This window comes from Mycobacterium celatum (assembly GCF_002101595.1).
Taxonomy (GTDB): domain Bacteria; phylum Actinomycetota; class Actinomycetes; order Mycobacteriales; family Mycobacteriaceae; genus Mycobacterium; species Mycobacterium celatum.
This window is the reverse complement of sequence record NZ_LQOM01000024.1, coordinates 167,976-222,658: the sequence shown is the minus strand read 5'-3', so window position 1 is coordinate 222,658 and position 54,683 is coordinate 167,976. Positions and strand designations below refer to the sequence as shown.

Genomic DNA, 54,683 nt, shown 5'->3' with positions numbered 1-54,683 from the left:
CGGCCGGTCATCACGTCGCCGCACAGGAATAGGGTCAGCTCGGCCTGCGTCACATATCAGGTGTAGCCGCTGCGTTGCCGATCGAACAGTGTTGGTGCCGTTCGACCGGTATAGTCGCCGCACCGACAAGCGGAACGGAACGGGCAATGGCCACAGAGTTTCAGGGCAAGATCGAGTTGGACATTCGGGACTCCGAACCGGATTGGGGCCCGTACGCCGCGCCCGTCGCACCGGACAACGCGCCCAACGTCCTCTATCTGGTGTGGGACGACGTCGGCATCGCGACGTGGGACTGCTTCGGCGGACTGGTCGAGATGCCTGCGATGACCCGCGTCGCGGACCGCGGCGTGCGGCTCTCGCAGTTCCATACCACGGCGTTGTGCTCGCCGACCCGGGCGTCGCTGTTGACCGGTCGCAACGCCACCACGGTCGGCATGGCCACCATCGAAGAGTTCACCGACGGATTCCCCAACTGCAACGGCCGCATCCCGGCCGACACCGCGCTGCTGCCCGAAGTACTTGCCGAACGTGGCTACAACACCTACTGCACCGGCAAATGGCATCTGACTCCCCTCGAGGAGTCCAACCTGGCGTCGACCAAGCGGCACTGGCCGCTGTCCCGCGGGTTCGAACGGTTCTACGGCTTCATGGGCGGCGAGACCGACCAGTGGTACCCCGACCTGGTGTACGACAACCACCCAGTGCCGCCGCCCGGCACCCCCGAGGATGGCTACCACCTGTCGAAGGACATTGCCGACAAGACAATCGAATTCATCCGCGACGCCAAGGTGATTGCGCCGGACAAGCCGTGGTTTGCCTACGTGTGCCCCGGAGCCGGCCACGCCCCGCACCACGTCTTCAAAGAATGGGCTGACAAATACGCCGGCCGCTTCGACACGGGCTACGAGCGTTACCGCGAGGTCGTGCTTGAACGGCAAAAGTCGATGGGCATCGTCCCACCGGAAACCGAACTGTCGCCGATCAATCCGTATCTCGACGTGACGGGCCCCAATGGTGAGCCCTGGCCGTTGCAGGACACCGTGCGGCCGTGGGATTCGCTCGGCGACGACGAGAAGAAGCTGTTCTCCCGGATGGCGGAAGTGTTCGCCGGCTTCCTGAGCTACACCGACGCCCAAATCGGCCGCATCCTGGACTATCTCGAGCAATCCGGCCAGCTGGACAACACCATTGTCGTGGTGATCTCCGACAACGGCGCCAGCGGCGAAGGCGGGCCGAACGGGTCGGTCAACGAGGGGAAATTCTTCAACGGCTACATCGACACCGTCGACGAGAGCATGAGATTCCTCGACCGTCTCGGCGGCCCGGAGACCTACAACCATTACCCGATCGGCTGGGCGATGGCGTTCAACACCCCGTACAAACTGTTCAAGCGCTACGCCTCGTACGAGGGCGGCATCGCTGACACCGCAATCATCTCCTGGCCCAACGGGATTGCGGCCCACGGCGAGGTCCGCGACAACTACGTCAGCGTCTGCGACATCACGCCCACCGTCTACGACCTGCTCGGCATCACCCCTCCGCACACCGTCAAGGGAATCCCGCAAAGACCGCTGGATGGCGTGAGTTTCAAAGCGGCGCTGCAGGATCCGACAGCAGATACCGGCAAGGACACCCAGTTCTACACCATGTTGGGCACCCGCGGGATCTGGCACGACGGCTGGTTCGCCAACACCGTGCACGCCGCCACCCCGGCGGGCTGGTCGCATTTCGACGCCGACCGCTGGGAGCTGTTTCACATCGCGGCCGACCGCAGCCAGTGCCACGACTTGGCCGCCGAACAACCAGAGAAGCTCGAAGAACTCAAGGCGCTGTGGTTTTCCGAGGCCGCCAAGTACAACGGGCTACCACTGGCCGACCTGAACCTCTTCGAAACAGTGACCCGGTGGCGGCCGTACCTGTCCGGCGAGCGGTCCACCTACACGTACTATCCCGATGCGGCCGAGGTCGGTATGGGCGCCGCCGTCGAGATCCGCGGCCAGTCGTTCTCGGTGGTCGCCGACGTGACCGTGGACAGCACCGGCGCCGAAGGGGTGCTGTTCAAGCAGGGCGGGGCGCACGGCGGCCACGTCCTGTTCATCCAGGACGGCCGGCTGCACTACGTGTACAACTTCCTTGGTGAGCGGCAACACATAATCGCCTCACCCGGCGCAATTCCGTTGGGCCGGCATCTTTTCGGTGTCCGCTACACTCGGTCTGGCACGGTGCCGGGAAGTCACACCCCGCTCGGCGAAGCCGTGCTGTACGTCGACGACCAAGCTGTCGCGTCGCTGCCGGAAATGACCACCCAGCCCGGCACCTTCGGACTGGCCGGCGCCACCATCAGCGTCGGGCGCAACAGCGGTTCGGCGGTGTCCAGCCGCTACAAGGCGCCCTTCGCGTTCACCGGCGGCGCCATCGCGCAGGTCACCGTCGACATCTCCGGCACACCCTACGAAGACCTGGAAAAGAAACTGGCACTGGCATTTTCGCGTGACTGAGTTAACCGAGCTGGTCGACCTTCCGGGCGGATCGTTGCGGATGGGGTCCACCAGCTTCTACCCAGAGGAAGCGCCGATCCATACCGTCACGGTGGACGCGTTTGCGGTCGAGCGTCACCCGGTGACCAACGCCCAATTCGCCGAATTCGTGACGGCGACAGGCTATCTGACTGTCGCCGAGCAACCGATCGATCCCGCCCTGTACCCCGGTGCCGACCCGGCTGACCTCGTTCCCGGCGCGCTGGTGTTCAAGCCGACGCCCGGTCCGGTCGACCTGCGGGACTGGCGGCAGTGGTGGCACTGGGTGCCGGGTGCAAGCTGGCGTCACCCATTTGGCCCCGACAGCGACATCTCCGGCAAGGCCGAGCATCCCGTCGTACAGGTGGCCTACCCCGACGCCGCGGCGTACGCGCGCTGGGCCGGGCGGCGACTACCCACCGAAGCCGAGTGGGAGTACGCCGCCCGCGGCGGAACCACCACGACCTACGCGTGGGGCGAAGAGGAGAAGCCCGGCGGGCAACTGATGGCCAACACCTGGCAGGGCCGTTTCCCTTACCGCAACGAGGGCGCGCTCGGCTGGGCCGGAACGTCGCCGGTGGGGACGTTTCCGCCCAACGGATTCGGGTTGCTCGACATGATCGGCAACGTCTGGGAATGGACCACCACCAAATTCTCGGCGCATCACCGCCCGAACCAGCCGCCTAAGTCGTGCTGCACGCCATCCGGGCCCGCGGATCCGACCGTGGCGCAAACCCTCAAGGGCGGCTCGCACCTGTGCGCGCCGGAGTACTGCCACCGCTACCGGCCGGCGGCGCGCTCGCCGCAGTCGCAGGACACCGCCACCACCCATATCGGGTTCCGCTGCGTGGCGGATCGGTGACTACCGGTCGTACAGACCGGCGCGGTATTCGGCGCGGCAGGCGCGGCGGGCCAGCTTGCCGCTGGTGGTGCGGGGAATGGCGCCGGCGTTGACCAGGCGCACATCGGCCACTGCCAGGCCGTGCGTACGCGACACCGCGGCGCGGATGGCGTCGGCGACCGGCGCCTGTTCGGCCCGGCCCGCGCCGGCAGCGCGTTCGGCGATGACCACCAACCGTTCACCGCCGTCGCCCATCACCGAAAATGCCGCGACGTACCCGGCGCGCACCGCCGGCGACGACTTCGAGACGGTGGCCTCGATGTCGTGCGGGTAGTGGTTGCGCCCGTCGACGATCACCAGGTCTTTGATCCGCCCGGCGATGTACAGCTCGCCGTCGAGGTAAAAGCCCAGGTCACCGGTCCGCAGCCACAGGCCGTTCATGGCCGAGCCCTCGGCGTGGCTGCCCTGTTCGAGGCGGGTCTGCAACTTGTTGTGGAAGACCCGTTCGGTCTCCTCGTCTTTGTCCCAGTAGCCGCGGCCGATGTTGTCGCCGTGCAACCAGATCTCGCCGACGGCGCCGTCGGGCAGTTCGGCGTCGATGTCCGGGTCGGCGATGACGGCCCACTGGTTGCGCAGCACCTGCCCACAGGAGACCAGAGCGACGGCGTTGGGGGCGTCGGGCGCCACCGTCACCACCCGGCCGGCGCCGAGCGCTTCGCGGTCGACGTGGATCGCGCTCGCCCGCGCCGCCTGGGCGATGCTGGCGACCGACAACGTCGCCTCGGCCATGCCGTAGGACGGTTTGACCGCCGTCGGGGGCAGCCCGTAGGGCGCGAACGCCGCGACGAACTGGTCGATGGCGGCCATCGTCACCGGCTCCGATCCGTTCAGCAGGCCGGTCACGTTGCGCAGGTCCAGGGTCTCCCCGTCGGCCGGCAACCCGCGCTTGGCGGCCAGCTCGTACGCGAAATTTGGTGCGGCCGCGAAGATTCGGCCGTGCACCGATTCCGCGGCCAGCTCCTTGATCCACCGGTACGGCCGGCGGACGAACGCCAGCGGCGACATCAACGTGATGTAGTTGCCGAACAGCGCCGGGAACATGATCATCATCAGGCCCATGTCGTGATAGAGCGGCAACCAGCTCACGCTGCGGATGTTCATGTCCAACTCGCCGGCGATGATCATCTGCAAGACGTTGGTGCACACCGCGCGGTGGGTGATCTCGACGCCGGCCGGTATGCGGGTCGACCCGGACGTGTACTGCAGGTAGGCGATGTCGTCGGTGCCCAGCGTCGGGGCGACGAACGTCGAGCCCACCGAGTCAGGCACCGCGTCGACGGCGATCACCCGCGGGCGCCGCGACCGGGGCAGCTTGCGCAGGAACGCGCCGACGCCTTCGGCCGCCGAGCTGGTAGTCAGCACGGCCGACGGGGCGCAGTCGGCGAGCACCGCATCAAGCCGTTCGTCATGCCCGGGCAGCTCCGGGGCGAACAGCGGGACCGCAATGTTGCCGGCGTGGATGGCCGCGAAGAAGCCGGCGACGTAGTCCAGGCCCTGGGGTGCCAGCACGGCGACCCGGTCACCGGGCCGAGTGACCTGCTGCAGCCGGGCGCCGACCGCGCGCAGTTTGGCTCCCAGCTGGTTCCAGGTCAGCTCGGCGGCAACCCCGTCCCGGTCGCGGGTGTAGTCCATGTACCGGTAGGCCGGGGCGTCCCCGTTCTCGGCAACGGTCTCGTCAAGGCACGACGGCAACGTGATCCCGTCGGGCAAAACGATGTTGCCTGCGGTGTCGAAGCAGTCCCCGATGTTCATTGTTGGCGCAACCAGGTTGTCGCACAGCGGATCCCGACCATGGATCAAATCTAATAAACAATCTAACAATCTGCGCAGTCGGGGGACCGTGGCGCTCGTCACCAACGACGGCGAATGTCGGCTGGATCTCCCGCCCGGGAGGTGGCACCGGCCGATCGGGCGCAATTTGGCGCTGAGCAGGCCGTCACCTAGACTCTAGGGGTTGCCGTGGGCAGACCTCGGCCGGCGATTTCGTCGGCCCCGCGTGCCCTTCGGTGATGAAACTACGCTCGTCAGGCCGCGACGGCACACATGGGCGTGCACACGCGAAACCAGGTCAGGAGATCTAGTGATTCAGCAGGAATCGCGGCTGAAGGTGGCCGACAACACCGGCGCCAAGGAGATCTTGTGCATCCGCGTGCTCGGTGGCTCGTCGCGGCGCTACGCCGGTATCGGCGACGTCATCGTCGCGACGGTCAAGGACGCGATCCCGGGCGGCAACGTCAAGCGCGGTGACGTGGTCAAGGCCGTGGTGGTGCGCACGGTCAAGGAACGCCGCCGGCCCGACGGCAGCTACATCAAGTTCGACGAGAACGCGGCCGTCATCATCAAGCCCGACAACGACCCGCGCGGCACCCGCATTTTCGGCCCGGTCGGCCGCGAACTGCGCGAGAAGCGCTTCATGAAGATCGTTTCGCTGGCCCCGGAGGTGTTGTAGATGAAGGTCCACAAGGGCGACACCGTGCTGGTCATCTCCGGCAAGGACAAGGGCGCCAAGGGCAAGGTGCTGCAGGCTTACCCGGCCCGCAACAAGGTGCTCGTCGAAGGCGTCAACCGGATCAAGAAGCACACCCCGATCTCGACCAACCAGCGCGGCGCACGCTCCGGCGGCATCGTCACGCAGGAAGCGCCGATCCACGTCTCCAACGTGATGGTGGTCGACTCGGACGGTAAGCCCACCCGGATCGGCTACCGGCGAGACGAGGAAACCGGCAAGAAGGTCCGCATCTCCAAGCGCAACGGCAAGGACATCTAACGATGACGACGGCAGAAAAGGTTCAGCCCAGGCTGAAGGTGCGCTACCGCAACGAAATCCGGGATTCGCTCCACAAGGAGTTCGGCTACCGCAACGTCATGCAGATCCCGACCGTGGTCAAGGTCGTCGTCAACATGGGTGTCGGCGACGCCGCCCGCGACGCCAAGCTGATCAACGGCGCGGTCAACGACCTCGCGCTGATCACCGGGCAGCGACCCGAAATCCGCCGCGCCCGCAAGTCCATCGCGCAGTTCAAACTGCGCGAGGGCATGCCGATCGGGGCGCGGGTGACATTGCGCGGTGATCGGATGTGGGAGTTCCTCGACCGCCTGACTTCGATTGCGCTGCCGCGTATCCGCGACTTCCGCGGGCTGTCGCCCACGCAGTTCGACGGCGCAGGCAACTACACGTTCGGGCTGGCCGAGCAGTCGGTGTTCCACGAGATCGACGTGGACTCGATCGACCGGACCCGTGGCATGGACATCACCGTCGTCACCTCGGCGACGACCGACGACGAAGGACGAGCGCTGTTGCGGGCCCTCGGCTTTCCGTTCAAGGAGAACTGAGCAGATGGCGAAGAAGGCACTGGTCAACAAGGCGCAGCGTAAGCCGAAGTTCAAGGTGCGCGCCTACACCCGCTGCAGCAAATGCGGCCGCCCACATGCGGTTTACCGCAAGTTCGGGCTCTGCCGGATCTGCTTGCGCGAGATGGCGCATGCCGGCGAGCTGCCGGGCGTGCAGAAGAGCAGTTGGTGACGGGACATAGGACGCAACTATGACGATGACGGACCCGATCGCAGACTTCTTGACACGTCTGCGCAATGCCAATTCGGCCTACCACGACGAGGTGACGCTGCCGCACTCGAAGATCAAGGCCAACATCGCCGAGATCCTCAAGCGCGAGGGTTACATCAGCGACTACCACGTTGAAGACGCCCGAGTCGGCAAAGCGCTTGTGGTGCAGCTCAAGTACGGCCCCAGCCGGGAACGCAGCATCGCGGGTCTGCGCCGGGTGTCCAAGCCGGGTCTGCGGGTGTACGCGAAATCCACCAACCTGCCGCGGGTGCTCGGCGGCCTGGGTGTGGCGATCATCTCGACCTCCTCGGGCTTGCTCACCGACCGTCAGGCGGCCAGACAGGGCGTGGGCGGCGAAGTCCTCGCGTACGTGTGGTGAGGGGTTAACAATGTCGCGTATTGGTAAGCAGCCGATCCCGGTTCCTTCCGGCGTCGACGTGACGATCGACGGCCAGAACGTCTCGGTGAAAGGCCCCAAGGGCACCCTGGAGTTGTCGGTCGCCGAACCGATCACGGTGTCGCGCAACGACGATGGCGCGATCGTGGTGAGCCGGCCCAACGACGAGCGGCGCAACCGTTCGCTGCACGGGCTGTCTCGCACCCTGGTGGCCAACCTCGTCACCGGCGTGACGCAGGGCTACACCACCAAGATGGAGATCTTCGGCGTCGGCTACCGCGTGCAGCTCAAGGGCAACACGCTGGAATTCGCGCTGGGATACAGCCACCCGGTGGTGATCGAGGCGCCGGAAGGCATCACGTTCGCGGTGGAGACACCGACGAAGTTCTCGATCTCGGGGATCGACAAGCAAAAGGTCGGCCAGATCTCGGCGAATATCCGCCGGTTGCGCCGCCCCGACCCGTACAAGGGCAAGGGCGTGCGTTACGAGGGCGAGCAGATCCGCCGCAAGGTCGGAAAGACAGGTAAGTAGCCATGGCTGGAACACAAGCAGACGCGCGGAAGCCGGTGGGGCAGAGCGTATCCGCAGCCCGTCGCGCAGCCCGGCTGCGCAGGCACGCACGGCTGCGCAAGAAGATCTCCGGCACACCGGAGCGCCCGCGGCTGGTGGTACACCGGTCGGCACGGCACATTCACGTGCAGCTGGTCAACGATCTCAACGGCACCACGCTGGCGGCGGCCTCCTCGATCGAGGCCGATGTGCGCGGCGTGGAGGGCGACAAGAAAGCCCGCAGCGTGCGGGTCGGCCAGCTGATCGCCGAGCGGGCCAAGGCCGCCGGCATCGACACCGTCGTGTTCGACCGCGGTGGCTACACCTACGGCGGCCGGATCGCCGCGCTGGCCGACGCTGCGCGCGAAGGCGGGTTGAAGTTCTAGATGACTGACGACGGAAGGACTGCATGATGACGGAGCAGCCGACTTCAGGGGGCGCCGCTCCGGACACCGGCAGCGGGACCCGCAGTGAAGGACGCGCCGAAGGGCGTGAAGGCAGGGGCCGGCGCGACGACCGCGGCGGGCGCGGCCGAGACCGCGACGGCAGCAACTACCTCGAGCGGGTCGTGGCGATCAACCGCGTCTCCAAAGTGGTCAAGGGCGGCCGGCGGTTCAGCTTCACCGCGCTGGTGATCGTCGGCGACGGCAACGGGATGGTCGGCGTCGGCTACGGCAAGGCCAAGGAGGTGCCGGCCGCGATCGCCAAGGGCGTCGAGGAGGCACGCAAGAGCTTCTTCCGGGTGCCGTTGATCGGCGGCACCATCACGCATCCGGTGCAGGGCGAGGCCGCCGCCGGTGTGGTGCTGCTGCGCCCGGCCAGCCCGGGTACCGGTGTGATCGCCGGCGGTGCCGTGCGCGCGGTGTTGGAATGCGCAGGCGTGCACGACATCCTGGCCAAGTCGCTGGGCAGCGACAACGCGATCAACGTGGTGCACGCCACGGTGGCGGCGCTCAAGCTGCTGCAGCGGCCCGAGGAAGTGGCGGCCCGGCGTGGCCTGCCGATCGAGGACGTCGCACCGGCCAGCCTGTTGAAAGCGCGGCGGGAGAGCGAAGCGCTGGCGGCGAACGCGGCGCGTGAGGGAACGGCATAACCATGGCAGAGGTGAAGATCACCCAGGTGCGCAGCACGATCGGCGCTCGCTGGAAGCAGCGAGAGAGCCTGCGCACCTTGGGTTTGCGGAAGATTCGCCAGTCGGTGGTCCGTGAGGACAACGCCCAGACCCGTGGCTTGATCGCGGTCGTGCGCCACCTCGTCGAGGTAGAACCCGCGGAGGCTAAGAAATGACGATCAAACTTCACGACCTGCGGCCCGCCCCGGGGTCGAAAACAAAGCGCACCCGCGTCGGTCGCGGTGACGGCTCCAAGGGCAAGACCGCCGGCCGCGGGACCAAGGGCACCAAGGCCCGCAAGAACGTGCCGGTGACGTTCGAGGGTGGGCAGATGCCGATCCACATGCGGCTGCCCAAGCTCAAGGGTTTCCGCAACCGGTTCCGCACCGAGTACGAAATCGTCAACGTCGGCGACATCAATCGGCTTTTCCCGCAAGGCGGTTCGATCGGCGTCGACGAGCTGGTCGCCAAGGGCGCCGTGCGGAAGAACTCATTGGTGAAGGTGCTCGGCGACGGCAAGATCACCGTCAAGGCCGACGTCACCGCCCACAAGTTCAGCGGCAGCGCGCGGGAGAAGATCACCGCCGCAGGCGGTTCGGTCACCGAACTGTAGCGCGAGCTCCCTTTCCGGCGCGAGCGTGCGTGTCCCAGGTTCAAATGCAGAGTGTCGCCGGGTTTGCGCACGCTTGCGGCACGGTCACGTTTGCGGGCGGGCGCCCAGCACGTCGCGAAACAGCGTTTGGCGCAGGGCGATTTCACGCGGATCGCTCCACAGATGAAAACCCAGCCGGTTCATCACATAAGCGAACCCGACGCCGCTGTCGGGGTCGGCGAACCCGAACGACCCGCCCAGTCCGGGAGTGCCGAACGCGCGGTCGGAAGACCCGAAGCAAAAGTGCGGCACCGGCTTGCAGTAGCCCAGCGAAAACACAGAATCGACATGCAGCACCTTGTCGCGTAATCCGCGACTGGGCGGGACCGCTGGCTGGGTGAGTGCGTCGACAGTGGCCGGCGTCAAACCGAGTTCGCTGCCGCCGGTGGCAGCGCAGCCGTAAGCCTTGGCGACCGACCGAGCAGTGCCAATCCCGTTGGCCGCAGGCATTTCGACGGTGCGCACATCTTCGCGGTTGAAGTCGCGCATCGCGTCGACGTCATTGGGCAGGTTGACGGCTCTGGCGGTCAGGCCGAAGGGGTTCAACAGGCCCAGTGCAACTTTCGGGGGAATCGTGTTGAGGTGCAGCAGCGCTTCCGAACGGCGCCAGCCGTGCAAATGCGCGACGCGGTCGCGATCGACCGAGGCGGGCAATCCGATATGCAGGTCCAGGCCGAGCGGCGCGGCGACCTCGTCGGCGAAGTACCGGCCCAGTGTCCGGCCTGCCGGATCGGTGTGCCGGATCAGCTCCGACTCATACCAGCCGAGGGTAAGGGCGTGATAGCCGTGCCGGGTTCCCGGCGGCCAGACCGGGGCCTGCGCCGCCAGCACCACCGACACCTTGCCCGGATCGGCTAGGTCGGCCAGCCGCAGCGGTGCATCCAGCATCGGCAGTCCGGCTTGATGCGACAGCAGCTGTCGCACCGTCACCTCGGCCTTGCCGGCTTGCGCGAACTCCGGCCAGTAGTCCGCGACCTTGGCGTCGTAGGCGATGAGTCCACGCGAGGCAGCGACGGCAACAGCAAGGGACGCAATGCCTTTCGTCGTCGAGAACATGTTGACCAGCGTGTCCTGCTGCCACGTCGCACTGGTCGTGCCGTCGCGGTAGCCGCCCCACAGGTCGACGACTTTGACGCCGTCGCGATAGACCGCCACGGCGGCACCGACTTCGCGGCCGCGGGCGAAGTTGGCGCGAAAGGCGTCGGCGACCTTGCCGTACCCCTCGTCGACGTCTCCGCCGATCAAATCCCGTGACACCGTGACTTTGAGAACCATTCAGCGGTTATACCGTGATCGGTCGGCCCGGCGAGGGTTCTCAGTCGAACTCGGTCGGCAGGGTCGGGTCGCGATGGTGGGCCAGCGCCCGCTCCAGCTGCCGCCGGTTGACCCGGCCCACCGACAGCGGCGGCAGCTCGTCCAGTCCGAACCATCCGACGGCCAAGGTCTCCAGCGCGGCGGGCGGCTGCACCGCTTCGTGCGCGCGGCACAGGAAGAACAGCTTGTAGACGTGCACTGGCAGCGGTGGCGGGTGGTGCTGCAACTCGCGGTCCCAGCACGAGATCAGCTTCACCGGCGAACTGCGATAGCCCGTTTCCTCAAGAATCTCACGGGTGACCGCAGCCGACGGCGAGTCACCCGGATCGGCCCAGCCGCCGGGCAATGACCAACGGCCGTCGGCCTTTTCACACATCAGCAGCACCCGCTCCTGTTCGTCGAACATCACGCCGCGCACGTCGATCTTCGGTGTGGCGTAGCCGGAGTCGCGCCCGAGTTCGATCGTGAGCTCGTCGGCGGGCCGACCGCTGAGCGCCGACATCAGCTCGGCGGCAAGGCCGCGCACCTGCCGGTAGCGGTCCTCGTCGTACTCGTTGGTGGCGAATGTCAGCCCATCCTGGGCGAGCGCGGCGAGCTTGATACCCACCCGGCGAATCACATCAGCCGGTTCCGGCTCGCGAGCAGACGCAAAAGGCTCCATTTCAGCTCGAAAAGGGGGAACTTTGCGTCTGCTCGGCATAAGACGCTAGCTTTGGAATCACTTCTGCGGCAAGGCGTTCCATCTGTTCACGGTCCTGGCTGACGTCGTCGCCGACCGGGTTGAGCAGGATCATCTCGGCGCCGGCATCGATCACCTCACGCAATCCGCGCACCATGTCGTCGGGCCCACCGGACACCGGCACCTCGTCGATCCCTCGCATCTGGCCGTAGATGCGGTGCAGGCCGGCGAGCACCCGCTCGCGGGCGCGCCGCACGTCGTCGTCGATCATCACGTAAACCCGCTTGCCGATGGTGTACCGCGCGGGGTCTTTGCCCTGATCGGCGAGTTCGCGGCGCACGGTTTTCACCGCCTCGGCGAACGCGGCGGTGGTCGACGAGCCCGCGCCCAGGAAGGCGTCGCCATGGCGCACCGCCCGCGCCAGCGCCTTGGGCGCCTGCCCGCCGAACCAGATCGGCGGATGCGGCCGCTGCACGGGTTTCGGCTGAATCGGCAGGTCGTCGACCTGGCGGAACCGGCCGTGAAACGTCACTCGCGGCTCGTCGGACCACGCCGCCTTCATCAACTGAAGGCCCTCGGTGAAACTCCGCACGAACGTGGCCTTGTCCACTCCGAAGGCGGAGAACTGGTGATGACCGCCACCAGGCGCGACTCCGACGTCCAGCCGGCCGTTGCTGATCTGGTCGACGGCCGTCACCGCTGCCGCCAGTTGCAGCGGATCATGCAGGGACGCAACAAGTACGGCGACACCCAGCCGCAGCCGCTGGGTGCAGGCCGCGGCGAACGCCAACAATTCGAGCGGCGCCAGCAGCGGGGCCTCGCCGACGACCTGGTCGACGGTCCAGCCGCCTTCGAAGCCGAGCTCTTCGGCACGGGCCAGGTACGCACGCACACCCGCGGCGTCGAACGGATCGGCGAGCTGGGGTATCGAGATGGAAAAGCGCATCCCATCACCGTAGGCCGGGTCATCGGTAGGCTCGACGACATGCTTGGTTTTCTGCCCGACCCGCCCGGCGTCGACGACGCGCGCGCGCTGGCCCGCCGGGTCGACACCGCCCGCCACCACGGCGTACCCAAGGGCTGTGTGCTCGAACTCGACCTGTATGCCACCCCACCCGAGACCGGCGGCTTCGACCCGCTGGCCATCATCAGCGGCGGCGGCCGGCCCCTGCTGCTCCGTGAAGCCGTGGCCGCGATTCACCGCGCCGCCGACGACCCGCGGGTGGCAGGCTTGATCGCGCGCGTGCAGCTTCCCGCCGCCGCCGCGGGTCCGGTGCAGGAGTTGCGTGATGCCGTCGCTGCGTTCAGCGCCGTCAAACCGTCGGTGGCGTGGGCGGAGACGTACCCGGGCACCCTGTCGTACTACCTGGCGTCGGCGTTCGGCGAGGTGTGGATGCAGCCGTCGGGAACCGTCGGGCTGGTCGGTTTTGCCACCAATGCGCTGTTTTTGCGCGACGCGCTGGACAAGGCGGGCATCGAAGCACAATTCGTCGCCCGTGGCGAATACAAGTCGGCGGCAAACCGTTTCACCCAGGACCGCTACACCGACGCGCATCGTGAGGCCGACAGCCGGCTGCTGGAGAGCCTGCACGCCCAGGTGTGGCAGGCCGTCGCCGAATCGCGCAAGATCGACCCCGACGAGGTCGACGCGCTGGCGGACCGCGCGCCGCTGCTGCGCGACGACGCGGTGAACTCCAGGCTGGTCGACCGCATCGGCTACCGCGACGAGGCGTACGCCAGAATCGCTGAACTGGTTGGCACCGAAGGGATTTCACCGGAAACGGGAGACGCCGACGACGACGCTGCGCCGCCGCGGCTGTACCTGGCGCGCTACGCACGTGCCGGCGGGCCGCGACCAGTGCCGCCGATTCCCGGCCGCCGGCCCAAGCCGACCATCGCCGTGGTCACCGTGGCGGGCCCGATCGTCAGTGGCCGCGGCGGCCCGCGGGTGCTGCCGTTCGGCACCCCGAGCTGCGGTGCGGACACCATCTCGGCGGGGCTGCGCGACGCGGCCGCCGACGACTCGGTGGCGGCGATCGTGCTGCGGGTGGACAGCCCGGGCGGCGAGATCAACGCGTCGGAAACCATCTGGCGTGCGGTGGCCAAGGCCCGCGGTCGCGGCAAGCCGGTAGTGGCATCGATGGGTGCGGTCGCCGCGTCGGGCGGCTACTACGTCGCGATGGGGGCGGATGCGATCGTGGCGAATCCCGGCACCATCACCGGGTCTATCGGTGTGCTGAGTGGAAAGCTGGTGGCGCGAAACCTGAAGGACCGGCTGGGCGTCGGGTCGGATGCGGTGCGTACCAACGCCAACGCCGATGCGTGGTCGATCAACGAGCCTTTCACTCCTGAACAACACGCCAAGGTCGAAGCCGAAGCGGACCTGTTCTACGCCGACTTCGTGCAACGGGTGGCCGAAGCCCGTCACCTGAGCACGGAGGCTGTGCACGAGGTGGCTCGCGGCCGAATCTGGAGCGGTGCGGATGCTTTCGAGCGCGGCTTGGTCGACGAGCTCGGCGGGCTGCGAACCGCAGTGCGCCGGGCCAAGGTGCTGGCCGGGCTGGCCGCCGACGCCGACGTCCGTCTGGTCGGCTACCCGGGTTCGTCGCTGTGGGAATTCCTGCGGCCGCGCCCGTCGTCGCAGCCCGCCGCGGCGTCGCTGCCGGATGCGGTGGGCGCGTTGATTGTCCAGTCGGTCGCCGGGCTCTTCGACCGGGTCGAGCGGACGTTCACCGGCACCAGCGCCCTGTGGCTGGGGGAGTCGCGGTTCTAGCCGGCTAGCGTGCCCTTGACGAAGATGATCTCGCCCAGCGGATCGTCATCCTCGAGCAGCGGAACCTCGATATCGTTGAGCCTGAACAACTCTTCGCGCGATACGCCGCTGACACCCCATCCGTTCTCGCTCAGGTACTTGAGGACGTGGTTGCGTTCACCGGCATAAACGAGCGATGCCATATCGATGTCGATGCCTTGCTCACGCAGCGGCGCAGACATCTCCCGAACAAGGTCGGCGTCGAAATCCCTGATGCCCGGCACGTATTCGGTGGCGATCGTGCTGCCCGGCACGCTGAGCGCGGTGATGTTGTCGAACAGCCGGTCCTGGGCTTCGGGCGGTAGGTAGATCAGCAGGCCTTCGGCCAACCAAGCCGTCGGGACGGCGGCGTCAAATCCGGCCTCGCGCAAGGCGGCCGGCCAATCCGCGCGCAGGTCGATGCGGACGGTGCGCCGCTCCGCGGCGGGCTCGGCGCCGATGCCGGCCAACGTGGTGGTCTTGAAGTCGATGACCTGTGGCTGGTCGATTTCGTAGACCACGGTCCCAGCCGGCCAGCGCAACCGGTAGGCACGCGCGTCCAGCCCGGAAGCGAGGATCACGGCCTGGCGGATGCCGGCGTCCATGGCGTCGCTGAAGTAGTCGTCGAAAAACTTGGTGCGCACCGCCATTCCGTCGATCATCGCCTGTACCCGGGCCGGTGACGCATTCGGGATGGTCGACAGGTCGAGCTCGCCGTCGATCATCTTGACGAAGAAGTCGACCCCCACCGCGCGGACCAACGGGTCGGCGAACGGATCGTCGATCAGTTTGCGTGGGTCCTTGGTCGCCAACGCCCGCCCCGCCGCGACCATGGTCGCGGTCGCGCCGACGCTGGAAGCCAGGTCCCAGGTGTCGTCATGTGTGCGAGGCATGTGGGTGCTATCCGAGCGTCGCCGAGACGTAGCTCAGTTCACCGAAGGTGGCCATTATCTCGTCCTCGGGAAACTCAAAGCCGTTGCGGCGATACAGCTCCCGGACCGGATATTCGGTCACCCGCCAGCTGTGGCCGGTCAGATAGTCGATGACGATGCTGCGCTCGCCTTGGTAGAACAAGTCGCTCGCGTTGAGGTCCAATCCGAGTCGGCGCCACCGCTCGCTGATCTTGTTTGCGCGGTCGTCGGTGAAGGCGGCCGGGTCGGGGACGTGTTCGGTGGCCAGCCGGCTACCCGGGGCGCTGAGCGCGGTGATGTTGTCGAACAGTCGGTCCTGAGCCTCCGGCGGCAGGTACGGCAACAACCCTTCGGCAATCCATGCCGTCGGCTGGCCGGTGTCAAACCCGCCGTTGCGCAGGGCCGCGGGCCAGTCGTCACGCAGATCGATGCCGATCGCGCGGCGCTCCGCGGCCGGGGTGGCGCCGAAGTCGGCAAGCGTCTTGCCTTTGAAGTCGATGACTTGCGGCTGGTCGATCTCGTAGACCACCGTTCCCGCCGGCCACTGCAATCGGTAGGCCCTGGTATCCAGACCGGACGCCAGGATCACTGCCTGCCTGATCCCCGACTTTGTGGCGTCGAGGAAGAACTCGTCGAAAAACCTTGTGCGGACCGCGATTTGTTGGGTGCGGGTCTTGCGGTTCAGCACCGGGTCGTCGTCGAGGCTGACGTCTCCGTCGAGCAGCCGGACGAACTGGGGCACCCCCACCGCGCGGACCAGCGGGTCGGCGAACGGATCGTCGAGCAGCGCGTCGGGTCCCTGTGAGGCCATTGCGCGCGAGAGCGCAACCATGGTGGCGGTGGCCCCCACGCTGGAAGCCAGATCCCAGGTGTCGTCGTGAGTACGTGGCATGCGGACTCCTCCTATGCGTGACTGTTGCCGGCCAGGATGCCGCTGACATAGCGCATGTCAGCGAACGGCAGATCGTCGTCGATCGGTGGAAAACCGTTGGTGGCGAACAGATCCCGCAGGGTGCTGCCGGTCATCTGCCACCCGTGGTCGGACAGGTAGGGTGCCGCCTCGTTGCGGTCACCAAAGTAAACCAGCTCGGTCATGTCGAGGTCGAAGCCGTGCTCGCGCCAGCGCTCGGACGCCTTTTGCATCCGCTCCTTCATCCGGTCCTGGTCGCCGGGGCCCGGAGCAGGTGCACTTTCGGTGGCGATCCGGCTGCCCGGTGCGCTGAGTGCGGTGATGGTGTCCAGCAGGCGGTCCTGCGCGTCCGGTGGCAGGTAGCCTAGCAGCCCCTCGGCGCTCCACGCCGTCCGTTGGCTGGGGTCGAACCCGGCCGCCTTAAGCGCCGCCGGCCAGTCGTCGCGCAAGTCGATGGCCACCGTGCGTCGCTCGGCGGTCGGCTCGGCGCCCAACTCGGCGAGGGTGCGGGTCTTGAACTCGATGACGTCCGGCTGGTCGACTTCGTAGACGACGGTGCCGGCCGGCCAGGGCAGCCGGTAGGCGCGGGCGTCGAGCCCGGACGCCAGGATCACCGCCTGCCTGATTCCCGCCGTCGTGGCGTCGAGGAAGAATTCGTCGAAAAACTTGGTCCGTACCGCCATGTTGTCGGTCATGCGGTCCACGCCCGGCTGGTCATCGTCCTGCAGGTCGGCGGGGTTCAGCTCGCCGGTGGCCAGCCGAGTGAACAGGTCGACGCCGACGGCGCGGACCAGCGGCTCGGCGAACGGGTCGTTGATCAGCGGGCGCTCGCTGCGCGTCGCGACGGCCCGGGCCGCCGCGACCATCGTGGCGGTCGCCCCCACGCTCGAGGCCAGATCCCAGGTGTCGTTGTCCGTACGTGCCATTTCCGATATCCCCTTCAAGTCGTTACTTAGCCAATATAACTTAAAGTCGGGTGGCCGGCCACTCGCGCTCGGCGATCTTGGCGAAACCCACGTCACCAAAGCCCGTGCGCGCGAGGCTGTGGCCATGGCGTACTCGACAGCAGGCAAGCGGGTACTGATCACCGGGGCGTCGTCGGGTGTGGGTGCCGCGCTGGCCCAGCGGCTCCCCGCCGGCGGAGCAGTGGTGGGCCTGATCGCCCGCCGGCGCGAGCGGCTCGAGGCGGTGCTGGCCGATTGCCGGCGCAGCACACCCGTTTCGCAGATGTGGGTCGCCGATCTGGCCGACACCGCGGGCATCGAGCAGCTGGCGGCGCGGGCCTGGGATGGTCTCGGCGGCATCGACGTGGTGGTGAACAACGCCGCGATCCCCAAGCGCCGCGCGGTCACCGAGCTGGATCCGGGCGTGGTGGAAGCGGTGATGCGGGTCAACTTCTTTGCGCCGATGCGCTTGTGTCTGGCCGTGCTGCCGCGGATGCTGCAACGCGGCGACGGTGTGATCGTCAACGTGTCCAGCATGGGCGGCCGGTTGGGCATCGTTCACGAAGCTGCTTATTGCGCGAGCAAGTTCGCGTTGTGCGGGTGGAGCGAATCGATGGCTGTCGACCTGCACGGCACCGGTGTGTCGGTTAAGCTCATCGAGCCGGGACCGGTCGACACCGAGATCTGGGATCAGCCCGACAACGACGATCCGCTCTACCACGGGCCCAAGGTGCCGGCCGGCGAGGTGGCCGACGGCATCATCGCCGCGTTGGGCAGCGACCGCTTCGAGCACTACCTGCCGGACATGAAGGCTGTGGTCGACGTCAAGAACGCCGACATCGACGCCTACATCGCCGGCGCGGCAGCGATGGCCCGACGATGAAGGCGCTGGTCTTCGGGGTGCCGCCGGTCGAGGGCTACGACGACGCTCTCGCCCACAGTCCCGTTGCGCTGCAAGATATCCCGGAACCTGGTTTGCTGCATGACGATTGGGTGATCACCCGGCCGCGGCTGACCGGAATCTGCGGATCGGACTCCAAACAGATCCTGCTGGACTTCGGCGAGGGTGACACCGACAACGCGATGGCCGCGTTCTGCTCGTTCCCGCAAGTGATGGGGCACGAGGTGGTTGCCGACGTGGTGATGTTGGGGCCGAAGGCGCGCGGTGTGGATATTGGGCAGCGCGTCGTGCTCAACCCGTGGCTGTCGTGCGGGCCGCGCGGCATCGACCCGCCGTGCCCGGCGTGCCAGGCCGGCGACTACAGCTTGTGCTGGAGTTTTTGCGACGGCGACATCAAACCGGGCATTCACACCGGGGTGTCCGCCGATGTGACCGGCGGCTACGCCGAGTTGATGCCGGCCCACGACAGCATGCTGTTCGCAGTCCCCGAGTCGTTGCCCGACGAGTTGGCCGTGTTCGCCGACCCGTTTTCCGTTTCGCTGCATGCGATTACCCGCCACCCGCCGCCCGCCTCCGGCCGGGTATTGGTATACGGGGCTGGGTCGCTGGGGCTGTGCGCCGTCGCGATCCTGCGGGCGCTGTACCCGGATGCGGCCGTGGCGGTGGTGGCGCGCTTCGACGCCCAGGCCCAGCTGGCCCGCCGGTTCAACGCCGACCTCGTGCTGGCGCACGAGCCACGGTTGGCGGTGATCGAGGAGCTTGTCGCGTGGGGCGGTGGCCGGCTGCGGCATCCGCTGCAAGGTCTGCCGATGGCGCATCCGGGTGTTGTCGACGTCGTCTACGACACCGTCGGGAAGCCGGAAACGTTCGAGGTCGGGGTGCGGGTGCTGCGCGCGCGCGGCACGCTGGTGAAAGCAGGGGTGCATGCGCCGGGCCGCTGGGAGTGGAGCCCGCTCTATTTCAAGGAGATCAACTGGGTGGGCTCCAACGCCTTCGGTGTGGAGGAAGTTAACAGCGTCCGCAAGCACGCGATCGCGCACTACCTCGACATGGCCGTCGAGGGTCGGATTGACTTGCGGCCCATGCTGACTCACACGTTTCGGCTGGACCAGTGGCGCGATGCCTTCCTGGCGATTGCCAACCAAGGCGAGAGCGGAGCGGTCAAGGTGGCCTTCGACCAGCGCTGAGGTTGCTCGCTAGGGGCGGGTGGCGCGGTAATAGGTGAGTCGCCCGACTAAGCGATGCCGATGGCTCGCGACCTCGCGGCAGTCGAATCCGGCCGCGCGCAGCAGGCGTGGAATCGCGTCGCCGAGGTTTCCGGCCATATGGCGGTTGCGCAGCATCCGCCGCGCCGCCAGGCCGTCGCGGGCGGTCATATCGCCGCCGATGTCGACGAGATGCAGCCTGCCGCCGGGCCGGAGCACGCGAAAAACTTCCGCAGCAGCGGCGGCTTTCGCGTCGTCGGGAAGATGATGCAGCATCATCGACGACAGCACGCGGTCGAATTCGGCGGCCGAGTAGGGCAACTGCTGGGCGTAGCCCTGGTCAAAGCGGATGCCGCTGAGCCCCTGCGCTTTTCGGTGCGCCTGCGCCAGCGCCCGAGGGTCGGGGTCGCAGCCGACAAACTCGACGCCGGGATGAGCACGCTTGGCGCGGATCGTGACGTTGCCGGTCCCGCAACCGATTTCCAGAACACGCTGACCGCCGTCGAGTTCGGCCTGCGCGATGAGGGTGTCGTGGACCTTGGCCATGCCGAGCAGCCGAGAGATGAGGTCGTAACCGGGAAGGAAGATGTCGCGGCCGGCGGCGGGCAGGTAGTCGTGGTTGTTGCCCAGGAGTCGATGTAGACGATGTTCGGTCATACTTCCATGGTGAAGCGTTGGTGGCATTGCGAATTAGCTAATAATCTGCGAAAGTAGGATTATCTTAAGGTCATGACAGTAGCAGCCCGGCTGGTTCGCCACCGCGGCGGGGTACCGGTTTACGCGTACCGGGCCGACGTGAACACACCGCCGGTGTCAGTGGTCCGAGGCGGCCGCGACGACGTCCTCGAACGTGGCCGTCACATCCACGACTTCCCGGCGTTGTGGTACGTGCAAGCGGGAGGGCTGGTCTATGTCGTCGCTCCCGGTGAAGTGATCGACCTCGAGCGGGTGAGTCGCACCGAAGGTGGCGTCGGCCTGTTCTTCGACCCGGCAGCGCTGGGCGGCGACGGGCGATCGCCGTGGCCGGCGTGGCGGGCCCATCCACTGCTGTTCCCGTTTTTGCACGGACGCTCCGGTGCATTGCTGGAGCTGACCGTGCCCGCGAAGCGCCGACCGGTGTGGGACGCCACGATCGGGTCGATCGAGGCCGAACTGGCCACCCGCCGGGAGGGTTATCGGCAGGCGGCGCTGGCATATCTGACGCTGCTGCTGATCGATCTCGCGCGGCTGGCCGGCGACGTCGTGGGCGATCTGCGGCGCAGCGGTGAACCGCTGCTGGCCGAGGTGTTCGCGGTGATCGACAGGCGCTACGGCGAGCCGTTGTCGCTGCGCGACGTCGCGGCGGAGCTCGGGATGACGCCGGGGCATCTGACTACGGTCGTGCGCCGTCGCACCGGGCGCACTGTGCAGGAGTGGATCATCGAGCGGCGCATGGCCGAAGCCCGCAATTTGCTGGCCGACACCGATCTCCCCGTTGCCGCGGTCGCCCAACGCGTGGGCATCTATGACCCAGGCTATTTCAGCAGGCTGTTTCGCCGCGCGCACGGCACGTCACCGCGCAGCTGGCGGGCCGCCGCAGGCTGAAGTGCATGTGTTAACATGCATGCATGCGGACGACGGTGGAGATTACCGATCAGCAGCATCGCGCGCTGAGTGCAATCGCTCAGCGCCGCGGCGTACGCGGCTTCTCCGCGCTTGTCCAGGAGGCTTTGGATGTGTATCTGGCGAGTCTGAACAACGAGGAGATCGACCTGCTGTTAGGACTCGAAGGCACGCTTACTGACTCCGAGGCACGAGAGGTGCGCTCGCGCATTGATGACGCAAGGGCTAGATGGCGGGCCTCGTAGTCGTCGACACCGACTTTCTAGTCGACTTTCTCCGCGGCAAGGGACCCGGCGTGCGGTTGGTGCGGGAGTTGATCACCCGCCACCGCCTTCGGCTCACCGCGATAACCGCCTTCGAATTGCGCATAGGCACGGATTTCTTGGCTCGCCGCGATGACATTCTCCGCCTTGTCCGTTCGCGGACTTTCCCACTGGATCCGGCTAGTGCGTTACGCGCCGGGGAGGTAGCTGCGACCCTGCGGGCAGCCGGCCAAGACATCGGCATGGCCGATTGCCTGCAGGCGGGCATCTGTTTGAACTTCGACCTGCCGTTCGCTACGCGCAACCGCAAGCACTTCGATCGGGTGGACGGTTTGCGCTTGTTCGACGTCGCCTGACCCGTGAGAAGGGTGACTGTGGATCTCACGACGAGTTCGCGGCGTGTTGCGTCGTGAGATTCACTCTCGGCGGAGGCTTGCCGAACTACATCGGGTTGGCGCGCAAGTAGCTGTAGATGCCCGCGAAGCCGGCGTTGACATCATCGGGAATCGGCACCGGAACACCGAGAGCTCTTGCGCCCCAGACAATTTGCGCGGTCCGCTCGACCAGCGCCGTGACGTGCAGCGCCTTGTCCGGACGCGGACCGACGGCCACCATGCCGTGGTTGGCGATAAGCGCGGCCGCCCGGCCCTCCAACGCCTTGACCGCGTTGGCGCCGACGTCGGGAGTGCCGGACGCGGCGTATTCGGTGCAGCGGATCTCTCCTCCGCAGTAGACGGCGAACTCGTCGATGCAGGCCGGAATCGTCTGGTGCGCAATAGCGAACATCGTCGCCCACACCGGATGGCTGTGAATGACGGCACCGATGTCGTCAAAAGCCTTGTAACAGGCCAGGTGCAACTTCATTTCCGTTGAGGGGGAGCGGCCCTCGCCGGCGTGGAGCACCTCGCCGTCGGGATCGACGACCACCAGATCGTCGAGCATCATCTCGGCGTAGTCGACCGACGACGGCGTGATGACCAGGTTGCCGTCCTCCCGTCGCGCCGAGATGTTACCCGCCGTGCCCTCGACCAGCCCGCGGCGCAGCATGTCCTTGGCCGCCGCCAGCACCGCGGCCTCCGGGTTGTCAACGAATCTCATGCCGAAGCACCTCCGGATTGACGATATGGGCGGGCGTCCTCCCGGTCAGCAAGGCCTCGAGGTCGTCGGCAACCATTTGCGCCTGCCGTGCCTCAGTGTTCCACGTTGCCCCACCGATGTGCGGGGTGAGCACCACATTCGGCATGCCCACCAGAGGGTGATCGACCGGCAGCCATTCGCCGACAAAGTGATCCAGCCCGGCCGCGGCGACCTTTCCGCTGCGCAGCGCGTGAACCAGCGCGTCGGTGTCGTGCAGCTGCGCGCGCGCGGTGTTGAGGAAGACGACGCCGTCGCGCATGGCGGCGAACTGCTTGGCCCCGATCAGCCCGGCGGTGTCGTCGCTGACCGGCGCGTGCAGCGACACGATGTCGGCCTCGGCGAACAGTTCGTCGAGGCCGTGCCGGGCCTCGTCGTTGTACGGGTCGTGGGCGATCACCCGCATCCCCAGCCCGGCCAGCCGCCACTTCACCGCGCGGCCGACCGCGCCCAGACCGACGAGTCCGGCGGTCAGGCCCGCGAGTTCGGCGGCCCGGAACCGCTGATAGGGAATTGTGCCGTCGCGGAACACTTCCCCGGCCCGCACGTCGGCGTCGGCGGTCAGCAAACGCCGGGTACAGGCGAACAGCAGGGCAATCGTCATCTCCGCGACCGCGTCGGCGTTGCGGCCCGGGGTGAACAGCACCGGGATCCCGGCGGCGGTAGCGCCGGCGACGTCGACGTTGTTGGGATCTCCTCGGGTGGAGGCAATCGCCCGCAGCCCCAGCTCGAACACCGGACCGCTCACCGAATCAGCCTCCACCACAACGACATCGGCACGCTCGGCCGAAATCCGCTCGGCGAGTTGCTCGGCGCCATAAATACGCAATGGCCGCTGGTCGATCCACGGGTCGTAAACCACGTCGACCAGCCGCCGCAACTTGTCGAACCCGTCGCCACGCAGCGGCGCGGTCACCAAAGCACGCGTCACGACTGCCAATGCTGGCGTACGGTGACGCCCGTGTCACGCAAAGAGGTCACACTGGGCATCGACATCGGCAGCACCGCCGTCAAAGCCGTGGTCGCCGACGAGCACGGCCACGTGATCGCGCGGACACGCATTCCTCACCAGTTGCGGGTTGCCGCCCCGGACCGGCTGGAGCACGACGCCGACGAGGCGTGGCGCCGTGGCCCACTGACCGCCCTGGGCGAACTGGCCGGCGAAAACCCCCGCGCCGCCGCGGTATCGGCGATGGTGCCGTCGCTGACCGCCGTCGACTCCACCGGCCGGCCCATCACGCCCGGGCTGCTGTACGGCGACGCCCGGGGCCGCACACACGTCGACGCCGCCGCGTCGCTCCCACCGACGGGGGAGGCGGCCCAGTTCCTGCGCTGGACGGCCGCGGAGGCACCCGACGCGGCCGGCTACTGGCCGGCGCCGGCGGTGGCCAACCACGCGCTGGCCGGTGACGCGGTGGTCGACTTCGCCACCGCCTACACCAGCCTGCCGCTGTTCGACGGCACCGGCTGGAACGAACAGGCATGCAAGGACTGCGGCGCGACCGTGGACCGGATGCCACGGGTGGATGCCCCGGGTGTGGCGGCCGGGCAGCTGGCCGACAGCGACACCGTTCTGGCAGTCGGGGCAATCGACGCGTTGTGCGAGCAGCTGGTGGCCGGCGCCGACCAGGACGGCGACGTGTTGGTGCTGTGCGGCACGACGCTCATCGTCTGGGTGACCATTCCCGAACACCGGCAGGTGCCGGGCCTGTGGACCATCCCGCACACTGCTGCCGGCAAGAGCCAGCTCGGCGGCCCCAGCAACGCCGGCGGGCTGTTCCTTGGCTGGGTGGACCGGCTGCTGGGGCCAGGAGACCCCACAGCCGCAGACCCGCGACGGGTGCCGGTGTGGTCGCCGTATGTGCGCGGCGAGCGGGTGCCCTACCACGATCCGGAGCGGCGCGCCGTGCTCGACGGGCTAAACCTCACCCACGACGCCGCCGCCCTGCGCCGGGCCGCCTACGAGGCATCGGGTTTCGTCGTGCGCCAGTTGATCGAGCTGAGCGGAGCTCCGGTGTCACGCATCGTGGCCGCGGGCGGCGGCACCCGAGTCGGGCCGTGGATGCAGGCCATCGCCGACGCCACCGGTCGGCCGGTGCAGTTGTCGGCGGTCGCCGAGGGTGCGGCGCTGGGAGCTGCCTTCCTGGCGCGAATGGCCGTCGGCCTGGAGTCATCGATGACCGACGCCGCCCGGTGGGCGAGCGTCGAGCGCCTCGTCGAACCCGATCCGGCGTGGGCAAGCGCGACGGAGGACCGCTATCACCGTTTCCTCGAGCTGGCCGACCGGCCGTCCAGGGCTATCGCACCGCGGTGATCGCGACGGTATTGCGCATCGGCGCCGACGCGGCGTCGTCGGGCAGCTCGAGACCGTAGCTGCTCAACAGCTCGGCGCGGCTACACATCGAGATCGTCCAGTCGTGCGCGGCCAGGTAGTCCGGCACGGCCTTGCGCTCGCCGTGGTAGACGAGCTCGGACAGGTCGAGATCCAGCCCCTGTTCGCGCCAGTGCGGCGCCATATCCTTGCTGCGCTCGGCCATCGCAGCGCCGCCGTCGGGGTGGTATTCGGTGGCCAGCCGGCTGCCGGGCGCGCTGAGCGCGGTGATGATGTCGAACAGCCGGTCCTGCGCCTCCGGCGGCAGGTACAACAGCAGGCCTTCGGCGATCCACGCGGTCGGCTGGCTGTCGTCAAAGCCGTTGGCGCGCAAGGCAACCGGCCAGTCCTCCCGCAGATCAACCGGCACGGTTCGCCGTTCGGCCCTCGGCTGGGCGCCGAGTTCGGCCAGCGTCGCCGACTTGAAGTCGACGACCGCGGGCTGGTCGAGCTCGTAGACCACGGTGCCGTCCGGCCACGGCAGCCGGTAGGCCCGGGTGTCCAAGCCGGCAGCCAGGATCACCGCTTGCCGCAGACCGTCGTTGGCCGCAGCGGTGAAGAAGTCGTCGAAAAACCGGGTGCGCACGGCGATGTTCGTGACGATGTGGCGCGGATCCACCGGCAGAGCGGCGTCCCCGGCCGCGATGTCGCCGTCGAGGAGGCGGACGAAGTAGTCGATGCCCACCGCCCGCACCAGCGGCTCTGCGAACGGATCGTTGATCAGCGGAGGGTCGGCGCGCGTCGCCAAAGCCCGTGCCGCGGCGACCATCGTCGCCGTCGTCCCCACGCTGGACGCCAGGTCCCAGCTGTCGCGTTCCGACCGCGTCATCGCGCCAACTCCGCGCTGAGGTAGACGACGTCGCCGAACGGGGCGTCGTCGGGATCGATCGGCGGCAGGCCATGTTTGGCCAGCAGATCCGTGGCGTTCGCGCCGGTGGTCTGCCAGCCGTTGCCGGCCAGATAGGTCGCCACGTCGGTGCGGTGGTCAAAATACACCAGCGCGGCCATGTCCAGCTCGAAGCCGTGGCGGCGCCAGCGGTCGGTTTGGCGTTGCATGCGGCGCCGCAGCTCCGCTTCGCCGAGGTCGTTGACGTCCACCAGGCCTTCGGTGGCGAACCGGCTACCGGGCACACTCAGCTCGGTGATCTGGTCGAGCAGCCGGTCCTGTGCCGCGGCAGGTAGATAGCCCAGAAGCCCCTCGGCGATCCAGGCGCTGCGCTGGGCCGGGTCGAAGCCGGCCTCCGTCAGCGCGGCGGGCCAGTCGTCGCGCAGGTCGATCGCGACCACCCGCCGATCCGCCGTCGGCTGCGCGCCCAGATCGGCCAGCGCGGCCGTCTTGAAGCTGATCACCTGCGGCTGGTCGACCTCGAACACCGTCGTGCCGGGCGGCCACGGCAGCCGGTAGGCGCGGGAGTCCAGGCCCGAGGCCAGGATGACGGCTTGGCGGATACCCGCCCCCACCGCGTCCAAGAAAAACCGATCGAAGAATTCGGTGCGGATGGCCATCGCGTCGGCGAACCGGCGCAGACCCTTGGCCTCGTCGTCGTCGAGATCCTGCGGATCGAGCTCGCCGCCGGCCATCCGAGTGAAGAAGTCGACGCCGACGGCGCGCACCAGCGGCTCGGCGAACTGGTCGTTGATCAGCGGGTCGGGGCTCCTGGTCGCCACCGCCCGGGCAGCCGCGACCATGGTGGCCGTCACCCCGACGCCGGAGGCCAAGTCCCAGGTGTCGCCCTCAAACCGTGTGCTGCCCATCCACCAGCCCCTCAATACTTAGCCAATATAATGACAGCAGAAACTGTACGCCTGTGGCCGGGGACCGCTGCCTGCGCTGTTACTCTCGTAGACTGCTTGGCGCGCGACTCTGCATATCCTGGCCTGCGGGTCGGCGCGCAACGCAGGACCAACCGACGCTGGCCAGACCAGCCCCATCGGCACGCCGCGACCAGAGCCCGGCTGCGCAGGAGGAAGAGTGCTTTCGGCTTTCATCTCATCGCTGCGGACAGTCGACCTGAGACGGAAGATCCTGTTCACGCTGGGCATCGTCATCCTCTACCGGGTCGGCGCCTCACTGCCGTCGCCCGGCGTGGACTACCCGAACGTGCAGAAGTGCATCGCGCAGGTCAGCGGCGGGGAAGCCGCGCAGATCTACTCGCTGATCAACCTGTTCTCCGGGGGTGCGCTGCTGCAGCTGACCGTGTTCGCAGTCGGGGTGATGCCCTACATCACCGCGAGCATCATCGTGCAGCTGCTGACCGTGGTCATCCCACGCTTCGAAGAGCTGCGCAAGGAAGGCCAATCCGGCCAGGCCAAGATGACGCAGTACACCCGCTATCTGGCGATCGCGCTGGCCATCCTGCAGGCCACCAGCATCGTGGCGCTGGCCGCCAACGGGGGGCTGCTGCAGGGCTGCAGCCTGGACATCATCGCCGACCAGAACATCTTCACGCTGATCGTCATCGTGCTGGTGATGACGGCCGGCGCGGCGCTGGTGATGTGGATGGGCGAGGTGATCACCGAGCGCGGGATCGGCAACGGCATGTCGCTGCTGATATTCGTCGGCATCGCCGCCCGCATCCCGGCCGAGGGCAAGTCGATCCTGGACAGCCGCGGCGGGCCGATCTTCGCCGCGGTCCTGGTGGCCGCGCTGGTCATCATCGTCGGCGTGGTGTTCGTCGAGCAGGGCCAGCGCCGCATCCCGGTGCAGTACGCCAAGCGGATGGTGGGCCGGCGGATGTACGGCGGCACCTCGACGTATCTGCCGCTCAAGGTCAACCAGGCCGGTGTTATCCCCGTCATCTTCGCGTCGTCGCTGATCTACATCCCGCATCTGATCACTCAGCTGATCCGCAGCGGCACCGGCGGCGTCGGCAATACGTGGTGGGACAAGTTCGTCGGCAATTACTTGTCGAACCCCGCCGACCCGGTCTACATCGGCCTGTACTTCGGGCTGATCATCTTCTTCACGTACTTCTACGTGTCGATCACGTTCAACCCCGACGAACGCGCCGACGAGATGAAGAAATTCGGCGGCTTCATTCCCGGCATCCGCCCGGGCAAGCCGACCGCCGACTACCTGCGCTTTGTGCTGAGCCGCATCACGTTGCCGGGCTCGATCTACCTCGGCGTGATCTCGGTGCTGCCCAACCTGTTCTTGCAGATCGGTAATACCGGGCAGGTGCAGAACCTGCCGTTCGGCGGTACCGCGGTTCTGATCATGATCGGCGTCGGTTTGGATACGGTCAAACAGATCGAGAGCCAGCTCATGCAGCGCAACTACGAAGGGTTCCTGAAGTGAGAGTTGTTTTGCTTGGCCCGCCCGGCGCCGGGAAAGGCACGCAGGCGGTCAAGCTGGCCGAAAAACTCGGAGTCCCACAGATTTCCACCGGGGAGCTGTTCCGCAGCAACATCAGCGAGGGCACCAAACTCGGCATGGAAGCCAAGCGCTACCTGGACGCCGGCGACCTGGTGCCCTCCGAGCTGACCAACCAACTCGTCGACGACCGCCTCGATGACCCGGACGCGGCGTCCGGTTTCATCCTGGACGGCTATCCCCGCTCGCTGGAGCAGGCCAAGGCACTGCACGACATGCTCGAACGCCGCGGCACCAAGCTCGATGCGGTGCTTGAGTTCCGGGTGCCCGAAGACGTGTTGCTCGAGCGGCTCAAGGGACGCGGACGCGCCGACGACAACGACGAGGTCATCCTCAACCGGATGAAGGTCTACCGCGACGAGACCGCGCCGCTGCTGGAGTACTACCAGCACGAGCACGAGCTGAAAACCGTCGACGCCGTGGGCACCGTCGACGAGGTATTCGCCCGCGCCCTGCAAGCCCTGGGTAAGTAACCGTGATCGCCCTGGCCGGGCTGCGCAGCCGCAAGGTCGTGCCGCAGCGCAGCGCTGGTGAGCTGGATGCGATGGCCGCGGCGGGTGCGGTGGTGGCCGCCGCGCTGCGGGCGGTGCAGGACGCGGCCGCGCCTGGGATCTCGACCCGCAGGCTCGACGAGATCGCCGAATCGGTGATCCGCGACGCCGGCGCCACGCCGTCGTTCCTGGGTTATCACGGCTACCCGGCGTCGATCTGCGCGTCGGTGAATGACCGTGTGGTGCATGGCATTCCATCCGGCAGCGAGATCCTGGCGCCCGGTGACCTGGTGTCGATCGACTGCGGCGCGATCTTGGACGGCTGGCACGGCGACGCGGCTGTGACGTTCGGGGTCGGGCAGGTCGCCGACGGCGACGAGGCGCTGTCGCAGGCGACCAGGGAGTCGTTGGATGCCGGGATCGCCGCGATGGTGGTCGGCAACCGGTTGACCGATGTCTCGCACGCGATCGAAACCGCCACGCATGCCGCGGAGAAGCGCTACGGCCGCGCGTTCGGCATCGTCGAGGGTTACGGCGGTCACGGCATCGGCCGGAACATGCACATGGATCCGTTCCTGCCCAACGAGGGCGCCCCGGGACGCGGCCCGCTGCTGGGGGTCGGGTCGGTGCTGGCCATCGAGCCGATGCTGACGCTGGGCACTGGCAAAACCAAGGTGCTCGACGACGAATGGACCGTCGTTACCGCTGACGGGTCGCGGGCGGCGCACTGGGAGCACACCGTCGCGGTGACCTCTGACGGTCCGCGAATCTTGACCTCGGCCGGGCCCGTCCGGCGCTGAACCGGCCGACCGATTGAACCGCAACCGGTTGCCGGTCGTATTACTGCTGTGACCCGAGGCCCATGCCTGCCCAGTGACGACCTCCAGGTCGTGGTCATCGGGGCGGGACCCGCCGGTCTTGCGGTGGCACGCCAACTCGGCCATCAGCACGGCGTCAGGGCGCTGGTCCTCGACCGAGCCGCGGCGCCGGCGATTTCGTGGCGCAGGCGCTATGACAACTTCCGGCTCAACACGAACGGATTCCTGTCGCATCTTCCCGGACAACGGATTCCGCTGACCGCCGGCCGCTGGCCCACCAAGGAGGACATGGTCCGCTATTTCGACCATTACGTTGCGCGACAGGACATCGCGCTGCTGCTCGGATGTGAAGTTCACCGCGTTGACTATGCAGGGGGAGCCTGGCAACTCGACACATCAAAGGGTGAAATCCGCACTACGGCAATCGTTCTCGCCACCGGAAACTACAGCGCACCCACCATTCCAGGCTGGCCCGGGCTGGCTGGCTTCACCGGCGAGCTCGTGCACTCCGGAAACTTCACCAACGCCTGGCCCTACCGCGGCCGCGACGTCCTCGTTGTCGGCGCAGGCAATTCGGGCGCCGACATCGCCGTGCAACTCGCCGACGACGGCGCCCGCCGCATCTGGCTTGCGGTGCGTACCCCGCCGCACCTGGTGCGGCGGGCCATCGGACCGGTTCCGTCGGACATCTTCCTCGAACTGTTCGCCCACGTCCCGGCGCGGATGGTCGACCCGTTGATCGGGCGGCTCAATCGCCTGATGTGGAATGACCTGACGGCCTTAGGTTTTAGCCGGCCACCACTCGGGCTGAAGGCGACGGTGGAAACGCGGGGACGCATCCCCACGCTGGCCGACGAACTCATCGACATGGTGCGAGCCGGCCGCGTGCACGTCGTGGCCGCTGTCAAGGCGGTCGAATCCGACCGCGTATTACTGGCCGACGGCACCTCCGTCGCGCCGCAGGCGATCATCGCCGCCACCGGCTTCCGCACCGACCTCGACGGTCTGGTCGGCCACCTGGGCGTGCTCGACGAGCAGGGCAACCCACGCGGCGGCTTTGCCTCGCACCTCGGCGACGGAATGTTCGCCATCGGGTACGGCATCCCGCCCAACGGCCCGCTACGCGCGATTCGGCTCGCCGCCACACCGCTCGCGAGTGAGGTCGCGGCCTACCTGTCGGCAGCACCGCACCGGGTGAAAAGCGAGGTGCTGCAATGATTTGCCTATCCGCGGACAAGTCCTTCTTTCGGGGCTCGGACGGTTACGAAGCAGCTCGCCGGGCAACGGTATGGAACGGCCTGCTGCCCGACCGCTTTCCCGACGTGATCGTGCAGGCGCACGACACCGATGACGTGGTGGCAGCGCTGCGCTATGCGCGCGCCCACGGGCATCGAGTCGGCGTACGTTCCGGCGGTCACAGCTGGACCGCCAGCCATCTCCGTGACGGCGGTGTGCTGCTCGACGTCAGCCGCCTCGACCACTGCAGCGTCGACCCGGATCGGATGACCGCCGACGTCGGGCCGGGCAAGGTCGCCAGTGTCTTCGCCACCGAATTGGATGCGCAGGGGCTTTTCTTTCCGGCGGGCCACTGCGAAGGCATCTGCCTCGGCGGCTATCTGTTGCAGGGCGGATACGGCTGGAACAGCCCGACGCTCGGGCCGGCCTGCGAGAGCGTGCTCGGAATACACGTCGTCACCGCCGACGGCGAACAGGTCTACTGCGACCCCGAAAACCATCCCGACCTGTACTGGGCGGCCCGCGGGTCGGGGCCGGGCTTCTTCGGCGTGGTCACCTCTTTCAGACTGCGCGTTCACCCACGCCCGCCGGTCTGGGGCACCTGCCTGTACATGTACCCGATCGACGTCGCCGACGAAGTGTTCAGCTGGGGACGCGCGGTCCGTTCCGAGATCGACGCCAGGGTCGAACTGCAAATCCACACCGCGCGCAGCTTTCCGGCGGCCGGGCGGAACGAGCCCGGCATCACGATCGCCTCACCCGTCTTCGCTGACTCCGAGGAGGAAGCAGTCAAAGCCCTTGCGCCGCTGGGGACTTGCCCTGTGATCGACAAGGCGATCGTCAACCTGGCGTATGCGCCCACCACCTTGGCCAACTGGTATGGCGCCGTGATGGCCAGCTATCCCAGGGGCTACCGCTATATCGCGGACAGCATGTTCACGTCGGCTTCCGCCGACGAACTACTGCCGGGCATCCGCAGGATCATCGAGACCATGCCACCGCACCCGTCACACTTCATTTTCACCGGATGGAACACGTCGCCGGAGCGCGCCGACAAGGTGTACGGCCTGGAGGCCGAAATCTACCTGGCTCTCTACACCATCTGGCGGGACCCGGCCGACGACGAACGGTACCGCGACTGGGCCGCATCGAACCTGGCGGCGATGTCACACCTGTCGACCGGCATCTCACTCGCCGACGAGAATTTGTGCCGTCGTCCGGCGCGATTCATCACCGAACCCAACATGGCACGTCTGGACAGCGTGCGCTCGGCCTACGACCCCGATCGCCGATTCCACAGCTGGATGTCTGGCGCGCAAGGCCCAGGGGGTCCACACTGGGAACACACGCCGTGGCGGTGACCGCGACCCGGCACGGATTCTGACAGCTGGCTGACCCACGTGTACAGCGCCGGTGAACCAGACGGGCGTTTGAGTCGTGTTCCACCGGAGGGCTGGTGATGGATATTCCGGAAGCCGATGCCGGGCTGGACAGGGCGCAGATGGCCGATGCGATGGCGCGGCTGTCCCCCGAACATCGCGCGGTGGTTCACCGCGCCTACTACCAGCGGTTGCCTATCGCGCAAATCGCCGACGAACTGGGGATCGCCGAAGATACGGCGAAGTCGTGGCTGCACCATGCGCTGCGCGCCTTACGACAGACTTTGGGGGAGACGGGGGTGGCGCAATGACACGCGCACCGGGCCACGGCATGGCCCACAACGGTGAGCCGCATGGCGGCCACGAGTACGCGCTATGGGACGCGGCCTATGTGCTGGGCTCACTGTCGGCCGCCGAACAGCACGAATTCGAGACGCATATGGGTGCCTGCGCATCCTGCCGGCGGGCCGTCGACGAACTGGCCGACATGCCGGCTCGCCTGGCGCTGCTCGATGCCGACGAGGTGGCCGCGCTCGACGACGACCGCTCTGCAGATGCTGCGCCCCTGCTGGTGCTCGACAAGGTCGACGTGCCCGGATGGCGGCCGAAGGCCAACGCTGTGCCGGCCCAGACCGTCTTCCCGGTCTTTCGTACCGGCAACTATGCGCCGGTGCCCGACGAGCTCACCGCCGTCGATCTGCCGGTCGAGGGAAGGATCCCCAGCGAGCTCAATGGCTGGTACCTGCGTAACGGCCCCAACCCGCTTGACGCCCAAGGACATTGGTGCGTCGGCGATGGCATGGTGCACGGCGTACGGCTGGAGAACGGCCGCGTCGCCTGGTATCGCAACCGCTGGGTACGCACCGAGAGCTTCCGGCATTCGTTCCCGGCATACAACCCCGACGGCAGCCGCAACCTGCGCTCCAGCGTCGCCAACACCCACGTGGTCCGGCACGCGGGCAAGACCCTGGCACTGATGGAGACGTCGCTGCCGTATGAGATCACCAACGATCTAAAAACGTTGGGCGCCTATGACTTCGGCGGCAGGCTGGCCGACGCGATGACGGCTCACCCGAAGATCTGCCCGGACACCGGCGAATTGCACTTCTTCGGCTACGGCAGCATCTCGGAACCGCACGTCACCTATCACCGCGCGAATGCCGAGGGCGAACTGATCATCAGCAGGCCCGTCGACGTTCCGGCGCTCACGCTGATGCACGACTTCGCGCTGACCGCCGAGCATGTCGTTTTCCTGGACCTGCCAGTGGTATTCGACCTGAGCGTTGCCTTGACCATGGAAGCCGGTCAGGACGTGCCCTACCGGTGGGACGACTCCTACGGCGCGCGGCTCGGTGTGCTGCGCCGCGACGACCCATACGGCCCGGTGCGCTGGTTCGACATCGAGCCGTGCTACACCTTCCACCTTGCCAATGCGTACGACAGTGCTAATTCCATTGTGCTGCAGGTGGTTCGCTATCCCGAGTTGTGGCGAGAGGGCAGTGTGTTCGACGCCGACGCGGCACTGTGGCAATGGACCATCGACCTGCAGGCCGGCGTCGTCGACGAACGGCAACTCGACGACCGTGCCATCGAGTTCCCGCGGATCGACGACAGGCTGACCGGACGGTCGGCCCGCTACTCCGTCGCGGTCGGCATCAACACATTGGTGCGCTACGACCTCTTACGCGATGCGGCGGAAGAACACCGGTTCGGCGGCAACGGTGGGCTCGGCAATCCCGACGAGGCCGTGTTTGTCCCCGGTGGGTCTGACGAGTCGGCCGGCTGGTACCTGACCTACGTGTACGACCCAGCGCGCGACGGCAGTGATCTGGTGATCATCGACGCTTCGGATTTCGCTGGTGAACCAGTTGCACGAGTGCAGATGCCGCGGCGGGTGCCGCACGGTTTCCACGGCAATTGGATCGCCGACTGAGCAGAGGTTAGCCAAGTGAACGAAACAGGTGCTTGTTTCGTGTAATCACAGTGAGGCTGGTGATGGACGATCCGGTCCGGGACGCCACCGGTCGGGCGGCTCCCGAAGAGGCGCTGATGAAGGCGCTCTACGACGAGCACGCCGCGGCGTTGTGGCGTTTTGCGGTCCGGTTGACCGGTGACCGGGCCCGTGCCGAAGACGTCGTTCAGGAGACGCTGTTGCGGGCCTGGCAGCACCCCGAGGTCATCGGCGACGGCGAGCGCTCGGCGCGGACCTGGCTGTTCACCGTCGCCCGCAACATGATCATCGATCAAAGCCGAAGCGCGCGTTCGCGAAACGAAGTGGGCTCGCTGGACAACGCGCCGGAGCAGGCCGGGCCCGACGAGGTCAATTCGGCCCTCGACCGAATGCTGATCGCCGAGGCGATGGCGCAATTGTCACCCGAGCATCGTGCCGTGGTCTCCCGCTCGTACTACCGGGGATGGACCACCGCTCAGACCGCCGCCGACCTCGGGATCGCCGAGGGTACCGTGAAATCACGGCTGCATTACGCCCTGCGAGCTTTACGACTCACCCTTCAGGAGATGGGGGTTACCCGATGATTACTCGATGGGGCGCCGGTCCAACCGATGACGGTGGGCGAGCCCCGGGCGACGACCATGAGTACGCGATGTGGGACGCCGCCTACGTGCTGGGTTCGCTGTCGGACGCCGACCGCCGCGAATTCGAGGCGCACCTGCGTGACTGCGCGTCGTGCCGCAGCGCGGTCGCCGAACTCAGCGGCATGCCGGCCCTGCTCTCGCGGCTCGACGACAACGTGGTTGCCGCGATCGAGGCGGCCGACCACACTGGCGACGCACCCGTGCCTTCGGCGATGCTGCCGTCACTGCTGGCCAAGGTGGCCTGGCGGCGCCGTCGCTCCCGTGTGATCACGTGGACAGCGTCGGGCGTGGCGGCCGCGGTGCTGGCCATCGGTGTGTTCGTCGGCGTCAAGCCTCATTCGCCGGCGTCCGTGCCCGCGCCGCCGCAGGCGAGCGCGCCGGCCGTCCCGGCCGCGCCGCAGCCGCGCGCATCGTCGCTGGAGATGGCGCAAGTAGGGACCAAAGCGTTGGCCTCGACCGTGTCGGTCAGCGGCCAGCACTGGGGAACCTATATCGACATGACATGCGTCTGCCTGGCGCCGGTGTACGCCCACCACGACAGGCTGGCGATGGTGGTGGTGGGCCGCGACGGCAGCCGCACCCAGCTGGCGACCTGGGTGGCCGAACCCGGCCACACCGCGACGCCCGCCGGCAGCATTTCCACGCCGGTCGATCAAATCGCCGCCGTGCAAGTGGTTTCCGCCGACAACGGCCACGTGTTGCTGGAGCGTTCGCTGTAAATCCGGCGCCGGGGTGAACCAAAGCCACCCCGCAGTCGTATTACCGACATGGCCAGGCAACACCGGGTGGTCGACCACATCGTCGAACATCTCGCGAACATCGGGATCGACTACATCTTCGGTGTCGACGGCGCCAACATCGAAGACCTTTACGATGCAGCGCATTTCCGCTCCGATATCACCGCTGTGCTGGCCAAGCATGAGTTCTCCGCCGCGGCAATGGCCGACGGCTACAGCCGCGGCGGCGCCCAATTGGGCGTAGTCGCGGCAACATCGGGCGGCGGTGCGCTGAATCTCGTTCCGGGACTCGGGGAATCGTTCGCCAGCCGGGTGCCGGTGCTGGCGCTGGTCGGTCAGCCCGCGACCGCGATGGACGGCCGCGGCAGCTTTCAGGACACCAGTGGCCGCAACGGTTCGCTCAATGCCGAGGCGCTGTTTTCCGCAGTATCGGTCTTCTGCCGACGGGTGGTGACACCCGCCGACATCGCGTCCGCGCTGCCCGCAGCGGTGGCGGCCGCCCGAACCGGTGGGCCCGCGGTGTTGTTGCTACCCAAGGATATTCAGCAAGGGCTGGCCGCGACCAACGGTTACGAACTCGGCGGTGCGGCGCCGCGGACCGGCGACCTGCATCCGATTGTGCGGGCACTACGCCGTGCCCACGGACCGGTCACGATCATCGCCGGCGAGCAGGTGGCCCGCGACGACGCCCGCCGAGAACTCGAGGAGCTGCGCGCCCTGCTGCGCGCCCGGGTGGCGTGCGTGCCCGATGCCAAGGACGTGGCCGGCACACCGGGTTTCGGATCGTCCTCGGCGCTCGGCCTGACCGGTGTGATGGGTCATCCCGGTGTGGCCGAGGCGGTGGCAGGCAGCGGGTTGTGCCTGGTAGTCGGCACTCGCCTGTCGGTGACCGCGCGCGCCGGTCTCGACGACGCGCTGGCTGCAACGCACACGATCTCGATCGGCTCGGCGCCGCCCTACCTGCCGTGCACGCACGTGCACACCGACAACGTGCGCCTCTCGCTGAGCATGCTGACCCGCGAGCTCGCCGGCGGCGGGAGGCCCACCGGCCTGCGGGTGCCCGACGCCGTGCCACGCACCGAACTGCGGCCCCCCGTAATTGACGGTCCAGGTGTGCGCTACCGCGACGCGATGGCAGTACTGGACGCCGCGCTACCCGTCGGCGCCGACATCGTCGTCGACGCCGGCAACACCGGTGCGGCCGCAATTCACTATCTGCCGGTGCGGCGCGGCGGTCGATTCGCCGTTGCGCTCGGCATGGGCGGCATGGGTTACAGCTTCGGCGCCGGTATCGGGATGGCGTTCGGCCGGGCCAGACGCACCGTCGTCATCGCCGGTGACGGGGCGTTCTTCATGCACGGCATGGAGGTGCACACCGCGGTGCAATACCGGCTGCCGGTGACTTTCGTGTTGTTCAACAACAACGCCCACGCCATGTGCGTCACCCGTGAGCAGCTCTTCTACGACGACCTGTACAGCTACAACCGGTTCAGCCCGAGCAATCTCGGCGCCGGCCTGGCCGCCATGTTCCCCGGCCTTTCCTCGGTCGACGTCACCGACCTCGAGGCACTACCTGCCGCATTGGAACAGGCGGTGGCCGTCGACGGCCCGTCGGTGGTCAGCGTCGAGTGCTCCGCCGACGAGATCCCGCCGTTCGCGGCATTCCTGAATCGAGCTGTTCCGATTGCCCGACAACAAGTTACACACCACGAGGAGAACCGAACCCATGTCCCTGCCAGCGCTTGACGATATCGACGGGGTGGTCCGCATCGAGACCTCGCCGTTGGAAGAAACCGCGCCGATCTTCATGGCGAAGATGCGATCGGTGTACCCACACGACGAGGTCTTCGGCCAGTACTGCACGGTCAACGACTACGTCGACTGCCCACCCGACGAGTTGTTCGAATACCTGTCCGACACCCGAAGCCTAGAGGAGTGGACCTACACGCTGCGCGGCTTCACCCCCACCGAGGAGCCCGGCCTCTGGGAGGCCTACGACAAGCTGCTCCCGGAGACCAAGATCTACACCCGCACTCATGCGAACGCGCAGGCGCGCACCGTCGACTACCACTGCGCGTGGGATCAGGGCAAGCACCTGTGGATGATCTACCTGATGCGCGTCGTCGACGCGCAGGAGGTGCTGAACAAGCCGGGTTCCGTTGTGCTGTGGACCAATTGCCGTCACCCGTTCTACGACCACAACCCGTATCCCGAGGCCGCCCCGGCGGGTCGCACCGGCTGGGTCGGCGACTTCTGGGATCTCTTCGGCGCGGGTCACGGGCTGGAGCTGAACAACCTCAAAGCAATCGCCGAATACCGCCACCGCAACGGCCTGCCGATCACGCCGGCCTGGATGAGATGAGCTCCGCCATGACATCAACCGCCGTCAGTCTGACCGACGTTTCCACCTATCTGCCCGGAGAACCGATCAGCGCCGACTATTACGCGCAATTCGCCGGTTCGGACGATTTGGCCGCCAACGTGATGTTTCGCGCGCCCAAGTTCCGCCATCACGTCGCACCCGACGAAACCGCCGTCGACATGATCGAACGCGCCTGTGCCGGGTTGATCGAGCGCCATGGGTACGACGTCATCTCGAACATCGACGTACTGATCACCCACACCCAGATACCGGACATGCCGTTCTATGGCGCGGGCGGCGGCATCGCGCACCGCTTGGGGATGCGCCCATCCTGGGTACTCGACCTGCACAACGGCGGGTGCGCGGCATTTGTGTTGGCGCTCAACGTGGCCCGTCGGCTCCTGGCATCCGGTGAAGGTCGAAGCGCGCTGATCGCGATTGCGCAGAACGCGGCGGGACAGGTCTTCGACCAGCCAGGTGTGCGGCGCAAGGCCCAGTCCGCTATTCCCGGTGACGGCGCCGCGGTGGCATTGGTGACGCTGTCCGACCGATCGCCGATCCTCGACGTCGAATGCCGCACCTACGGCGAATACGCCGGTGACATGACGATCGCGATGGACCCACCCCGTAAGTGGTGGCAGCCCGGCCCGGGCGAAGGGTGCATCGGGTTCACCGAAACCAAGATCGCCAAGGTGCTGGCTCGCGGCAACCGTCAGGTCCCCGAAGTCGCGCTCGCGGTTTGTGATCGAATCGGATTGAGCCCCAAGGATATTGGCCTGCTGGTCACCAACCAGCCCAACCGGGTGTTCCTGCGCAACTGGCGCGAAGCCCTCGAGGTGCCGCGCGAACGTCATCGCCATACCTTCGACGAATGCGGCAACCTGTTCGGCGCGGGCATCCCGATCAACCTGGATCACGCCATATCCGACGGTCAGGTCAACGCCGGCGATATCGTGTTGATGGCCGCGTTCGCGCATGCCGGCGACTTCGCCGGCGCGGCAGCGGTGCGATGGGGCGGACGAGGCTGATGTCGGTTCTGGCGGCGTCGGGGATGATCGACGATGCGTTACCCGATGCGATCGATCCGTTTGCCTTGTCGCTCAACGAAAACCCGTTCCCGCCGCTGCCGGCGGTGCGCTCGGCGCTGATCCGCTCGATCGACGCCGCCAACCGCTATCCGGAATTTCTGCCCGAGCGGCTGCGCCGCCTGATCGCCGAACGTGTCGGCGTGCGTGAGGAACAGGTGGTGCTCGGCGCCGGTGCTACCGGTGTGGTGATGCAGACCCTGCACGCGCTGACCGATCCGGGCGACACGATCGTGATGGCGACACCGACGTTCGACGGCTATCCGATCTTCGCGCAGATAGCCCGGTTGATCTCGAAGACTGTGCCTCTCGATGAGTACGGCCACCACGACCTCGATGCACTGGCCGACGCCGCCGCGAAAGCCCGGGTGGTGGTGTTGTGCCGGCCGCACAATCCGACCGGCACACTCGAGCCTGCCGACGAGGTCCTGCAATTCCTGCGCCGGGTGCCGGCGGAGACGATCGTCGTGCTCGACGAGGCGTACATCGAGTTCGTCGCTGCCGAGCACCGCATCGACGCGACGGCGCTGGTTGACCGGTTCCCCAACGTGGTGGTCGTGCGGACCTTTTCCAAGGCATATGGGCTGGCCGGACTGCGGATCGGCTACGGCATCGGGTCGACGAGCCTGGTACGGACGCTGTGGAGCAAGCAGCTGCCGTTCGGCATGCCGATTACCAGCCTGTTGGCGGTGGCATCGTCCTATCAGGCCGAAGACCAACTGCGCCACCGGATTCGGCTGATCGCCGCCGAGCGTCGATATCTGCGGGCGCGGTTGTCCGCGATGGGGGTCTACAGCACCGACGCGCACGCCAACTTCGTGTTCCTGCCGCCGAGGGGTCGGCCGTGGCGCGAGGCGTTCGCGGGTAGTGGGCTGCGAGTCCGGTACTACGCCGACGGCGGCGCGCGGGTCACCGTCGGCAACCGGACGTCGACGCAGGCGGTGCTGTCCGCGGTGGGAAAGTCGCGCGGCTGACCCGAACTCGCCCGAAAGTGCGGTAAGAAAGGACGTGGCCGCTTCGAGCTCTGATAACCGCGACCCGATCGCCGCGGCGCGCGCCAACTGGGAGCGCGCCGGCTGGGGCGACGTCGCGCAGGGCATGGTCGCGGTGACGTCGGTGATGCGGGCCCACCAGATACTGCTGGCCCGCGTCGAGAACGCGCTGCGCCCCTACGATCTGAGCTTCTCCCGATACGAGCTGCTGCGGCTGCTGGCGTTCAGCCGCACCGGGGCGCTGCCGATCACCAAGGCCTCCGACCTGCTGCAGGTTCACGTCACCAGCGTCACCCATGCGATCCGCCGGCTGGAGGCCGACGGGCTGGTGCAGCGGGTGCCGCACCCGACCGACGGGCGCACCACGCTGGTGCAGATCACCGACCTGGGTCGGTCGACCGTCGAGGACGCCACCGTCACGCTCAACGAGCAGGTGTTCGGCGACATCGGGATTTCCGACGCCGAGGCACAGGCGCTGGTGTCGTCGATCGAAACGTTGCGCCACAACGCCGGCGATTTCTGAGGTCACCCCTTGGCGCGAGCGTGCGCAAACCCGGGCATTATGTCGGCGTGTCGGTCGGAGACACGCACGCTCGCGTCGTGGGGGAGGGCAGCGGGATCGTCGCGGTGACCGCGGTGCCGGCGCCGGGTCGCGACCGGATGTTGAGCCGCCCGCCGACGAGCTCGGCCCGCTCGGCCATCGACAGCACTCCGTAGCCGCCCATCTCGTCGCCGCCGAGCGGATTCTCGAACGTGTCGAAACCCACGCCGTCGTCGACGATTTCCAGCCGCGCCGTGCCGTCGTCGACCGCGAACCGCAGCCGGCCCGCGGTCGCCTCGGCGTGTTTGACGATGTTCTGCAAGCCTTCCTGGGCGATGCGGTACAGCGCCAGCTCGATGTGCTCGGGCAGCCGGGCATCGGACAGGTCGAGCTCGAGGTTGAGGTGCGGCACCGAACGGGCCAGGCTGGCTAACCCGCCGGCCAGCCCGAGATCGTCGAGCACCGGCGGGCGCAGCCCGCTGATCGCGGCGCGGGCCTCTTCCAATGTCAGCCGGGCCAATTCGCGGGCCTCGTCGAGTTGTCCGGAGGCCTCAACCGGATCGTCGCCGACCGCGCGGGCCGCGGCATCGAGCCGGTAGGACAGCGTGATCAGGCGCTGCGAGATGCCGTCGTGAATGTCACCGGCCAGCCGGCGACGTTCGATTTCCTGCGCCTCGATCACCTGCTCGACGAACAACTCGTGAGCACGTTCGCGGGCCACCAGCTGGCGGTGCAGCCGCGCCTGGTGCAACGCGCCGGCGATCAACCGGCCGATGACACGCAGCAATTCCACGTCGCCGTCGGTGAATTCACGGCGCGCGACGGTATGCACGTTGAGCACGCCGACCAGGCCGCCCGGATCGGTTTCCATCGGCACCGACACCATCGACGTGAAATCCCGTCCGCGCAGCGACTGGATCGGCAGATAGCGCGGGTCGGCTTCCTTGTCGTCGGTGATCACGACCGGCTCGCGATGCCGCGCCACCCAGCCTGATATCCCAGATCCCAGCGGTAGCCGGATCTTTCCCACCTGACCGTCGAACGGCGGTGTCGCACCGGCCAGCGTCAGCGACCGGTCGCTGTCGTCGAGCACGTGCACAAAACACACGTCGGTCCCGGTGGCCGCGGTGATCATCCGCGCGGCCGCCGCCGCCAGCGGTTCTACTGCGGGTCCGCTGGAGGCGGCCTGGATGAGCTCGCGCAGCAGCACCAATTCCCGGTCGGCGTCGACCAGATCGCGCACCGCGTTCGACGGACGTCTGCGCTCGGTCATTGGTAAATGCCTTCCCGCAGCGCCGTGGCCACCGCACCGGTGCGGTCGGTGACACCGAGCTTGCGGTAGATCGACCGAAGGTGGCTCTTGACGGTTTCTTCGCCGATGACGAGCTTGTTGGCGATGCCGCGGTTGGACAGCCCGCTGACCATGTAGGACAGGATCTCGCTTTCGCGTTGTGTCAACCCCTGACGTGCGCCGGGCCAGAACTCGTTGCGCTGCAAGCGCGCCGCGGTGTCGGCCGCGCGGGCCGCCATGCCGGGGTCGATCACGGTTTCGCCGCTGTGCGCCAATTCCAGCTGGCGCACCAACTCGTCGCTGCTGATTCTCTTCAGCAGGTAGCCGCAGGCCCCGACCCGCAACGCCTGGAACAGATACTGCTCGTCGTCGTACACCGACAGCATCACTACTTTGCGGTGGGGGTCGCGTTCGCGCAGCTCTAAGCACAGGTCCAGGCCGCTGGAGCCCTGCATGCGCACGTCGCACAGCACGATGTCGGGCTGCAGCTCGTCGATCACGCTGACCGCTCGCTCGGCGCCGATCGCCTGCCCGACCACCTGCACCCGGTCCTTGAACGCGGCCAGCATCGCCTTGAGCCCTTCGATGACCATTTCGTGGTCGTCGACCAGCACAAGCCGCACGGTCATGGCCCCACCCTAAGACCAATTCGCCATGCCAATCCCCCTAATGGGGGACGCCCGCAGCGGCGGCCCCGGGCACGCTATGGGCGTGCAGACCACGGCCCGACGGACGTTCTGGTGGGACCGCGCGCCCGCGGTCGACGCCGACGTCCATCCCCTGCGTGCGGTGATCTTCGACTTGGACGACCTCGACGACGAGCCGCGGGCCGGGCTGATCGACCTGGTGATGAGTCTGTTCGTCGCCGGCATCTGGGTGGGCGTGGTGAGCCGACGCCGCCGCGGGTGGGCGCAAACGCGGGTCCGCCAACTGGTCGGCGAGGGGCTGGTCGAAACACTGGTGACGGCCGACGACGTGGCCGAAGCCGGCGACGACGTCGAGCTGTACCGGTTGGCGTTGTGGGAGCTGGGGATAACGCCCGCGGCCGCATTGGCGTTCGCCGGAACCGGGCGGGCGCTGCGCGCGGCCGTAGCCGCAGGGCTGGCCGCCGAATCGCGTACCGGATACGACGATCTGTCGGCGGCCGATTGCCGGCAACTGCACCGGCGCTGGTCGATCCGCCAAAAGCGCGCCGCGGCCTGTCGCGAGACAGAAGCCAGGGCTGTGGGCGCGGCCGGATCGCGACCATAGTTTCCGGCTCGCGACGACTCGCCCCGGCCGCTAGCCGTTGCGCAGCATCTCGATGACGGCGCTGAAATCCTTGTCGGCGTTGTCGACTGCGAACTCGGCGTAGATCTGCGCGGCGTGGGTGCCCAGCGGCGCCGTCGCGCCGGTTGACGCGATCGCGTCCATCGCCAGCCCCAGGTCCTTGCTCATCAGCGCGGTCGCGAAGCCCGGCTTGAAGTCGTGGTTGGCCGGCGACGTCGGCACCGGCCCCGGCACCGGGCAGTTGGTGTGCACGGCCCAGCAGTTGCCGGTCGCTCCGGTGATGACGTCGAACAGCGATTGCGCTGACAGGCCGAGCTTTTCGGCCAGCACGAACGCTTCACCGATCGCGATCTGCTGCACGGCCAACACCATGTTGTTGCAGACCTTCGCGGCCTGGCCGGCGCCGGCGCTGCCGCAGTGAATGATCTTGCGCGCCATGGGTTCCAGCACGGGGCGCGCCTGTTCAAGCGTCTCCGAATCGCCGCCGACCATGAACGCCAGTGTGCCGGCGACCGCGCCCGCCACCCCGCCCGAGACCGGTGCGTCGAGTTGGGCGAAGCCGTGCGAGCCGGCTAGCGCGTGCACTTCGCGGGCGTCGTCGACGGAGATTGTCGAGCTGTCGATGAACAAAGTGCCCTGCTGTGCCGCCGGCAGGATATCGGCGTAACAGCGTTTGACCGCATCGCCATTGGGCAGCATCGTGAGGACCACTTCGGCGCCGGCCACCGCCGCGGCGGCGCTGTCGAACACCGCGACACCTTTGTCGGCGGCAGCGGTCGCCGCGGCGGCCACCGGGTCGAAGCCCCGCACGGTGTGGCCTGCCGCAACGAGATTCGCCGACATCGGCCCACCCATGTGGCCCAGCCCCAGGAACGCGACCGTCGACATCAGCCCTCCTACGTGCCGGCGCGGACGCGGGCAGCCTCGGCGCGGCCGATGACCACCCGCATGATTTCGTTGGTCCCTTCCAGGATGCGATGCACCCGCAGATCGCGGACGATCTTCTCCAGACCATACTCGCGCAGGTAGCCATAGCCGCCGTGCAACTGCAGGGCCTTGTCGGCGACCTCGAAGCACGCGTCGGTGACGTAGCGCTTGGCCATCGCGCAGAGTTCGACTTTGTCGTCGGCGTCCTCATCGAGCGCGTCGGCCGCGCGCCACAACATCATTCGCGACGTCTCCAGCGCGGTGGCCATATCGGCCAGGGTGAACCGGATGGTGGGCTCGTCGAGCAGCGCGGAGCCGAACGCCTGGCGCTCACGAAGGTACGACGCCGCCTTGTCGAACGCCGCCTGCGCCCCACCCAGCGAGCACGCCGCGATGTTGATCCGGCCGCCGTTGAGCCCGTTCATCGCGATCGAGAAGCCGGTGCCTTCACCTTCCGGACCGCCGAGCATCGCGTCGGCCGGCACCCGCACGCCTTCCAGCACCACCTGCGCGGTGGGCTGCGCGTTCCAGCCCATCTTCTGCTCGTGAGCGCCGAAACTCATTCCGGCACTGCCCTTTTCGACGACGAACGCCGAGATTCCGCGCGGTCCCTCGCCGCCGGTGCGCGCCATCACCACGTACACGTCCGAGGCGCCCGCGCCGGAGATGAACTGCTTGACGCCGTCCAGCACATAGTCCGAACCGTTTTTGACCGCCCGGGTGCGCAACGCGCTGGCGTCCGAACCGGCGCCGGGCTCGGTCAGGCAGTAGCTGGCGATGACGTCCATCGACGCCAGTCGCGGCACCCAGCTCTTGCGCTGTTCGGGCGTACCGTATGTGTCGATCATCCACGCGCACATGTTGTGGATGGACAGGAACGCTGCCGTGGTGGGGTCGGCGATCGCCAGCTGCTCGAAGATCCGCACGCCGTCCAGCCGCCGCAGCGCGCTGCCCCCGACGTCGTCGCGGCAGTAGATCGCCGCCATCCCGAGTTGCGCCGCCTCCCGCAGCTCGTCGACCGGGAAGTGTTGGTTGGCATCCCATTCCAGCGCGTACGGCGCGAGCCGCTTTTCGGCGAACGCGGCCGCCGTCTCGGCGATCTCGCGCTCGTCGTCGTCCAGACCGAAGAATTGCATTCCAGCGCTACTTCATAGTCGGGATGACGAATTCGGCGCCGTCCTTGATGCCCGACGGCCAGCGTGAGGTGACGGTCTTGACCTTGGTGTAGAACTGGATCGACGCCGGGCCGTGCTGGTTGAGGTCGCCGAAACCGGAGCGCTTCCAGCCCCCGAAGGTGTGGTAGGCGACCGGCACCGGGATCGGCACATTGACACCCACCATGCCCACCTGCACGCGCGAGGTGAAGTCACGGGCAGTGTCGCCGTCGCGGGTGAAAATCGCCACGCCGTTGCCGTATTCGTGCTGGGAAGGAAGCCGCAGCGCCTCTTCGTAATCGTGGGCACGCACTATGCACAGCACGGGCCCAAAGATCTCGTCGGTGTAGATCGACATGTCGGACGTGACGTGGTCGAACAGCGTGGGTCCGATGAAAAACCCGCTCTCCAGGTTGGCGTCACCGAACGAGAGGTCGTCGCTGGCGCGTTCGCGTCCGTCGACGACCAGCTCGGCGCCGGCGGCCACACCCTGACCGATGTAGTCGCGCACCCGGTTCAGAGCAGCGCCGGTGACCAGCGGACCGTAATCGGCCTTCGGGTCGAGGCTGTGGCCGACCCGCAGGTTGTTGACGCGCTCGATCAGCCTCGCCCGCAACCGTTCCGCGGTCTGCTCGCCGACCGGCACAGCGACGCTGATTGCCATGCACCGCTCGCCGGCGCTGCCGTATCCGGCGCCGATCAGCGCGTCCACCGCCTGGTCCAGGTCGGCGTCGGGCATCACGATCATGTGGTTCTTGGCGCCGCCGAAGCACTGTGCGCGCTTGCCGGTGCTCGCCGCGGTCGCATAGATGTACTGGGCGATGTCCGAGCTGCCGACGAAACCGACCGCGGCGATGTCGGGATGGGTCAGGATCGCGTCGACGGCTTCCTTGTCGCCGTGCACCACCTGGAACACGCCCGGCGGCAGGCCGGCCTCGATGAACAACTCGGCCAGCCGTAACGGCACCGACGGGTCGCGCTCAGAAGGCTTGAGAATAAAGGCATTTCCGCATGCCAGTGCGGGCCCGGCCTTCCACAGCGGGATCATCGCCGGGAAGTTGAACGGGGTGATGCCGGCGACCACTCCCAGCGGCTGGCGCAGCGAATAGACGTCGATGCCCGGGCCGGCGCCTTCGCTGTACTCGCCCTTGAGCAGGTGCGGGATACCGATGCAGAACTCGATCACCTCGATACCGCGCTGAATATCACCGCGGGAATCGGCCAGCGTCTTGCCGTGCTCCAGCGACAGCATCTCGGCCAACTCGTCGACGTGGGTGTTGACCAGCTCGATGAACCGCATCATCACCCGGGCGCGCCGCTGCGGGTTGAACGCCGCCCAGCCTTTCTGCGCTTCGGCGGCCGAGGCCACCGCGGCGTCGACGTCGGCCTTGCCGGCCATGGGGACCAGCGCCTGCACCCGGCCGGTGTTGGGATCGAACACCTCGGCGGTGCGCTCGGACTGCCCGGCGCTGCGCCGGCCATCGAGGAAATGCGGAATCTGTGCGGTCATGGGTGCCCTCACCAATATGCGAAAAAGCGGATACTAGGATATCCTAGTAAACCGACGACGGTGTGGCAAGCTGCTGTAATTCGACCCGTCATGTAGTGGGGCGGTTCAGGTGGGCGGCGCACAGCTCAGACGAGGCCGGATCTAGATTGAGGCATGGCTTCGATTAATCGGCGGACCGTGCTCGCGGGTGCGGCGGCGGCGGGTGCCGTCGCGGCGGGAATCGGCGGATACGAGCTCCTGCGCACGCCCGGTCCGAGCGAGTCGGCACGCAGCGGCGGTAACAAACCCAACATCCTGGTGATCGTCGTGGACCAGATGCGCGCGCCGCAGTGGTTTCCCGAACCCCACAAGCTCAACACGCTGCTGCCCAATCTCGGCCGGCTGCAACGCAGCAGCGTGTCGTTCGAATCGCATTACACCGCGTCGAACATGTGCACGCCGTCGCGTGGCGTGATGACCACCGGGCTTTATTCGCATCAAACCGGATGCTTGTTCACCGGCGAAGGACCCAGCGAGTCGACGCTGGCGCCCCGGTTCCCGACCTGGGGCACCATGCTGCGCCAGCAGGGCTACCGGACCTGGTGGTGGGGCAAGTGGCATCTGGGACATTCGGGTGACAACACCCCCGAAGGCCTTGAAGAACATGGCTTTTCGGGCGGCACGTATCCGTCGCCGAACGGCTCACCGAACCAGGGACTACACAAGGATCCCGGCATTGTCGACCAGTTCTCCGACTGGTTCGACGGCAACGGCGGTAACGGCCCCTGGTGCACCACCGTCTCGCTGGTCAACCCGCACGACATCTGCTGGTGGCCGAAAAATCCGCTGCCCGAAGATGTTCCGCATTGGTTCGACGCCGCGCCGGTCAACTTCGAAACACCCGACGATCTGCGCCGGCGCGGCAAGCCGCAACTGCAGATCGACTACCTCAACTTCATGTCGCCGCTGCTGACCGGCGTGCTGACGTATTCCGGGCCCGACGTCGCGAAGCAGTGGGCCCGCTGCCTGGACATGTACCTGTGGCTGCAGCAGCAGGTCGACGTCCAAATCGGGAGAGTGCTCGACAAGCTGGCCGCCCACCCCGACATCGACCGCGACACCGTCGTCGTCTTCACCTCCGATCACGGCGAGTACGGCGGCTCGCACGGTTTGCGCGGCAAGGGCGCAGCGGCCTACGACGAGGCGATTCGGGTACCGCTGTACGTCCGTGACCCGCACGGGCGTCTGACGCCCAAGCCCGGTGACACCCGCACCCAGCTGACCTCCAGCGTCGACCTGGCCGCGCTGCTGCTGACGATCGGGTACGGCGGCGACGGCTGGCGCGCCGAACCCCGGTACTCCTATTTGGCGGGCCGCGCCGACCTTGCCGCGATCGCGCGCAACCCGGCGGCGAAGGGGCGGCCGTGGATTGCGCACGTCACCGACGACATGTCGGTCGAGGAGATGGCCACCCTGTTGAAGTCGCCGCAAATCCGCGCCGTGTTCGGCGGAGCTGACCTGCCGACCAACATTCCCACGTCAGCACCGAATCATGTCGTGGCGGTGCGGACCCCGGACGCCAAGCTGAGCATGTATTCCTACTGGACGCCCGGCGGCATGGAAATCGATACGACACGACCGATCGAGCGCGAACTCTACGACTACTCAACGCCGTCGGGCCGCCAGGAGCTCGACAACCAGGCCGGCCGCAGCGGCAAGGAAGCAGCGTTGCAGGCCCTCATCGACCACGAGGTGCTGCCCGAAGTGCGGGCACCCCTGCCGGCCTTCCTCAACGACGCGCAGGAACAGGGCCTGGCCGACATGCGCCAACTCGTTGCGCTGCGCGGCGGCTGACTCCTGGGCGCGGTGAACTTCTCGGCGAAGTACACCGTGTAAGCAGCAGGAGGTTTTGCGATGAGCCAGTTGCTGATGGTCTACCTTTCGGCGGGCACGCCGATCGCCGGGCTGGGCCTGGTGAAGCTGCAAGCGCGACTTGAACGTTGGGCCTATGAGCGCCACGTCGAGGACTGAGCCGATGCCGCTTCGGGTGCTGGTTGTAGGCGCCGGCGTCGGCGGCATTTCCGTCGCCCGCGGATTGTTGCGCGACGGACATGACGTCGCCGTGTTCGACCAGCGACCGGAGATCACCGCGGGTGGCGGCGCTGTGACGATATGGCCCAATGGCGCAACGGTTCTCGCGCAGCTGGGTGTCGACATGGCGGGGGCCGGTCAACTGCTGTCCAGCGTGCAGGTGCTGACTTCGACGGGCCACCCGATCGCCACCTTGGACCTGACGACGATCACGGATCTGCTGGGCGAACCCGTGCGGATGGTTCCGCGTCGAGTGTTGCTGGAACGGCTGCTGGACGGCTTTCCGGTCGATCGCATCCGGTGCGGCGTCCGGGCGGTCGCAGCGGTCGATACCCGACACGGGGTGCGGGTCGACTTCGACGACGGCACCTCGGCCGAGGGCGACGTGGTCATCGGTGCGGACGGTCTGCACTCGGCGATCCGGCGTATCGTCGGCGCGCCACACGCGAAGCCGACCGGCTGGTGCAGTTGGCAGGGGTTAGTGAGTCTTCCCGAAGTCACCGACGAGCGCGTCGCGCTGATGATGATCGGTGAACACGGAAACCTCGGCCTGTGGCCGGCCGGAGGATTTGCCGTGCAGTGGTGGTTCGACCTGCCCTGGTCGCCGGATTTCGTCCGGCCCCAACGGCCCATCGAGATGATCCGGTCCCATTTCGCCGGATGGTCCGACGTGGTGGATCGCCTGTTGGCGACGTTGACCGACGACGACCTGGCGGGTTCGCCGTACCCGCACTTTCGCCACCCCATTCCGCGGGCGGGCCGCGGCGCGGTGACCCTGCTCGGCGACGCCGCGCACACGATGCCGCCGACGCTTGCGCAGGGCACCAACCAAGCGCTGCTCGACACGATGGTGCTGCGTAAGGCGCTGCGCGAATTCCACCACGCTCCGAACGCGCTGCGCTGGTACGAGAACACCAGGCGGCGCAACGTCAAGGCCGTTTCGTGGGTGACCACACAACAGGTCTCGCGCAGCGAGTCGATGCTGCGACCGGCCGGCATGATTTCGGACCGGTTGATGACGTGGGCACTGGCGACGTTTCTGCGCTCGGTCAGTCATCACCGGATGTCCGCGGCAATCAGCCGCGAGCTCAAGGCCGGCGCTTTGACAGCCGGCCTGCGGTCGTGACGACCGCCATGGTGCCGCCGGCCGGGGTGGCCCGTGTCGTCGAGCGGATTCGGTACTACCTCTTCCGAATTCATCAACGGCTGATGCCACCGCCGGCGGCGATGCTGGAGATGATCATCGCGGCGTGGGCGTCGCAGGCGATCACGGTGGCCGCCCAACTCGGCGTCGCCGACTCCCTGGCCGACGGGCCGCTGCCGATCGACGAGTTGGCTGCCCGGGTGCGCGCCGACGCCGACGCGCTGGAGCGCTTACTGCGGGCCTTGATCAGCCGGGGCATCTTCCGTCGTCGCGGCGACGGCCGTTACGAGCTGAATTCCCTCGCCGCCACTCTGCGTTCGGACGCGCCTGTGTCGATGGCCTGGGCGGCGCGGTTCTACGGGTCGGCCGAGCAACGGGATCGCTGGACCCTGCTGGCGGACTCGGTGCGAACCGGTCAGGCCGTCGTTCCGGTGCTGCACGGCACGGGCAGCTTCGACTACTTCGCCGAGCACCCAGAGCACGCCGAACTGTTCAACCGCACCATGACCAGCATTTCGCAGCTGACCGACGCGGCGGTGGTGGCCGGCTACGACTTCGGCCGCTACCCGACGATCGTCGACGTCGGCGGTGGGCAGGGTCCGCTGCTGGCGGCGATCTTGACCGCGGCACCGGCGTCTCGCGGCGTTCTCTACGACCTGCCGAGTGTGGTTGAGGCGGCGCCGAACCTGTTGTGCCGGCACAATGTTGCCGACCGCGTGCAGATCGCGACAGGATCGTTTTTCGACGCCATTCCGGCCGGCGGTGACGCCTATGTCCTGAAGAACATCGTTCACGACTGGCCCGACGAGAAGGCGGTGCAGATCCTACGTAATGTGCGCGCCGCGGCCGGCCCGCGGGCCACGGTGTTGCTGGTCGAAATGGTCATCCCCGGCCACGACCGCGAGTTTGCCGGGAAATGGGCGGATCTGGAGATGCTGCTGAATTTGGCGGCCCGCGAACGCACCGCCGCCCAATACCGAGACCTGCTCAGCCAGGCCGGTTTCCGGATGACGCGGGTGGTGCAGACCGCATCGCCGCTCAGTGTGGTCGAGGCCGGACCCGTGTGACGGTGAATGTCATCGCGGCTTGTTGGATCGACGCAGCGGCAGGTAGTCGCGAAGGGCGTCGGCGTACGGGACGTGGCCGGCGGCAAGCTGCTCGGTGAGGTATTGCTCGAAGGTGACGGTACCCGCCGCGTGGTCGGGCGCCAGGTGCCCGCCGGCGCGGTACGCCCGGAACACCTTGCCGGGCAGCCACACCGGCAGGATCACTCGTCGCTTCCCGACGATGGCAAGGTAGCTTCGGGCGAGATCGGCAATCGAGCTGACTTGTGGTCCACCGAAATCCGGTGCTCTGCCGACGGGTTCGCCGAGGGCGAGCCCGGCCAGCCGGTCTCCGACCTCGCGCACGTCGACCGGCTGGAAGCTCCAGCCCGCGGGCAGCGCCAGGACAGGCGGTTTGGACAGCATGCGAAGCAGCACCGCGATCAAGTCGTGAAACTGCGTCGCCCGCAACACCGTCCACGGCAGTCCGGAGCCGGCGATCAACTGTTCGTCGGCCACCTTTCGCCGGTAAAACCCGAACGGCACGCGGTCGACGCCGACGATGGAGGTGTACACCAGATGCGGTGAACCGGCTCGTTGGGCGGCCGCGACCAGGTGCTGCGCGTGCTCGGCGCACTGCACGATCGCGTCCACGCCGGACACCGCCGCGTCGAGCCCCTCACCGGTGCGCAGATCCCCGACGACGTGCTCGACGTCGGCACTGCGACGGCGCCGCCCGCGGCTGAGAATGCGGACGTTGGCGTTGGCGGTCAGGAGTTGGTCGACGACGACGCGGCCCAGGGTGCCGGTGCCGCCGGTGACCAGAATGGTGCTCGTCATATCGTCAGATTGCCATGCGGGGGGCGCGCCGCGACCGTTAGCGTGCGTGCATGGTCGATTTCGCTCTGCGCTCGTGCGGGTTGCGCGGACACGCGACGTTTGCGCCCGACGAGCCCGGGCTGCGGCAGCGCCTGAAGGCCGACACTCCGGCCGGGGAGGCATGGCGCTGCCTTCGGTGCGAGACGTTCGTTGTCGGTCCGCCGCGCCGACGTGGTCCCGCGGACACCGCGCCGGAGATCCCGCGCGGCCGATTGCTGCGGGATCGGACATTGATGCGTGCGCTCGCCGTCGAACGCGCGGTTCGCGGCGTCGTCTTCCTGGCACTCGCCGCCGGCGTGCTCAAGGTCCGCGGATCACGCGAGCGTCTGCAGCAGGCATTCGAGCAAGATCTCCCGTTGCTCCGACCGCTGGGGAACCAGCTCGGCTGGAATCCGGACGACTCCAAGATCGTCCGCCACATCGGGCACCTGTTCTCGCTGTCGTCGTCGACGTTTCTGTGGATCGCGGTGGCCTTCACCGCCTATGCGGTGATCGAGCTCGTCGAGGCGGTCGGGCTGTGGCTGGTGCGACGGTGGGGCGAGTATTTCGCCGTGATCGCGACCAGTGTGTTCCTTCCGCTGGAAATCTATGAGCTGACCGAGAAGGTGACGACGCTGCGCGTGATCGCGTTCCTGGTCAACGTCGTCGCCGTGGTCTGGCTGCTGTGGAGCAAACGACTCTTCGGCCTCAACGGAGGAGCCGAAGCCTATTGGAAAGAACACCGAACGGAAAGCCTGTTGACCGTCGAACGAGCAGGCTTGCAGGAAAGCGGATCCTAAGAGTCGCCCCGCAGACCGTCGACGAAGGCTTGGGTCGCCTCCCAGGTGGGCAGCAGACCCGCGGCGCGCACTTCCTCGAGAGTGGGCGCGGCGCCATCCCGTTCGGACAGCACCAGGTCATAGCCGGCCGGCCAGTCGATGCCCAGTGCTGGGTCGGTGGCACGAATGGTGTGCTCGCGTTGCGGGTTGTATTCCGCCGAGCATAGATACGTCACAGTCGAATTGTCTTGCAGTGCAAGGAATCCATGTGCGAGGCCTTCGGAGATGTATACCGATTTGCGGTCTTGGTCGTCGAGCACGACCGACGTCCATTGCCCGAATGTCGGTGAGCCGACCCGGATGTCGACGACGACGTCGAACACCGAACCCGACAGGCAGGTGACGTACTTGGCCTGGCTGGGCGGCAGCTGCGCGAAGTGCAGCCCGCGCAGAACCCCGGCCGACGAGACAGAACAGTTGGCCTGCCGAACATCCAGCCGGTGACCGGCGAACGCGGTGAACTCGCGGTCGGTCAGCCACTCGAAGAACATTCCGCGGGAATCGCCATGCACCTGGGGGGTGATCTCCCATGCCCCGGGGATGTCGAGTTCGCGTGCCTCCATGTCACTGACCGCGCTGCTGGTACCGGGCCTCGACGGCATCCTTCAGCGGGCCCCACCACGCTTCGTTCGCGCGATACCAGTCGATGGTGGCGCGCAAGCCGTCCTCGAAATCAGTATGCTTTGGCGCCCAGCATAATTCGTCGTGCATTTGGGTCGGATCGATCGCGTAGCGCAGGTCGTGGCCGACACGGTCGACCACATGGTCGAAGTCGTCGGGCTGTTGTCCCATCATCTTCAGTATCGTCCGCAGCACCGAAAGGTTGTCGCGCTCGCCGTCGGCGCCGATCAGGTAGGTGCGCCCGATCTGGCCGCCCTCGAGGATCCGCCGGACCGCCGCGTTGTGGTCGTCCACGTGGATCCAGTCCCGGACATTGGCTCCGCTGCCGTACAGCTTGGGTCGTCGTCCGGTCAGCACGTTGGTGATCTGGCGCGGGATGAACTTCTCCACGTGCTGGTAAGGCCCGTAGTTGTTGGAGCAGTTCGAGATCGTCGCCCGCACACCGTAGGAGCGCACCCAGGCTCGCACCAGCATGTCGGCACCGGCCTTGGTGGCCGAGTACGGACTGGACGGGTTGTAGGGCGTGGACTCGGTGAATCGCTGCGGGTCGTCGAGCCCGAGATCGCCATAGACCTCGTCGGTGGAAACGTGATGCAGCCGCACACCATGGCGACGCACCGCCTCGAGGACGGTGAACGTCCCGATCACGTTGGTACGCAGGAACGGCTCGGGGTCGGCGAGCGCGTTGTCGACGTGGGTCTCGGCCGCGAAATGCACCACCGCGTCGGCCTCGGCGACCAGCCGGGAAACAAGGTCGGCGTCGGTGACATCGCCCTGCACCAGCCGGATTTCGTTCTCGACAGGCGTCAGCGATTCGCGGCTGCCCGCGTAGGTGAGCGCGTCGAGCACCGTGATCGTGTCGTCGGGATGCTCGCGCACCGTGCTGTGTACGAAGTTGGCGCCGATGAAACCGGCGCCGCCGGTGACCAGCAGCCGCATGGTCAAACCCTAGCCCAGGAGCCGGATCAACTTTTGGCTGTCAGTCCCAGCGCGGCGGCGAGTTCGGTCAACGCCGGCACCAGGTTCTCGGGCCGGGTCAGAACCTGGATTGCCACGTGGTCGGCGCCGACTGCCAGATGCTCGTCGAGCCGCCCGGCGATGGCCTCGGGGCTGCCGTAGGCCACCAGCGCGTCGATCAGCTTGTCACTGCCCGGCTCGCGCACGTCGCTCTCGGTGAACCCCAGCCGGCGCCAGCTGTTGACGTAGTTGCTCAGGCCCAGGTAGAAGTCGACGCTCTTGCGGCCGATCCGGCGGGCCTCCGCCGCGTCGGTGCTCAGCACCACCTTGTGTTCGGGCGCCAGAAACACGGTGTTGCCGACCAGCTCGCGGACGTGTGCGGTGTGTTCCGGCGTGGTCAGATACGGGTGGGCGCCGGCGCTGCGCTGGGCGGCCAGCCGCAGCACCTTGGGGCCCAGCGCCGCGATCACCCGCCGACTGGTCGGCACGGTGGCCGCGTCGAGTTCGTCGAGGTAGCTCACCAGCGCGTCGTAGGGCTTCTGGTACTCCTGGGTGTGCTCGGGGTGACCGACGCCGATGCCGAGCAAAAACCGTCCCGGATAGGCCTTTTCGATGCGCTGGTAGGACTCGGCGACGGCCGCGGCCGGCGACGACCAGATGTTGATGATCCCGGTGGC

General features: G+C 67.3%; 60 protein-coding genes (2 of these 60 cut by a window edge). 38 read left to right on the top strand and 22 right to left on the bottom strand.

All coding sequences use genetic code 11. From position 1 onward, the window contains the following. Nucleotides 1–53, bottom strand: partial view of a CapA family protein gene (locus AWB95_RS09045; RefSeq protein WP_062540612.1) — the 5' end (the start) only. It extends 1,057 nt beyond the left edge of the window; the window shows 53 of its 1,110 coding nt (coding positions 1–53); it begins with the start codon at nucleotides 51–53; its stop codon lies off the left edge, out of view. 93 nt (nucleotides 54–146) lie between these two features. Here AWB95_RS09045 and AWB95_RS09040 point away from each other — a divergent pair, with 93 nt between their 5' ends. Together AWB95_RS09040 and AWB95_RS09035 are read left to right on the top strand one after the other, a co-directional pair. Further along, nucleotides 147–2,498, top strand: a complete 2,352-nt coding sequence (locus tag AWB95_RS09040) for an arylsulfatase (protein ID WP_062540613.1) — start codon at nucleotides 147–149, stop codon at nucleotides 2,496–2,498. Between the two features lie 40 nt (nucleotides 2,499–2,538). Continuing rightward, nucleotides 2,539–3,378, top strand: a complete 840-nt coding sequence (locus AWB95_RS09035) for a formylglycine-generating enzyme family protein (RefSeq protein ID WP_062540614.1) — start codon at nucleotides 2,539–2,541, stop codon at nucleotides 3,376–3,378. On the opposite strand, the gene AWB95_RS09030 is transcribed toward AWB95_RS09035, so the two are convergent. Beyond that, nucleotides 3,379–5,169 carry a fatty acyl-AMP ligase gene (locus tag AWB95_RS09030; RefSeq protein WP_085168035.1) on the bottom strand — a complete coding sequence of 597 codons (1,791 nt, stop codon included), beginning with the start codon at nucleotides 5,167–5,169 and terminating at the stop codon, nucleotides 3,379–3,381. It abuts the gene before it with no gap. 328 nt (nucleotides 5,170–5,497) lie between these two features. Here AWB95_RS09030 and rplN point away from each other — a divergent pair, with 328 nt between their 5' ends. From rplN to rplO, 10 genes are read left to right on the top strand one after another with little or no spacing between them, the layout of a single operon-like run. After that, nucleotides 5,498–5,866 (top strand): 50S ribosomal protein L14, encoded by a 369-nt coding sequence (gene rplN, locus AWB95_RS09025; RefSeq protein WP_045373371.1) that lies wholly within the window; start codon nucleotides 5,498–5,500, stop codon nucleotides 5,864–5,866. Then, nucleotides 5,867–6,184: a 50S ribosomal protein L24 gene (gene rplX / locus AWB95_RS09020; protein WP_062541324.1), complete on the top strand. Its 318-nt coding sequence runs from the start codon at nucleotides 5,867–5,869 to the stop codon at nucleotides 6,182–6,184. Between the two features lie 2 nt (nucleotides 6,185–6,186). Next, entirely contained in the window at nucleotides 6,187–6,750 is a 564-nt protein-coding gene (rplE, locus tag AWB95_RS09015; protein WP_062541323.1) for a 50S ribosomal protein L5, read from the top strand. A gap of 4 nt (nucleotides 6,751–6,754) precedes the next feature. After that, nucleotides 6,755–6,940 (top strand): type Z 30S ribosomal protein S14, encoded by a 186-nt coding sequence (locus tag AWB95_RS09010; RefSeq protein ID WP_003920619.1) that lies wholly within the window; start codon nucleotides 6,755–6,757, stop codon nucleotides 6,938–6,940. A gap of 19 nt (nucleotides 6,941–6,959) precedes the next feature. Next, nucleotides 6,960–7,358: a 30S ribosomal protein S8 gene (rpsH, locus tag AWB95_RS09005; protein ID WP_045373380.1), complete on the top strand. Its 399-nt coding sequence runs from the start codon at nucleotides 6,960–6,962 to the stop codon at nucleotides 7,356–7,358. Nucleotides 7,359–7,368: 10 nt separating this feature from the next. After that, nucleotides 7,369–7,908, top strand: a complete 540-nt coding sequence (gene rplF / locus AWB95_RS09000) for a 50S ribosomal protein L6 (RefSeq protein ID WP_062541322.1) — start codon at nucleotides 7,369–7,371, stop codon at nucleotides 7,906–7,908. Nucleotides 7,909–7,943: 35 nt separating this feature from the next. Next, a complete protein-coding gene (gene rplR / locus AWB95_RS08995; RefSeq protein ID WP_099539547.1) occupies nucleotides 7,944–8,312 on the top strand; it encodes a 50S ribosomal protein L18 in 369 nt (122 codons plus the stop codon). Between the two features lie 26 nt (nucleotides 8,313–8,338). Beyond that, nucleotides 8,339–9,019 (top strand): 30S ribosomal protein S5, encoded by a 681-nt coding sequence (rpsE, locus tag AWB95_RS08990; protein WP_169714655.1) that lies wholly within the window; start codon nucleotides 8,339–8,341, stop codon nucleotides 9,017–9,019. A gap of 2 nt (nucleotides 9,020–9,021) precedes the next feature. Further along, complete coding sequence (gene rpmD, locus AWB95_RS08985; protein ID WP_062541319.1) at nucleotides 9,022–9,213, top strand: 50S ribosomal protein L30; 192 nt, start codon at nucleotides 9,022–9,024, stop codon at nucleotides 9,211–9,213. Further along, entirely contained in the window at nucleotides 9,210–9,650 is a 441-nt protein-coding gene (rplO, locus tag AWB95_RS08980; RefSeq protein WP_062541318.1) for a 50S ribosomal protein L15, read from the top strand. Before rpmD ends, rplO begins: the two co-directional genes overlap by 4 nt. A gap of 84 nt (nucleotides 9,651–9,734) precedes the next feature. Here rplO and AWB95_RS08975 read toward each other — a convergent pair whose 3' ends face one another. From AWB95_RS08975 to AWB95_RS08965, 3 genes are read right to left on the bottom strand one after another with little or no spacing between them, the layout of a single operon-like run. Beyond that, on the bottom strand, nucleotides 9,735–10,964 hold the full coding sequence (locus AWB95_RS08975; protein ID WP_062541317.1) for a serine hydrolase domain-containing protein: 1,230 nt from the start codon (nucleotides 10,962–10,964) through the stop codon (nucleotides 9,735–9,737). A 40-nt stretch (nucleotides 10,965–11,004) separates the two neighbouring features. Beyond that, on the bottom strand, nucleotides 11,005–11,610 hold the full coding sequence (locus tag AWB95_RS08970; protein ID WP_198157832.1) for an NUDIX hydrolase: 606 nt from the start codon (nucleotides 11,608–11,610) through the stop codon (nucleotides 11,005–11,007). Nucleotides 11,611–11,665: 55 nt separating this feature from the next. Continuing rightward, nucleotides 11,666–12,628 (bottom strand): LLM class flavin-dependent oxidoreductase, encoded by a 963-nt coding sequence (locus AWB95_RS08965; protein ID WP_085168033.1) that lies wholly within the window; start codon nucleotides 12,626–12,628, stop codon nucleotides 11,666–11,668. A 39-nt stretch (nucleotides 12,629–12,667) separates the two neighbouring features. Here AWB95_RS08965 and sppA point away from each other — a divergent pair, with 39 nt between their 5' ends. Further along, complete coding sequence (gene sppA / locus AWB95_RS08960) at nucleotides 12,668–14,455, top strand: signal peptide peptidase SppA (RefSeq protein WP_085168031.1); 1,788 nt, start codon at nucleotides 12,668–12,670, stop codon at nucleotides 14,453–14,455. On the opposite strand, the gene AWB95_RS08955 is transcribed toward sppA, so the two are convergent. Genes AWB95_RS08955 through AWB95_RS08945 form a run of 3 tightly spaced genes read right to left on the bottom strand, consistent with a single transcriptional unit; the run spans nucleotide 14,452 to nucleotide 17,220 of the window. Beyond that, on the bottom strand, nucleotides 14,452–15,366 hold the full coding sequence (locus AWB95_RS08955) for a class I SAM-dependent methyltransferase (protein WP_085168030.1): 915 nt from the start codon (nucleotides 15,364–15,366) through the stop codon (nucleotides 14,452–14,454). The two genes, sppA and AWB95_RS08955, sit on opposite strands and share 4 nt — an antisense overlap. Before the next feature lie 7 nt (nucleotides 15,367–15,373). Continuing rightward, on the bottom strand, nucleotides 15,374–16,276 hold the full coding sequence (locus AWB95_RS08950; RefSeq protein WP_062540571.1) for a class I SAM-dependent methyltransferase: 903 nt from the start codon (nucleotides 16,274–16,276) through the stop codon (nucleotides 15,374–15,376). Between the two features lie 11 nt (nucleotides 16,277–16,287). Continuing rightward, entirely contained in the window at nucleotides 16,288–17,220 is a 933-nt protein-coding gene (locus AWB95_RS08945; RefSeq protein ID WP_062540570.1) for a class I SAM-dependent methyltransferase, read from the bottom strand. 124 nt (nucleotides 17,221–17,344) lie between these two features. Between AWB95_RS08945 and AWB95_RS08940 the strand changes: the two genes are divergently transcribed. Both AWB95_RS08940 and AWB95_RS08935 read left to right on the top strand, forming a co-directional pair. Continuing rightward, a complete protein-coding gene (locus AWB95_RS08940; RefSeq protein WP_085168028.1) occupies nucleotides 17,345–18,121 on the top strand; it encodes an SDR family NAD(P)-dependent oxidoreductase in 777 nt (258 codons plus the stop codon). Next, nucleotides 18,118–19,326, top strand: coding sequence for a zinc-dependent alcohol dehydrogenase (locus AWB95_RS08935; RefSeq protein WP_062540568.1), 1,209 nt, complete (start codon nucleotides 18,118–18,120; stop codon nucleotides 19,324–19,326). Before AWB95_RS08940 ends, AWB95_RS08935 begins: the two co-directional genes overlap by 4 nt. Before the next feature lie 9 nt (nucleotides 19,327–19,335). On the opposite strand, the gene AWB95_RS08930 is transcribed toward AWB95_RS08935, so the two are convergent. Further along, complete coding sequence (locus AWB95_RS08930; RefSeq protein ID WP_085168026.1) at nucleotides 19,336–20,001, bottom strand: class I SAM-dependent methyltransferase; 666 nt, start codon at nucleotides 19,999–20,001, stop codon at nucleotides 19,336–19,338. A gap of 72 nt (nucleotides 20,002–20,073) precedes the next feature. Between AWB95_RS08930 and AWB95_RS08925 the strand changes: the two genes are divergently transcribed. Genes AWB95_RS08925 through AWB95_RS08915 form a run of 3 tightly spaced genes read left to right on the top strand, consistent with a single transcriptional unit; the run spans nucleotide 20,074 to nucleotide 21,565 of the window. Continuing rightward, a complete protein-coding gene (locus AWB95_RS08925) occupies nucleotides 20,074–20,928 on the top strand; it encodes a helix-turn-helix transcriptional regulator (protein ID WP_062540567.1) in 855 nt (284 codons plus the stop codon). A gap of 23 nt (nucleotides 20,929–20,951) precedes the next feature. Next, nucleotides 20,952–21,191, top strand: a complete 240-nt coding sequence (locus tag AWB95_RS08920; protein ID WP_062540566.1) for a hypothetical protein — start codon at nucleotides 20,952–20,954, stop codon at nucleotides 21,189–21,191. After that, nucleotides 21,176–21,565 carry a type II toxin-antitoxin system VapC family toxin gene (locus AWB95_RS08915; RefSeq protein ID WP_062540565.1) on the top strand — a complete coding sequence of 130 codons (390 nt, stop codon included), beginning with the start codon at nucleotides 21,176–21,178 and terminating at the stop codon, nucleotides 21,563–21,565. Before AWB95_RS08920 ends, AWB95_RS08915 begins: the two co-directional genes overlap by 16 nt. 85 nt (nucleotides 21,566–21,650) lie before the next feature. Here AWB95_RS08915 and AWB95_RS08910 read toward each other — a convergent pair whose 3' ends face one another. Next, the gene (locus AWB95_RS08910) at nucleotides 21,651–22,307 is read right to left on the bottom strand and encodes an L-fuculose-phosphate aldolase (RefSeq protein ID WP_062540564.1); all 657 of its coding nucleotides are present in this window, start codon (nucleotides 22,305–22,307) and stop codon (nucleotides 21,651–21,653) included. Continuing rightward, complete coding sequence (locus AWB95_RS08905; protein ID WP_373280786.1) at nucleotides 22,294–23,274, bottom strand: NAD(P)-dependent oxidoreductase; 981 nt, start codon at nucleotides 23,272–23,274, stop codon at nucleotides 22,294–22,296. Before AWB95_RS08905 ends, AWB95_RS08910 begins: the two co-directional genes overlap by 14 nt. A 30-nt stretch (nucleotides 23,275–23,304) precedes the next feature. On the opposite strand from AWB95_RS08905, the gene AWB95_RS08900 reads away from it, so the two are divergent. Beyond that, the gene (locus AWB95_RS08900; RefSeq protein WP_085168097.1) at nucleotides 23,305–24,657 is read left to right on the top strand and encodes a xylulokinase; all 1,353 of its coding nucleotides are present in this window, start codon (nucleotides 23,305–23,307) and stop codon (nucleotides 24,655–24,657) included. Here the strand turns inward: AWB95_RS08900 and AWB95_RS08895 are convergent. Beyond that, on the bottom strand, nucleotides 24,641–25,543 hold the full coding sequence (locus AWB95_RS08895) for a class I SAM-dependent methyltransferase (RefSeq protein WP_062541824.1): 903 nt from the start codon (nucleotides 25,541–25,543) through the stop codon (nucleotides 24,641–24,643). The genes AWB95_RS08900 and AWB95_RS08895 overlap by 17 nt on opposite strands. Next, the gene (locus AWB95_RS08890; RefSeq protein ID WP_062541825.1) at nucleotides 25,540–26,469 is read right to left on the bottom strand and encodes a class I SAM-dependent methyltransferase; all 930 of its coding nucleotides are present in this window, start codon (nucleotides 26,467–26,469) and stop codon (nucleotides 25,540–25,542) included. The genes AWB95_RS08895 and AWB95_RS08890 overlap by 4 nt, the downstream gene beginning before the upstream one ends. Nucleotides 26,470–26,686: 217 nt before the next feature. On the opposite strand from AWB95_RS08890, the gene secY reads away from it, so the two are divergent. The 14 genes from secY (at nucleotide 26,687) to AWB95_RS08820 (ending at nucleotide 40,305) form a co-directional block, all read left to right on the top strand. After that, nucleotides 26,687–28,012, top strand: coding sequence for a preprotein translocase subunit SecY (gene secY, locus AWB95_RS08885; RefSeq protein ID WP_062541826.1), 1,326 nt, complete (start codon nucleotides 26,687–26,689; stop codon nucleotides 28,010–28,012). Further along, a complete protein-coding gene (locus tag AWB95_RS08880; protein WP_085168024.1) occupies nucleotides 28,009–28,560 on the top strand; it encodes an adenylate kinase in 552 nt (183 codons plus the stop codon). The genes secY and AWB95_RS08880 overlap by 4 nt, the downstream gene beginning before the upstream one ends. A 2-nt stretch (nucleotides 28,561–28,562) precedes the next feature. Further along, a complete protein-coding gene (gene map / locus AWB95_RS08875; protein ID WP_085168022.1) occupies nucleotides 28,563–29,378 on the top strand; it encodes a type I methionyl aminopeptidase in 816 nt (271 codons plus the stop codon). A gap of 48 nt (nucleotides 29,379–29,426) precedes the next feature. After that, nucleotides 29,427–30,614, top strand: a complete 1,188-nt coding sequence (locus AWB95_RS08870) for a flavin-containing monooxygenase (protein WP_232315751.1) — start codon at nucleotides 29,427–29,429, stop codon at nucleotides 30,612–30,614. Continuing rightward, nucleotides 30,611–31,993, top strand: a complete 1,383-nt coding sequence (locus AWB95_RS08865; RefSeq protein ID WP_062541430.1) for an FAD-binding oxidoreductase — start codon at nucleotides 30,611–30,613, stop codon at nucleotides 31,991–31,993. The genes AWB95_RS08870 and AWB95_RS08865 overlap by 4 nt, the downstream gene beginning before the upstream one ends. 98 nt (nucleotides 31,994–32,091) lie before the next feature. Then, nucleotides 32,092–32,322, top strand: coding sequence for a sigma factor-like helix-turn-helix DNA-binding protein (locus tag AWB95_RS08860; protein ID WP_062541431.1), 231 nt, complete (start codon nucleotides 32,092–32,094; stop codon nucleotides 32,320–32,322). Then, a complete protein-coding gene (locus tag AWB95_RS08855) occupies nucleotides 32,319–33,944 on the top strand; it encodes a carotenoid oxygenase family protein (RefSeq protein WP_084707347.1) in 1,626 nt (541 codons plus the stop codon). The genes AWB95_RS08860 and AWB95_RS08855 overlap by 4 nt, the downstream gene beginning before the upstream one ends. A gap of 62 nt (nucleotides 33,945–34,006) precedes the next feature. Then, nucleotides 34,007–34,546: a sigma-70 family RNA polymerase sigma factor gene (locus AWB95_RS08850; protein ID WP_084707349.1), complete on the top strand. Its 540-nt coding sequence runs from the start codon at nucleotides 34,007–34,009 to the stop codon at nucleotides 34,544–34,546. Beyond that, a complete protein-coding gene (locus AWB95_RS08845; protein ID WP_085168020.1) occupies nucleotides 34,543–35,325 on the top strand; it encodes an anti-sigma factor family protein in 783 nt (260 codons plus the stop codon). The genes AWB95_RS08850 and AWB95_RS08845 overlap by 4 nt, the downstream gene beginning before the upstream one ends. A 48-nt stretch (nucleotides 35,326–35,373) precedes the next feature. Continuing rightward, nucleotides 35,374–37,089: a thiamine pyrophosphate-binding protein gene (locus AWB95_RS08840; protein ID WP_062538332.1), complete on the top strand. Its 1,716-nt coding sequence runs from the start codon at nucleotides 35,374–35,376 to the stop codon at nucleotides 37,087–37,089. After that, nucleotides 37,070–37,705 (top strand): hypothetical protein, encoded by a 636-nt coding sequence (locus AWB95_RS08835; RefSeq protein WP_062538333.1) that lies wholly within the window; start codon nucleotides 37,070–37,072, stop codon nucleotides 37,703–37,705. Before AWB95_RS08840 ends, AWB95_RS08835 begins: the two co-directional genes overlap by 20 nt. Before the next feature lie 8 nt (nucleotides 37,706–37,713). Next, nucleotides 37,714–38,733, top strand: a complete 1,020-nt coding sequence (locus tag AWB95_RS08830; RefSeq protein ID WP_062538355.1) for a 3-oxoacyl-ACP synthase III family protein — start codon at nucleotides 37,714–37,716, stop codon at nucleotides 38,731–38,733. Continuing rightward, nucleotides 38,733–39,764: a pyridoxal phosphate-dependent aminotransferase gene (locus AWB95_RS08825; RefSeq protein ID WP_062538334.1), complete on the top strand. Its 1,032-nt coding sequence runs from the start codon at nucleotides 38,733–38,735 to the stop codon at nucleotides 39,762–39,764. Before AWB95_RS08830 ends, AWB95_RS08825 begins: the two co-directional genes overlap by 1 nt. Nucleotides 39,765–39,798: 34 nt before the next feature. After that, the gene (locus AWB95_RS08820; protein ID WP_062538335.1) at nucleotides 39,799–40,305 is read left to right on the top strand and encodes a MarR family winged helix-turn-helix transcriptional regulator; all 507 of its coding nucleotides are present in this window, start codon (nucleotides 39,799–39,801) and stop codon (nucleotides 40,303–40,305) included. 37 nt (nucleotides 40,306–40,342) lie between these two features. Here the strand turns inward: AWB95_RS08820 and AWB95_RS08815 are convergent, their stop codons facing one another. Continuing rightward, nucleotides 40,343–41,596 (bottom strand): GAF domain-containing sensor histidine kinase, encoded by a 1,254-nt coding sequence (locus AWB95_RS08815; protein WP_062538336.1) that lies wholly within the window; start codon nucleotides 41,594–41,596, stop codon nucleotides 40,343–40,345. After that, the gene (locus AWB95_RS08810) at nucleotides 41,593–42,243 is read right to left on the bottom strand and encodes a response regulator (protein WP_062538337.1); all 651 of its coding nucleotides are present in this window, start codon (nucleotides 42,241–42,243) and stop codon (nucleotides 41,593–41,595) included. The genes AWB95_RS08815 and AWB95_RS08810 overlap by 4 nt, the downstream gene beginning before the upstream one ends. An 82-nt stretch (nucleotides 42,244–42,325) precedes the next feature. On the opposite strand from AWB95_RS08810, the gene AWB95_RS08805 reads away from it, so the two are divergent. Beyond that, nucleotides 42,326–42,865 (top strand): HAD family phosphatase, encoded by a 540-nt coding sequence (locus AWB95_RS08805; protein ID WP_180275969.1) that lies wholly within the window; start codon nucleotides 42,326–42,328, stop codon nucleotides 42,863–42,865. 30 nt (nucleotides 42,866–42,895) lie between these two features. Here AWB95_RS08805 and mmsB read toward each other — a convergent pair whose 3' ends face one another. From mmsB to AWB95_RS08790, 3 genes are read right to left on the bottom strand one after another with little or no spacing between them, the layout of a single operon-like run. Then, nucleotides 42,896–43,771: a 3-hydroxyisobutyrate dehydrogenase gene (gene mmsB, locus AWB95_RS08800; protein ID WP_062538338.1), complete on the bottom strand. Its 876-nt coding sequence runs from the start codon at nucleotides 43,769–43,771 to the stop codon at nucleotides 42,896–42,898. 8 nt (nucleotides 43,772–43,779) lie between these two features. Next, the gene (locus AWB95_RS08795) at nucleotides 43,780–44,946 is read right to left on the bottom strand and encodes an acyl-CoA dehydrogenase family protein (protein WP_062538339.1); all 1,167 of its coding nucleotides are present in this window, start codon (nucleotides 44,944–44,946) and stop codon (nucleotides 43,780–43,782) included. A gap of 7 nt (nucleotides 44,947–44,953) precedes the next feature. Further along, a complete protein-coding gene (locus tag AWB95_RS08790) occupies nucleotides 44,954–46,474 on the bottom strand; it encodes a CoA-acylating methylmalonate-semialdehyde dehydrogenase (protein WP_062538340.1) in 1,521 nt (506 codons plus the stop codon). Nucleotides 46,475–46,627: 153 nt separating this feature from the next. On the opposite strand from AWB95_RS08790, the gene AWB95_RS08785 reads away from it, so the two are divergent. From AWB95_RS08785 to AWB95_RS08775, 3 genes are all read left to right on the top strand, one after another. Then, a complete protein-coding gene (locus AWB95_RS08785; RefSeq protein ID WP_062538341.1) occupies nucleotides 46,628–48,307 on the top strand; it encodes a sulfatase-like hydrolase/transferase in 1,680 nt (559 codons plus the stop codon). A 181-nt stretch (nucleotides 48,308–48,488) separates the two neighbouring features. Then, nucleotides 48,489–49,670, top strand: a complete 1,182-nt coding sequence (locus AWB95_RS08780) for an FAD-dependent oxidoreductase (RefSeq protein ID WP_062538342.1) — start codon at nucleotides 48,489–48,491, stop codon at nucleotides 49,668–49,670. Then, nucleotides 49,667–50,755 carry a methyltransferase gene (locus AWB95_RS08775; RefSeq protein WP_062538343.1) on the top strand — a complete coding sequence of 363 codons (1,089 nt, stop codon included), beginning with the start codon at nucleotides 49,667–49,669 and terminating at the stop codon, nucleotides 50,753–50,755. The genes AWB95_RS08780 and AWB95_RS08775 overlap by 4 nt, the downstream gene beginning before the upstream one ends. Nucleotides 50,756–50,764: 9 nt before the next feature. On the opposite strand, the gene AWB95_RS08770 is transcribed toward AWB95_RS08775, so the two are convergent. After that, nucleotides 50,765–51,571 (bottom strand): SDR family oxidoreductase, encoded by an 807-nt coding sequence (locus AWB95_RS08770; protein WP_062538344.1) that lies wholly within the window; start codon nucleotides 51,569–51,571, stop codon nucleotides 50,765–50,767. 50 nt (nucleotides 51,572–51,621) lie between these two features. On the opposite strand from AWB95_RS08770, the gene AWB95_RS08765 reads away from it, so the two are divergent. Next, entirely contained in the window at nucleotides 51,622–52,389 is a 768-nt protein-coding gene (locus AWB95_RS08765; RefSeq protein ID WP_062538345.1) for a DUF2127 domain-containing protein, read from the top strand. Here AWB95_RS08765 and rfbC read toward each other — a convergent pair. The 3 genes in view from rfbC to AWB95_RS08750 are tightly spaced (at most 26 nt apart) and all read right to left on the bottom strand, a layout consistent with a single transcriptional unit that may run on beyond the window. After that, nucleotides 52,386–52,991, bottom strand: coding sequence for a dTDP-4-dehydrorhamnose 3,5-epimerase (gene rfbC, locus AWB95_RS08760; RefSeq protein ID WP_062538346.1), 606 nt, complete (start codon nucleotides 52,989–52,991; stop codon nucleotides 52,386–52,388). The genes AWB95_RS08765 and rfbC overlap by 4 nt on opposite strands. 1 nt (nucleotide 52,992) lies before the next feature. After that, nucleotides 52,993–53,988, bottom strand: coding sequence for a dTDP-glucose 4,6-dehydratase (rfbB, locus tag AWB95_RS08755; RefSeq protein ID WP_062538347.1), 996 nt, complete (start codon nucleotides 53,986–53,988; stop codon nucleotides 52,993–52,995). A gap of 26 nt (nucleotides 53,989–54,014) precedes the next feature. Beyond that, on the bottom strand, nucleotides 54,015–54,683 hold the 3' portion of the coding sequence (locus AWB95_RS08750) for an LLM class F420-dependent oxidoreductase (protein ID WP_062538348.1). The gene runs 192 nt beyond the window's last position; only the last 669 of its 861 coding nucleotides appear in the window; its start codon lies beyond the right edge, outside the window; the stop codon is at nucleotides 54,015–54,017.

Excerpts from the sequence above, each read along its gene's own strand:
- AWB95_RS09040 (WP_062540613.1), top strand. The coding sequence starts at position 147 with ATGGCCACAGAGTTTCAGGGCAAGATCGAGTTGGACATTCGGGACTCC.
- AWB95_RS09035 (WP_062540614.1), top strand. The coding sequence starts at position 2,539 with ATGGGGTCCACCAGCTTCTACCCAGAGGAAGCGCCGATCCATACCGTC.
- AWB95_RS09030 (WP_085168035.1), bottom strand. The coding sequence starts at position 5,169 with ATGAACATCGGGGACTGCTTCGACACCGCAGGCAACATCGTTTTGCCC.
- rplX (WP_062541324.1), top strand. The coding sequence starts at position 5,867 with ATGAAGGTCCACAAGGGCGACACCGTGCTGGTCATCTCCGGCAAGGAC.
- rplE (WP_062541323.1), top strand. The coding sequence starts at position 6,187 with ATGACGACGGCAGAAAAGGTTCAGCCCAGGCTGAAGGTGCGCTACCGC.
- AWB95_RS09010 (WP_003920619.1), top strand. The coding sequence starts at position 6,755 with ATGGCGAAGAAGGCACTGGTCAACAAGGCGCAGCGTAAGCCGAAGTTC.
- rpsH (WP_045373380.1), top strand. The coding sequence starts at position 6,960 with ATGACGATGACGGACCCGATCGCAGACTTCTTGACACGTCTGCGCAAT.
- rplF (WP_062541322.1), top strand. The coding sequence starts at position 7,369 with ATGTCGCGTATTGGTAAGCAGCCGATCCCGGTTCCTTCCGGCGTCGAC.
- rpsE (WP_169714655.1), top strand. The coding sequence starts at position 8,339 with ATGACGGAGCAGCCGACTTCAGGGGGCGCCGCTCCGGACACCGGCAGC.
- rpmD (WP_062541319.1), top strand. The coding sequence starts at position 9,022 with ATGGCAGAGGTGAAGATCACCCAGGTGCGCAGCACGATCGGCGCTCGC.
- rplO (WP_062541318.1), top strand. The coding sequence starts at position 9,210 with ATGACGATCAAACTTCACGACCTGCGGCCCGCCCCGGGGTCGAAAACA.
- AWB95_RS08975 (WP_062541317.1), bottom strand. The coding sequence starts at position 10,964 with ATGGTTCTCAAAGTCACGGTGTCACGGGATTTGATCGGCGGAGACGTC.
- AWB95_RS08965 (WP_085168033.1), bottom strand. The coding sequence starts at position 12,628 with ATGCGCTTTTCCATCTCGATACCCCAGCTCGCCGATCCGTTCGACGCC.
- sppA (WP_085168031.1), top strand. The coding sequence starts at position 12,668 with ATGCTTGGTTTTCTGCCCGACCCGCCCGGCGTCGACGACGCGCGCGCG.
- AWB95_RS08955 (WP_085168030.1), bottom strand. The coding sequence starts at position 15,366 with ATGCCTCGCACACATGACGACACCTGGGACCTGGCTTCCAGCGTCGGC.
- AWB95_RS08950 (WP_062540571.1), bottom strand. The coding sequence starts at position 16,276 with ATGCCACGTACTCACGACGACACCTGGGATCTGGCTTCCAGCGTGGGG.
- AWB95_RS08945 (WP_062540570.1), bottom strand. The coding sequence starts at position 17,220 with ATGGCACGTACGGACAACGACACCTGGGATCTGGCCTCGAGCGTGGGG.
- AWB95_RS08940 (WP_085168028.1), top strand. The coding sequence starts at position 17,345 with ATGGCGTACTCGACAGCAGGCAAGCGGGTACTGATCACCGGGGCGTCG.
- AWB95_RS08935 (WP_062540568.1), top strand. The coding sequence starts at position 18,118 with ATGAAGGCGCTGGTCTTCGGGGTGCCGCCGGTCGAGGGCTACGACGAC.
- AWB95_RS08930 (WP_085168026.1), bottom strand. The coding sequence starts at position 20,001 with ATGACCGAACATCGTCTACATCGACTCCTGGGCAACAACCACGACTAC.
- AWB95_RS08925 (WP_062540567.1), top strand. The coding sequence starts at position 20,074 with ATGACAGTAGCAGCCCGGCTGGTTCGCCACCGCGGCGGGGTACCGGTT.
- AWB95_RS08920 (WP_062540566.1), top strand. The coding sequence starts at position 20,952 with ATGCGGACGACGGTGGAGATTACCGATCAGCAGCATCGCGCGCTGAGT.
- AWB95_RS08915 (WP_062540565.1), top strand. The coding sequence starts at position 21,176 with ATGGCGGGCCTCGTAGTCGTCGACACCGACTTTCTAGTCGACTTTCTC.
- AWB95_RS08910 (WP_062540564.1), bottom strand. The coding sequence starts at position 22,307 with ATGAGATTCGTTGACAACCCGGAGGCCGCGGTGCTGGCGGCGGCCAAG.
- AWB95_RS08895 (WP_062541824.1), bottom strand. The coding sequence starts at position 25,543 with ATGACGCGGTCGGAACGCGACAGCTGGGACCTGGCGTCCAGCGTGGGG.
- AWB95_RS08890 (WP_062541825.1), bottom strand. The coding sequence starts at position 26,469 with ATGGGCAGCACACGGTTTGAGGGCGACACCTGGGACTTGGCCTCCGGC.
- AWB95_RS08865 (WP_062541430.1), top strand. The coding sequence starts at position 30,611 with ATGATTTGCCTATCCGCGGACAAGTCCTTCTTTCGGGGCTCGGACGGT.
- AWB95_RS08860 (WP_062541431.1), top strand. The coding sequence starts at position 32,092 with ATGGATATTCCGGAAGCCGATGCCGGGCTGGACAGGGCGCAGATGGCC.
- AWB95_RS08855 (WP_084707347.1), top strand. The coding sequence starts at position 32,319 with ATGACACGCGCACCGGGCCACGGCATGGCCCACAACGGTGAGCCGCAT.
- AWB95_RS08850 (WP_084707349.1), top strand. The coding sequence starts at position 34,007 with ATGGACGATCCGGTCCGGGACGCCACCGGTCGGGCGGCTCCCGAAGAG.
- AWB95_RS08845 (WP_085168020.1), top strand. The coding sequence starts at position 34,543 with ATGATTACTCGATGGGGCGCCGGTCCAACCGATGACGGTGGGCGAGCC.
- AWB95_RS08840 (WP_062538332.1), top strand. The coding sequence starts at position 35,374 with ATGGCCAGGCAACACCGGGTGGTCGACCACATCGTCGAACATCTCGCG.
- AWB95_RS08835 (WP_062538333.1), top strand. The coding sequence starts at position 37,070 with ATGTCCCTGCCAGCGCTTGACGATATCGACGGGGTGGTCCGCATCGAG.
- AWB95_RS08830 (WP_062538355.1), top strand. The coding sequence starts at position 37,714 with ATGACATCAACCGCCGTCAGTCTGACCGACGTTTCCACCTATCTGCCC.
- AWB95_RS08825 (WP_062538334.1), top strand. The coding sequence starts at position 38,733 with ATGTCGGTTCTGGCGGCGTCGGGGATGATCGACGATGCGTTACCCGAT.
- AWB95_RS08815 (WP_062538336.1), bottom strand. The coding sequence starts at position 41,596 with ATGACCGAGCGCAGACGTCCGTCGAACGCGGTGCGCGATCTGGTCGAC.
- AWB95_RS08810 (WP_062538337.1), bottom strand. The coding sequence starts at position 42,243 with ATGACCGTGCGGCTTGTGCTGGTCGACGACCACGAAATGGTCATCGAA.
- mmsB (WP_062538338.1), bottom strand. The coding sequence starts at position 43,771 with ATGTCGACGGTCGCGTTCCTGGGGCTGGGCCACATGGGTGGGCCGATG.
- AWB95_RS08795 (WP_062538339.1), bottom strand. The coding sequence starts at position 44,946 with ATGCAATTCTTCGGTCTGGACGACGACGAGCGCGAGATCGCCGAGACG.
- AWB95_RS08790 (WP_062538340.1), bottom strand. The coding sequence starts at position 46,474 with ATGACCGCACAGATTCCGCATTTCCTCGATGGCCGGCGCAGCGCCGGG.
- AWB95_RS08785 (WP_062538341.1), top strand. The coding sequence starts at position 46,628 with ATGGCTTCGATTAATCGGCGGACCGTGCTCGCGGGTGCGGCGGCGGCG.
- AWB95_RS08780 (WP_062538342.1), top strand. The coding sequence starts at position 48,489 with ATGCCGCTTCGGGTGCTGGTTGTAGGCGCCGGCGTCGGCGGCATTTCC.
- AWB95_RS08770 (WP_062538344.1), bottom strand. The coding sequence starts at position 51,571 with ATGACGAGCACCATTCTGGTCACCGGCGGCACCGGCACCCTGGGCCGC.
- AWB95_RS08765 (WP_062538345.1), top strand. The coding sequence starts at position 51,622 with ATGGTCGATTTCGCTCTGCGCTCGTGCGGGTTGCGCGGACACGCGACG.
- rfbC (WP_062538346.1), bottom strand. The coding sequence starts at position 52,991 with ATGGAGGCACGCGAACTCGACATCCCCGGGGCATGGGAGATCACCCCC.
- rfbB (WP_062538347.1), bottom strand. The coding sequence starts at position 53,988 with ATGCGGCTGCTGGTCACCGGCGGCGCCGGTTTCATCGGCGCCAACTTC.